The following is a 57,671-nucleotide window of genomic DNA, read 5'->3' on the forward strand; positions in this document are numbered from 1 at the left end:
CTCCCCACCCGGCCTTCGGCACCGGGGTGCGGGAGCTGACCCGGCGCGCCGCCGAACAGCGCGGCGGCGTCTTCACGGTGGCGCTGTTCGGGGCGTTCAGCGCCGGAAAATCGTCCTTCGCCAGCGCTTTGCTAGGCGAAGCCGTGTTGCCCGTATCGCCGCATCCGACCACCGCGGCGATCATCCGCGTGATGGCGCCCGCTGGAGGCCAGCGCCATAACACGGCCGCTGTCAAATTCAAGAGCGCCGAGGCGATCCGCGAAGACCTGGCCTATTCCTTCCAAGCTCTAGGTTTGGGAACTTGGTCGGAGACGGCCTGGCTAGAGGCGGTTCGGCGCTTGAAACCTGAAGACATTCCGGCGGCCGGTCGCGCTCACTACAGCTTCCTGAAAGCTGCGGCCGCCGGATGGACAGAGTCAGCCGGACGATTCGGCCAAGTGGAGGTCGTGGAGGCGGAGATGTTCCGCAGCTACGCCGCAAACGAGAAGAAGGCTTGCTTCGTGGCCGAAATCGACTTTTACTACAGTTGTTCATTAACCGAACAAGGAATCGTGCTGGTGGACACCCCAGGGGCGGATTCCATCCATGCCCGTCATACGGGAGTGACTTTCCAATATATGAAGGACTCCGATGCGATTATCTTCGTGACCTACTACAATCACGCGTTTTCGCGAGCCGACAAGCAGCTGTTAAGCCAGTTGGGACGGATGAAAGGCAGCTTTGCCCTGGATAAAATGTTCTTCGTTGTTAACGCCGCCGATCTTGCGGCTTCGGACGATGAACTCACCGCCGTCGTGGAGCATGTACGGGAGGGTCTCCGCACGGCAGGGATCCAGCAACCTAACGTGTTTGCCGTATCCAGTATGCGAGCCATGGCCGCAGTTCAGGGGAACGTTGCGAACGACCCGGGCTTCACCCTCTTCCGACAGCGGTTCTCCGCTTTTCTGGAACAGGATCTGGGGAATCTGGCCGTATCTTCCGCTGCTGCAATGGTGAAGCAGATGCACGAACGGTTATTCAAATGGACGGAAGCCGCCGGGCACAACGCAGAAAATGCAGAGCAGCGGCTCACCGCCTTACGTGGACGCCGAGATGCCTTCGAACAGGCGGTCGCCGAGTTTGTTCAGGTCGATATCGGCAGGGAGTGGGCCCAGGAGAATTCCGAGTTGCTGTTCCACGTCGTGCAGCGCGTTCGGCTGCAGGCGTTGGAGCTGTTCGCCGAATTTTTCCACCCTTCGCTGCTGCAGGAGCACAACGGTCCGCTGAAACGTAACTTTACCGTCGCCATGCGCGGTTGGTTGGATCAAATTTCGGGTGAATTGGAGCGCGAACTGCTTGCCACGACCCTGCGCCTGGAGCGAAAAGCAGAGGCGTTGCTCCGCCGCGAAGCGGAAGCTTGGTGCCGTCGGCATGAGGCGGCGCTGGAAATGCCGCTTAGCTATACGGAGGGCGAAACGAGCTGGAATACGCCGACGATACCCGAAGGTTTGCTCGACGGCGGAACGTTGGAACCAGAGACGTATTGGCCCATCTTCAAAAATCCGAAAACATTTTTTGAAGGAGGCGGCCGCTTGCAGTTGCGGGCTAAGCTCGAAGATCCACTGCTTGCCAAGTTGAAGAAGATCGTTGAGGGGATGGAGACGAACTTCCGGGAGCATTACGAACAAGAAATCGCATTACGGAAGGCACAAACCGCCGAAACGTTCCGCGGCCTGTGGTCGGAATGGGAGCAAAGCATTCAAGGTTCCAAAGCTTCGCCGGAGGAGTTGTCGCATTGGAAAAGCATCCTTGCTCAAATCGGGCGGGATGTGGAGGAAATGGAAGCTTTTTATGAAAGATAAGCCGGTTTAACCGGCGATAGAGGCCTAATATTCCAAATTTAAGGGATATTAGGCTTTTCTTCGCTTTGCCGCGGGAAAATCCGAATGATAAACTGCAAAGAGCTATAGCCATGAAAGCGCATGCTTCCAGGCTGTGACAGGTTTCGCGGCGTTCAGACAGATCCCTCTGTTATTTCATCCAAGACGTCCGGAATCGTTGGTTTATGACGGTTGATCAAGTTAATTCCAACTAACGGGTGTAGGAGGAGTGACATGGAGGTTCTCAGGCAACTTCGGGGATATTACCAGGCAAAGTTGAATTACTTGGTGTTGTCGATTTTATGTTTGGCGGCAGCTACCGGACTGGGCTTAGTTTATCCAATGCTGCTGCGCAAGCTGATCGACGATGTGATTCGGCCGGGAAATTACGGGGAAGTGGTGTGGATTGCCGCCATGGCGGTTTCCGTCGTGGCCGTCAAGGCGCTGCTGCAGTTCCTGCACGGATTCTTCGGCGGAAGATTGGGGAATTATCTCGCTTACCGACTACGTAACGCCTGCTACGAAAAACTACAATTTCTATCGTTCCGCTATTACGACACAGCGAAAACCGGGGATTTAATGTCCCGATTAACGGGGGATTTGGAAGCGATCCGCAACTTCGTCGGGTTTGGCTTCGCCCAGTTGCTTAATCTCGTCCTGATGGTGACCTTCGGATCGGCGGTAATGTTGTCCATTCACTGGCAGTTGACCTTACTGACGATGATCACGATTCCATTCTTAGCCGGTGTGGCGCTCAAATTCGAGTCGAAAATTCATCCGGCATTCCAGGAAATGCGCCAGGCACTCAGTTCCTTGACGACTGCAGTACAGGAGAACGTAACCGGGGTGCGCACCGTCAAATCGTTCGCCCGGGAGCCGCATGAGGTGGAGAAGTTCTCGCATCGGAACGAGCGATATAAGGATAACCAGATCTTTGCGGCTACCTTGTGGAGCAAATTCTTTCCGGTGATGGAGTTGCTGGCTTCGATTAGCGTTGCGGTTCTTCTGGCGGCCGGCGGCACATTGGTGATCAAGGAGCAGCTGACGCTCGGCGATTTAGTCGCCTTCTTTAGTTTGATCTGGTTTATCATCGGCCCGATGTGGGGCCTAGGCTTCCATATTAACAACTATACGCAATCGAAGGCATCCGGGGAACGAGTGCTGGAAATTTTGAATCAACCGATTGACGTCAAGGACGAAGCGCGGGCCGTAGAGCTCGATCCGGAGCAGGTTCGCGGCGATGTCCAGTTCGATCGGGTCACCTTCGCATACGGAAACAAAATGCCGGCTGTCGTCGACATCGAGTTTCATGCCTCACCTGGTTCGGTCATCGGCTTTCTCGGCGGCACCGGGTCCGGCAAATCAACGATCATCCAGCTGTTGATGCGTGCTTATGACGTCAACAAAGGCCATATCCGCCTGGACGGCAAAGACATTCGAGAGATCAACGTGCGCAGCTTGCGAAGCCAAATCGCCACCGTGTTCCAAGAGACATTTCTATTCTCATCGACCATTAAAGGGAATATCGCGTACGGCATGAACAATGTATCCATGGAGCAAATCATTCGCGTTGCCCAATTGGCGAAGGCGCACGATTTTATCATGGAGCTGCCGGACGGGTACGATACCGTAGTGGGTGAGCGAGGACTCGGATTGTCGGGCGGGCAGAAGCAACGGATCGCGATCGCCCGCGCTTTGCTCAAAAATCCGAAAATCCTCATTTTGGACGATGCCACCAGCGCGGTGGACATGGAGACCGAGCAGGAGATCCAATCGGGCTTTCAAGAAGTCATGCGGGGGCGAACGACATTTATCATCGCACACCGAATCTCTTCTCTGCGCCACGCGGACGAAATTCTCGTCTTGAATGAAGGAAGGGTTGTGCAACGCGGCAAACATGAGCAACTGATTGAGGTTCCCGGTCCGTACCGGGATGTGTACCGAATCCAATACGCGGACCATCTGGATGGAGCGGCCCGGCGTGAACGGGAAGGTGACGTATGAATACGCAAACGGTAACCGGGCGGAAGCCTCAAGGGAAAGAATCAGCCCGCGGAAAAATCGAGGAACGCTTCGTTTACCAGGATGACGAGGTGATTGACAAGGCTTTTGATTGGCAGCAATTCCGCCGGCTTTTTGCCTATATGATCCCTTACGCCAAACAGATGTTGCCTTTGATTGTCCTGATGACGGTGCTAGGTACAGTAACGAAGCTGGCCGTGCCCTATTTGACGAGTCTAGCCATCGACCGGGCGATCGCGCCGGAGAACGGCCAAACCAGCTTAACGTTGCTGTACGGCATCACCGTCGCCGTCCTCATCCTATACCTGATTCAGTGGGTTTCCGGCGTATACCGGATTAAATACACGAACATTATTGGACAGAAGGTCATTTATGACCTGCGCGCCGATTTGTTTAAGCATATCCAGAAGCTTTCCTTCAACTTCTTCGACAAGCGTCCGGCCGGCTCGGTGCTAGTGCGGGTGACCAATGACGTTAATTCCCTGCAGGAGTTGTTCACCAACGGGGTCGTTAACCTGATGATCGACTGCGTGCAGTTGGCCGGGATTGTCGTGATTTTATTGCTGATCAATTGGAAACTGGGACTTGCGGTGATGATCACCGTGCCGATCATGTTCCTGATCTCCACCAAACTGCGGCAAAAAATCCGGATGGCCTGGCAGGAAGTTCGCATGAAGAACTCGCGGATCAACTCCCATTTGAATGAATCGATTCAAGGGATTCGCGTCACCCAAGCCTACACCCAAGAACGGGAGAACATGCGTTACTTCGATTCGATGAACCTGAGCAGCAAGAAGTCGTGGGACAAAGCGTCGGCCATGAATCAGGGTTTTGGTCCTTTAATCGAAATTACCGGGGGCATCGGCACGTTCGTGCTGTTTATGTTGGGCGTTTACCTCATTCAGACCGGAGAACTGACGATTGGCCTGCTGGTGGCGTTTAGCAACTATGTGGGGAACTTCTGGGATCCGATCAATCGCCTGGGACAAATGTACAACCAACTGCTGGTGGCGATGGCTTCCTCTGAACGGATCTTCGAATTTATCGACGAGGAGCCGAATATCGCGGATCAGCCAGGAGCTAAGCCGCTCCCGGCGATTACGGGAGGGATTCGCTTTAATCAGGTCGTGTTTGAATATGAAAAAGGGCGCCCAGCCTTGAAAGGCATCGACTTGGACGTTCGTCCCGGCCAATCGATCGCGCTTGTCGGCCATACGGGTTCGGGAAAAAGCACGATCATCAACCTGCTCAGCCGTTTCTACGACCCGAGCCGCGGTTCGGTGGTGATCGACGGTCATGATATTCGCGAGGTCACCGTCCAGAGCCTTCGCAGCCAAATCGGAGTTGTACTGCAGGATACGTTTATTTTCTCAGGAACGATTCGGGACAATATTCGTTTCGGTCGCTTGGACGCGACGGATGAGGAAGTAGAGGCTGCGGCCAGAGCGGTGGACGCCCATGATTTTATCATGAAGCTACCGTCCGGCTACAATACGGAGGTGGAGGAACGCGGCAACGTGCTCTCGATGGGGCAACGTCAGCTATTGTCATTTGCCCGTGCGCTGCTGGCGAATCCGCGGATTCTGATCCTCGACGAGGCGACAGCAAGCATTGATACGGAGACCGAGCTGAAGATCCAGGACGCGTTAAAGGTGCTCCTCAAGGGGAGGACGTCTTTTATCGTCGCCCATAGGCTATCTACCATCCGCAATGCCGACAAGATCATCGTCTTGGACCATGGTCAGATTAAAGAATCAGGTACGCACAGGGAACTGATGGAACAAAAGGGAATCTATTACGGCTTGGTCGAAGCCCAATTTCGGTTTTTGTAACTTTTTATCGAAAAATATGTGCATTTTTAATTAGAACTATTGCAATCTTGGACATAAAACCGGAAAATAGAATTGGATTAGGAATCGGCAAATTTATTGAAGGTGGTTTGGTCCAATTGAGTATTGAGGCGTTAGCTCCGGCTCTGGTCATTCGCAACGGTTGTTGCGACGATGTTCAACACATGCTTCCTTTAATGCGTCAGTTGCGTTATCCGATGACGGCAAGTGTGTTGAAGGAACGTCTAGCAATGCTGGAAGGTCAGTTACTGCTAGGCAATCTGGTTGCGGAACTCGACGGTGTGGTCGTAGGGACAGCTTTTCTCAAGCAGCATCAGACGCATGATATGATTAAACCGGTCACCCGGATTACAGCTTTGGTCGTTGAAGAGAAACACCGTGGTACAGGGATCGGGAGACGGTTGATCATGGAGGCGGAGAAGTGGGCCATCGAACGTGGTAGCACGGATCTGGTTCTTTCTACAGCCCGAGAGAATCATCTGTCCGCGAAAATGTTTTATGAGCATTGCGGCTTCAGCTGCACCGGTTACCGGATGAATAAGCCGTTAAGCTAAACCTAAATATAACTTAAATCAGTAGACAAACTGCGATTCAGGCTCCGTCCTTTTTTAGGACGGGGCTTTTTTGTGCTTGCGTGGGAGAATGAGAAGGGAATGTAAAATATTTTAACATTTCTTTTTTTGTATTGGGTAGGATACCGTAGTTTTTTGTAGTCAATAGGTTAAATTCATTCTCAAATGTCACGAATACTAACATATATGAAGCGGATGATATCTATTGTGTTATGTATTATGACATATAGTTAACAGTGACCGGGGTTCAACCCTAGGAAAATGTCCATTTTAGGAGGATGCGTATGAAGGGCAAAAAAAGCTATGTTTGGCTTGTCAGCACTTTTCTAATCATGGGGTTACTCTCGGCATGCAATTCGTCCGGCAACACTTCGAAACCTGCGGATGGCAATGCCGCCGCAGCCGGAGGCGAACTGACGGTCATCAAGATTGCTTCGCAATCCCCGTTATCCGGGGGCTCGGCGATTCAAGGGGAATCGATTAAGCTCGGAGGGCAGATGGCGCTGGAGGAGCGTCAAACGGAATTTAAGGAATTGGGATTTAACTTGCAATTCGTGCCTTACGACGATCAAGGCGATTCAAAGAAAGGTGTCGCCAACTCCGAACTGATCGGCGCCGACCAAGCGGTATTGGCGGTACTGGGACATCTAAACTCGGGGGTATCGATTCCAAGCTCGGTCGTATACGAGAAATACGGGATTCCGATGGTCTCCCCGGCCAGCACGGCAACCGACTTCACCGACCGGAAGCTGAAAGCGGCCAACCGGATCGTTGCCCGCGACGATTTCCAGGGACCGGCGGGCGCCGAATATGCCGTGAAAACCGTGGGAGCGAAAAATATATTCGTCATCCAGGATAAAACGGCTTATGGGCAGGGGCTGGCCGACGCTTTCCGCAGCGCAGCCGAAGAGCTGGGGGCGACCATCGCCGGTTACGAGGGCATTACGGTTGGGGAGAAGGATTTTAACGGCGTACTGAACCAGGTGCTCAGCAAGAAGCCGGATTTTATTTTCTTCGGCGGGATGTATGCGGAGGCGGGACTGATCGTCAAACAGGCGCGCGAGAAAGGCATCACGGTGCCGATCATGGGCGGAGACGCGCTGGATTCCTCGGGCATGGTCGACATCGCCGGCGACAAGCTGACGGAAGTTGCCTACAGCTCCGTGTCTACGGACGTCACGAAATCCAACAAGGAATGGGCGGATAAGTATAAAGCCAAGTTCGGCAAATCCGTCGAGAACTACTCCGCTTATGCCTATGATTCGATGAATGTCATCTTAAACGCGGTGGAAAAAGCGATCGAGGGCAATGGCGGCAAGCTTCCGACTCGCGAACAGGTCCGTGATGCGGTCCGAGCTACGACCGACTTCGAGGGTATCGCCACGAAAGTCAGCTTTGACGACAAAGGCGATAATGAATACGCCAAGGTCTTCATTTATAAATTCGATTCGCCAACCTACCCTGGCACGATGGTTTCGGAGATCGAACAGCCGAAGTAATGAACTCTCGGCAATAACGCAGAAGGGATAAGGACTTATGGATATGATCCTGCAAACACTCCCTCAAGTATTGGTGGACGGATTAACTTTGGGTGCCGTCTACGCGGTGGTGGCCATCGGTTACACGATGGTCTACGGCATTCTCGAATTCATTAATTTCGCGCATGGAGAAATATTTATGACCGGCGCGTTCGTAGGCACCGCAGCCTTGCTGACGATGAACTCGGCAGGTTGGCTGACCGGGCTGCCTGCCGGACTCGCCTACTTCCTCATTCTGGCGACGGCGATGCTGTCAACCGGGATGCTGGGGATCGGGATCGAGCGGGTGGCCTATCGGCCGCTCCGCCGAGCTCCGAAGCTGATCTCGCTGATCTCGGCGATCGGAGTGTCCTTCCTGCTGCAGGATATCGTACGGTTTATCGCGGATATCCGTACCGGGAATTTTATCGTTACCGGCATCTCGTTGTACGGCGATAACCTGAAGCTCGGTGCTTCATCCTTATGGAGCGGGTTTGACGACGCATTTCTTAAGACGAATACGATCATCGTTGTGACGGTGGCTGTCGTACTCATGGTGGGTCTCGACTTTTTCGTGAACCGCACCAAATGGGGAACCGCCATGCGGGCCGTAGCCCAGGATCGGGAAACGGCGTCGTTGATGTCGATTAACGTGAATAAAGTGATTGCTTTGACTTTCTTTATTGGGTCGGCGCTAGGCGGCGGGACCGGCGTCCTGTTCGCCCAGCAGTATGGAACCATCGACCCGTATATCGGGTTTATCTTAGGGATGAAAGCCTTCACCGCTGCGGTCCTCGGCGGCATTGGCAACATCCGGGGCGCCATGTTCGGCGGGTTGTTCATCGGCGTATTGGAGATGTTCTCCTCAGCCAACCTGTCGGCCATAACGGGGGGCGCGTTAGGCGGGGAATATAAAGACGTCGTCGCTTTTCTGATCCTAATCGCGGTGCTGATTTTCAAGCCGGAGGGCTTATTCGGCAAGGCCGTGAAAGAGAAGGTGTAGGTGATCTGCCATGAATCAACTGAAGCTCTGGTTGGGGCGAAGCCCATTCGCACAAGCTTTGTTATTAACGTTGTTTATCTTGGTCGCGGCAGCTGGTGTGTATTTCTCGGATAAGTCGGTCATCTCCTTTCTGCTCTTACTTGGCTCCTTGCTACTCTTGTATTTAACGACCTTCCGAACCTCGATCAAATGGGGGATCGGAGCGGTGCTGCTGCTTGCGGTGATCCCGTTTGCTACTTCGGGTGGTCCGGCCCATCAGTCGTACATGGAGGTGGCCACGCAGTGCGGCATTTACATCGCCATGGCGCTAGGTCTTAACATCGTGGTCGGATTCGCCGGACTGCTTGACCTCGGTTTCGTTGCCTTCTTTGCGGTAGGGGCTTATACGTACGCCATCTTTGCCACACCGCAGGCGAACGAATTTATCTCCGGTCACTGGTTTCCGCTGCCTGGGGGCGCGTTTTGGATCTTTATCGTGCTTGGCGGGTTTATGGCTGCATTGTTCGGGCTCTTACTCGGTTTGCCGGTACTTCGGGTCAAGGGCGACTATTTGGCCATCGTCACGTTGGGGTTCGGAGAAATCATCCGCATCATCTTTAACAATCTGGATAAACCGGTGAACATCACGAACGGGGCGATGGGGTTGTCTTCGATTCGGCCTCCGAGCTTGTTTGGCCTCTCCTTCACGTTTCCGAACCAGTTTTATTTCATCGTTATTTTTATTCTGGCAATCGTCATTTTTAGCGTCAAACGCTTGGAGTATTCCCGGCTTGGACGGGCATGGAAGGCGATACGGGAGAACGAGATCGCCGCGCAATCGATGGGTATCCCGCTCATTCGAACCAAATTGACCGCTTTTGCCATCGGTGCTTCATTTTCAGGCATGATGGGGGTGGTTTTTGCCGCGAAGCAAACGTTTATCGATCCGACCAGCTTTACATTGCTCGAATCGATTACGATTCTGGTCATGGTGCTGCTTGGCGGGATGGGCAGCGTACCCGGCGTCATTCTCGGCGCGGCTTTGGTGACGATCCTGAATCTGCAGGTGCTCACCGAGCTTACCAATTGGCTAAATCAGTTGACTCTGCAGGGAATCATTCATATCCCTAACTCGATCTCGCCGTCCAAGATGCAGCGACTCATCTTTGGAGCGATCCTGGTGCTCGTTGCTATCTTCAGACCCAATGGCCTGATCACGGCCAAGAACAAGAAGGTGGATGCCGAGCGGCTTAAGGAGCAGCGTTTGGGCAAAGCATTATCCGTCTTGCCGCCGGCGAAACAACAAAGCGGAGGTGTAGGTCAATGACGATTCTGAAGGTCAATAAGCTGGTCAAACGCTTCGGCGGATTAACGGCGGTTGGAGGCGTTGACTTTGCGTTCCCGCGCGGCAAAATTTCCGCTGTGATCGGTCCTAACGGGGCCGGGAAAACGACGTTTTTTAACCTGATTACCGGCATTTATACTCCGGACGAAGGTGTGATTGAACTGGATGGAACGTCCATCGTTGGCGTCAAACCCCATCAGATCGTGAGCCTGGGAATTGCCCGGACGTTCCAGAACATTCGCCTGTTCGGCAGCATGACCGTGCTGGAAAACGTCATGGTGGGCATGCACATCCATCTGAGGACGGGGATCATCGGCACGCTGCTCTCGCTGCCGGCTGCCCGACATGAGGAGGAGTTGGTGCATCGGGAGGCATACCGTTTATTGGAGTTCGTCGGTTTGCAAGCGTTGTTGAACGAACAAGCGTCCAACCTGCCTTACGGCGCTCAGCGGCGGCTCGAGATCGCCCGGGCGCTGGCGGCGAAGCCTAAGGTGCTGCTGCTGGACGAACCGGCAGCCGGGATGAATCCGCGCGAGACGACTGAATTGATCGGCTTGATTCGGCGAATTCAGAAGGAAACCGGAATGACCATCATCCTGATCGAGCATGACATGAAGCTCGTGATGGAGTTATCCGAGCACATTCTTGTCCTGGATTACGGGACGAAAATTGCAGAAGGCGGACCTGACCATATCCGTGCACATCCGAAAGTGATTGAAGCGTACCTGGGCAAAAGCGCTGTCCAAGGAGAAGCGGTTCGGCTTGAGGTGATTTCATGAGTTTGCTGGAGCTGCGAGAGGTACACGCGTATTACGGAGCGATTGAAGCGCTTAAAGGAGTTACCCTGACCGTGGAGGCCGGGGAGATCGTGTCGCTGATCGGTTCGAATGGGGCCGGGAAGTCCACTACGCTTAAGGCGATTTGCGGACAGGTGAACATGACCGGCACCATCCGCTTCAACGACACCGAAATGTCAAACTTACCTCCGCACCGGGCGGCGTTGGAAGGGATCGCGCATGTGCCGGAAGGACGACGGATCTTCCCGCGGTTGACGGTGAAGGAAAATTTGGAGATGGGTGCTTTTTCGGTGAGCGACAAAAAGAAGATTAAGCAGCGGATGGAGAGGGTGTTCGACCATTTTCCGCGGCTGCGGGAACGGTTGGCGCAAACGGGCGGAACGATGAGCGGAGGGGAGCAGCAAATGCTGGCCATCGGTCGGGCGATGATGATGCAGCCGAAAATACTGCTGCTGGACGAACCCTCGATGGGGCTCGCGCCGATTATCGTTGAGCAAATTTTCGAAATTATTCAACAGCTGAACCGTGAGGGGATGACCGTGCTGCTTGTGGAGCAAAATGCCTATCAAGCCTTGCAAATTGCTCACCGCGGCTACGTGATGCAAACCGGTGAAATCTTGATGGAAGACGCGGCTGATTTGCTGCTCGCCAACGAGCAGGTCAAGGAAGCTTATTTAGCTTAGCGGAAGCCTCCTTAAAGGGACTCCAATCGTAGGATAGGCCTAGGCCTATCCTTTTTTATGGGATAATATACAGATATGACCATTCATCATGACGCCGGCAAACCGTTCAATTATTTGCGGATGAAATGGAGAAGGTGGGTAAAACCGTAAAGCTTGTGGTGTACCCGAATGGTCAGCATGGATTAGAGGATAAGTACATCGAGCAGAGAAATCAAGAAATCGTGCAATGGCTGCAGCAATATGGTGCGCCAAAACCTTTTATCGTTGAATAATTGTCCGACTCAAAACAATTTAGCGCCACAAACTCACCTTATCCGCCTGAAAATCACGACCAACAGCAGAATAGGGTGATTTTAAAATAGCGCTATTCCCACCAAATAAGGTGAAAACATAGCGCTATTTGGTCATGCTCAATCCGACAGTGGTTAATCAAAATTAATTCGCCGCATAATACCGGCTTTGCTCATACGCCACTGCGGACCGACGTGAATAGCAGTATAACTCGCGGTAGGTTTCAAGGCGTCCGCGGAATTCGAGTTGGAGCTGCGAGCAACCGCAGAGATCGGACGGGGTAGTTAATCCTGCGGATTTATCCAGCAGTTTGACCCCGGCTTCTTGAAACACCCGGCTGACGAACTGAGAGCAGAAGTAGGAGTTCTCTCCGCCAAGTTCCATGTTTAAGATCACGCCCAACAGGCCTATGAAGTTATATTTATACAGTTCACCGTTGTCCTCAAAAGTTTTTACGAAATTTCTCATGCGCATGTAGTTCTCCGCACTAACCTTGCAGCTATACACGGCGCAGGTCGCCTTTTCGAATACCCCGCAGTGAATGTCTTCCTTGACGAAGCCGCCGAAGATCGGAATCACGGGGTGTTTGCGCCCGAAGCTATACACTTCTCGCAGCTCAGGATCAAAGGCGACGGAGGCATGATTGTAAGGAGCGCGGGTATATAATCCGATCGCTTTAGCGACCAATGTCTTTGGATTGCTTAATAGAATATAGATTTTCATCTCATTGTTCATAAATTCGACCACCATTTAGAGTTGATGATAGTTCTTTAGGATAATATCATGGTACTTGTTTTATGGGAATCCCAAAATGGACCGAAGACGGAAAACAAACTGGACTAAGGTCTTGGATCCTTCCATCAGCTCGAAATGATCCGCAATTTACTTTTGTGGACCGATACGATAAAATCGGGGGGAAATCAGGGTATAGAAGAGGATGGTCCATCGATGTATAAGTTGATATTGGCCGATGACGAAGAGGACGTACGGGAGGGCTTGCTGAGCCTGATCGACTGGGAAAGTCTCGGTTATACCGTCATGGAGACGGCAGAGAACGGCAAGGAAGCGGCCGAGCTGGTGGAGAAGCATGCGCCGGACGTTGTGGTAACAGATATACAAATGCCGTTCATGAACGGCTTGCAGCTCTCCGAGTGGATTCGTGAACAATACCCGGCCACGAAGATCATTATTTTGACCGGATACGAGGAGTTTGAATATGCGCAGAAAGCCATTCGACTGGGCATCGACGAATATGTGTTGAAACCGTTTTCGGCGGGAGAATTGGCCGAGATTTTAACGAAGGTGAAAATGCAGATAGATGAAGAGGTGGCCGCGAAGGAAAACGTGCAGCTACTGACGGAGCATTACCGTAAAAATCTGCCAATCCTGCAGAGCCTGTTTTTGTCTTCCCTGGTGTCTCGCCGGTTGCAGGAAACAGAGATCCATGAGAAATGCGAGCATTATGACCTGGATCTGAGCGGCGAACGTTATCAAGTCTCCGTGATCCGAATCGATTCTACGGCGGTCCGTCGGGAATCATCTGGGAGCGGCGAACCCGGGAATCGGCAGGCGTCGGTCTCCTTGAAGGATACAAACGATACGCAGTTACAGCTGTTTGCCATATATAACATTGCCGAGGAGATGGTCCGGCTTCATTCCGGAGACCGGGCATTTATCCATCATGATGAGGTTGTGGTGCTCAGCATAGCAGAGCCTAGCATGGAGGATCAACTCGCAGACCGAACACTACAGTTATTGGAAGAAATCCGTTTTAGCGTGGAGCGTTTCCTTAAACTAACGGTGACGATTGGCGCCGGCTCTGAGGTGGAGCAACTGAGTGAACTCGCCGGCTCTTATGAAGAGGCCGTCAAAGCGCTGGATTACCGCGTGATTCTCGGTGGCAATAAAGTGATCTGGATCGAGGACGTGGAATCACGGCAGTACGTTCCGTTATCTATGGACGAGCTAAGGGAGAAAGAGTTGGTCCGCTGCCTGAAGGTTGGCAGCGACCAAGAGTTGACTGACTTATTGGAAGAACTGTTCTCGGCTTTAGCTGATAGTAAGGCGTCTTATCAGGATTTTCAGGTGTATTTGCTGGAAATGTTGACCTCGGTGATCAAGGTCGCCAAGGACATACACGTTGACCTCGACAAATTATTTGGTGAGGGAGCCGGATTTCTAGGTCAGTTCATCAAGTTCTCGCATGCGGAAGAAGCTAAGACCTGGTTCCTGGATGTCTGTATGAAGCTGAAGCATTCCATCGCCTCCGATCGGCAATCGAGCTACAACAAGTTGGTAGATGAAGCAAAGGATTACATCATGACGCATTACGGGGACAATGACATCTCCATCGCCAGAGTATGCCAGCATCTGCATATCAGTACCGGATACTTCAGCAACATTTTCAAGAAGGAGACGAAAACGACCTTCGTCAATTATTTGATGGGCGTGCGGATGGATGCGGCACAGGACCTGCTGGCTACAACAGACTTGAAAGCATTTGAAATCGCCGAACGCGTTGGGTTTGCCGATCCCAACTATTTCAGTTTTTGCTTCCGTAAGAAATACGGCATTTCTCCCAAAGAATATCGCACTGGAGCTAGAAGCTCATGAGATTGTGGCGTTCCGTCAAACGAATGGCTCAAGGTTTCCATGTGCGCAACATTCAAGTACTGATATCCTTGTCATCGATTGCCGTTACGGTACTTGCGGTCGTATTGGTCAGCACCTTGCTGTTCAACCGCTTCTCCCAAGCTGCGGAAGAGAATGCCTATTTAAGCTTAGAGCAAATCATTGAACAGGTTCATTCCAACCTGGAGCTATATGTTAGCGGAATGCAGGATATTTTTGACCTTGTGGAGCAAAAAATTGCCGTAGTCCCCGATCTGCCCACCAACGATCAACTGGGGGAGCAACTGGAGACCGTGCTCAGTACGCGCGAGGATCTGGTTTCGATGGCGTTGTTTACGGAGGACGGGAAGCTGGTGCGTAACATGCCGTCCATTCCGATGCGGCAAAATACACGGCTGCAGGAGCAGTTATGGTTCGAATCCGCAATGGAAAATCCGGGGGAACTGCAATTTACCCCGCCTCACATTCAGAACTTGTTTAAGTGGCAGTATCGCTGGGTCGTCTCGATGAGCAAAACCGTGACCTACCGGGACCAAGGGAAGCTGAAGCAAGGCGTGCTGGTCATTGACATCAACTTCCGTACCATTGATGAGCTTAGCGGTCGAATCAGCTTGGGCAAAAAAGGTTACGTGTACATTATCGACGAGGTAGGGAATATCGTCTACCATCCACAGCAACAGCTGATTTATGCAGGATTGAAGTACGAAAATCTGGAGCCGGTGCTGAATTATGCATACGGTCGTTATTTCGACGAGTCAGACGGGGAGCAGCGAATCATTACGATTCAGACGGTCAAACCGGCCGAGTGGAAAATCGTCGGGGTGGCCTACGCAGACGAGTTCTTGACGACAAAAAGGGAGGTCGGCGATTTCCTGTCCTGGTTCTTGCCCCTCGTAATCGCGATCATCCTGGTCATCAGCATTTATGTATCGGCCCGGATCTCCCAGCCGATTCGCAAGCTGGAGCGCTCCGTTCAAATGGTGGAACGCGGGGACTTCGGGACGAATGTCTATGTTAGCGGCGCTTATGAAGTCGAACAGCTGTCTAAGCGGTTCAATCTGATGCTGCGCCGGATTCGTGAGTTGATGGATCAAATCATCCAGGAACAGGAAGCCAAACGCAAAAGCGAGCTTGACGTGCTGCAGTCGCAGATCAATCCTCATTTCCTCTATAACACGTTGAACTCGGTCACAAGGCTGGCTGAGCTCGGACGAAACGAAGAGGTTGTTACGACGATAACGTCGCTGTCGCGGTTTTTCCGGATCAGCTTAAGCAAGGGGAACCACGTCATTAGCGTGCAGGACGAGTTGGAGCATGTGCGCCATTATTTGATCATCCAAACGATCCGGTTCAAGAACAAGTTTCGCTATGAGATTAGCGCAGATGAAGACGCATTGAAGTGCTCAACCTTAAAGCTGATCTTGCAACCGCTCGTCGAGAACGCGATCCATCACGGGATTGAAAAATCGGCCGAAGAGGGATTCATTCGGGTGGAGGCCCGTTTGGAAGGCGATAAGCTCGTCTTTCGTATCCGCGATAACGGAATCGGGATGTCTCCGGAAACGGTCGAGAAGCTCATTAGCGGGGCTATCCGAAGTGAAAGTGGGTCGGGCGTCGGTGTTCGTAACGTACAGGAGCGAATTACGCTCTATTATGGCGCGAGCTATGGACTTCATTTTGATAGCGAACCGGAAGAAGGGACAACGGTGACGATTACGATCCCGGCCGTGCGGCCGGAAAGTTCGGAAGAAGGAGGGAGGGAGTCATGAAGCGATTGCCGAAGTACGTGAATCTGGCTTGCCTGCTGTTATCCTCCATCCTGCTGATCGTTTTGCTGTCCTCCTGCGGCCGCTCCGGTGGAGGGGGAGACAACAAGCAGGTTATCGACGTGGACATGATCGTCAAGATGGATCGCGGCGATTACTGGAAGACAACTAAGCTGGGGGCGGAGGTTGCGGCCAAAGAGTATAACGTGCGGTTGAATTTCCTGGCGCCGGAGAACGAAAACGACGTCGAAGGGCAAATCCAGCTGATGGAGGGGGCGATTAAGCGGCGTCCCGATGCCATCATTTTGGCGGCTTCCGATTATGAAGCGTTGGGGCAGGTGACAGACCGAACATCCTATTACGACATTCCTGTCATTTCGATGGATTCGGAAGTGGCCTCGACCAAGGTGAAGACCTTCGTCGGTACCAATAACTACGAAGCCGGCCAGAAAGCCGCCGAACGGTTGGTTGAACTGACCGGACCGGAAAGCGAAATCGGAATCATGAATTTTGTCCAGGGCGCTCGAAACGCGAACCAACGGGAGGAAGGATTCCTGGACTACATCGCCCGGTTTCCCGGCGTGCATGTCGTCGATATTCAATACTGCGGTTCGGACGAGAAACTCGCTTATAACCTGACGGCCGATATGCTGAAGCGGTTCCCGGATCTGGACGGCATCGTGTCGCTCAGCGCCGAATCTTCGATTGGCGCAGGTCGGGCCGTCGATGAGCTCGGCTACGGCGGAAAAGTGAAAATGATCGCTTTTGATAATCCGCCGGAAATGCTTGAGCTGCTTCAGGAGGAGAAGGTGCAGGCGATGGTTGTACAGAACCCGTTTAACAACGGTTACATGGCCGTAGCCGCTGCCGTCCAGGCTGCCCGAGGCGAGAAGCTGCAGGATCGGATTCCAACGGATACGAAGCTGATCGACCTGAACAATATGCTGTGGCCGGAAAACCAGAAACTGCTGTTCCCGTTCGTGAAGTAGAGACAGCGGTAGACCGAGCCTTTCTTTCTCTAGTTGAAGTTCAAACGAGCAAACAGCAAGTGGGATCCGGATCGTCCGGACGGCTTGCTGTTTTGCCGTTTTGCTAACGTACCGAAGAAACGAACTATAAATTCTCAAAGGGACATCATCAGAATTTTGATAGAAACATCTTAGAATTTTGGATTCGCATTCCGTCGAAAACCATGCATAATGAAAACGTATCCAAGAGGATAACTCACAGAAATACATTTTTCAGGAGGTCAAAGATATGAAGAAGTTGACGACAGTCATGCTGGCCGCAGCAATGCTCGGTGCGACAATGGTAGGTTGCTCCAACGGCGGCGACAAAGAGAGCAGCGGAGGAAATGGAGGATCCACTCCAAGCGTAGGCGTGGCCATTTACAAATTTGACGATACGTTCATGACGGGCGTTCGGAACTCCATCGAGAAGAACGCGGACGGGATTGCAAAAGTGGATGTCGTAGACAGCCAAAACTCCCAACCGACCCAAAACGATAAAATCGACTTGTTCTTGACGAAGAAAACAAACGCGCTGATCGTTAACCCGGTTGACCGTACGGCGGCAGGCGTCATTATCGACAAAGCCCAAGCCAAAGATACGCCGGTTGTGTTCCTGAACCGCGAACCTTTGCCGGAAGATATGAAGAAATGGGATAAAGTTTACTACGTTGGTGCGAAAGCCGAAGAATCCGGTACGTTATCCGGACAAATCGTAGTTGACTACTGGAAAGCAAATCCGGAAGCGGACAAAAACGGCGACGGCGTATTGCAATACGTGATGCTGAAAGGCGAACCTGGACACCAAGATGCTGAGCTGCGTACGCAATATTCGATCCAAGCGATTGAAGAAGCTGGCATCAAAGTTGAAAAAGTAGCCGAAGACACCGCAATGTGGGACCGCGTAAAAGGCCAAGAGAAAATGGCGGCCTTCCTGGCTGCAAACGGCGACAAAATCGAAGCCGTGCTTGCAAACAATGATGACATGGCTCTCGGCGCAATCGAAGCTTTGAAAGCGGCCGGATACTTCACAGGCGACAAATACATGCCGGTTGTAGGGGTTGACGCCACGGCACCAGCACTTCAAGCGCTGGAACAAGGCACGATGCTGGGTACGGTATTGAATGACGCTGAAAACCAAGGGAAAGCAGCAGTTACTTTGGCTTCCTTGCTGGCAAAAGGCGAAGCGATCAGCAAAGACAGCGTTGGTTTCGAAATTACAGACAACCAATATGTTTGGATCCCTTACCAAAAAGTAACGAAGGATAACGCTGCTGACTTTAAATAAGAGCACGGCTAGCAGGTAATCAGCAGGACTTCTCAACATTCGCAAAGACTAAATGGGAGGTTCGATGCCGAAGGGTACGGACCTCCCGGTTTTTTCGCAGGGATAGGAATACCGGAGGAAATCATGCTGTGCCTCTAAAGCGAAAGAAATGATCAGGGGGCGAAAAACAATGTCTGAATTCATGCTCGAAATGAAGGGCATCACCAAGGAGTTTCCCGGCGTCAAAGCGCTGGATGGCGTAACGCTGCAGGTTAGACCTGGTACCGTTCATGCGCTGATGGGTGAAAACGGGGCCGGTAAATCAACGCTGATGAAATGCCTGTTCGGAATTTATAAGCCGGACGATGGCGAAATTGTGCTGAATGGTCAGAAAGCGGAAATTAACAATTCCAGCGATGCGCTGAAGCTCGGGGTTTCGATGATTCACCAGGAGCTGCATCCGGTACCTTTCCGCAATGTCATGGAAAATATATGGCTCGGACGTTTCCCTATGCAAGGATGGGGTCCTCTCCGCTTCGTTGACCATAAGAAGATGTACAAGGACACGGAAGAGCTGTTTAAACAGTTAGATATCGATTTAGACCCGGAAACGATTGTCGGTAAGCTGTCCGTTTCGAAGATCCAGTCGATCGAGATCGCCAAAGCGGTATCCTTCAACTCGCAGATTATCGTCATGGACGAACCAACCTCCTCTTTGACAAGCGTAGAGGTCGAGCATCTGTTCCGGATCATCAATGATTTGAAGAAACGCGGCGTGTCGATTATTTATATCTCGCACAAAATGGAGGAAATCCTGCGGATCTCCGACGATGTCACCATCATGCGCGACGGCAAGAAGATTGGCACGTGGCCGGCAGCGGAAATGACCACGGACCTCATTATCTCCAAGATGGTCGGCCGCGATTTAACGCAGCGGTTTCCAGACCGCCACAATGTGCCGAACGGCGTCATTTTAAAGGTGGATAAGCTGACGTCCAGCAACCCGAAATCGTTTAAGGATGTATCGTTTGAGCTGCGTAAAGGGGAAATCCTTGGCGTGGGCGGACTGGTCGGGGCACAGCGCACGGAATTGATCGAAGCGCTGTTCGGCCTCCGGGAAATTCAGTCGGGGACGATCTCGATCGGAGGCAAAGAGGTCAAGATTCGCAGTGCCGGCGAAGCCAAGAAGCACGGGTTAGCCCTACTCACGGAGGAACGCCGCACGACCGGTATTTTCCCGGTATTGTCCGTTCACGAAAATGGGGCGATCGCGAATATGTCCCGTTACGTGACGTCGTTCGGGCTCTTGAATGATCGCAAGAAAAAAGCCGAAGTCAACCAAATGGTTGAGAAGCTACGGACCAAAACGCCGTCCCCGAAGACGTTGATCATGAACCTTTCGGGCGGGAATCAGCAAAAGGTACTGCTTGCGCGCTGGCTTTTGACTGAGCCGGATATTCTGCTCTTAGACGAACCCACACGCGGGATTGACGTTGGGGCAAAATACGAGATTTACTCCATTATTGCGGATTTGGCACAGCAAGGCAAAAGCATCATCATGATTTCATCCGAGATGCCTGAACTGCTTGGGATGTCCGACCGTGTTATGGTAATGTCCGAAGGCCGTCTTACAGGGATTGTGGATGGAGACAAGGCTACGGAAGAAGAAATTATGCGTTTGGCTGCCCAGCACTAAGGTTAGAGAAGGAGGAGAAAATCATGAATACAAAGAAATTACAAAGTTTTGTTAGTGAAAATGCCATTTATATCGTTTTGGCTGTGCTATTAGTCGGCATCGCTGTCTATGAGCCTAGCTTTATCGGCTTGAATACGCTTCGCGATATTTTGATCCAGTCGTCGACACGGGTGATCATCGCCCTCGGCGTGGCCTTTATTCTCATCACGGGCGGTACTGACTTGTCCGCTGGCCGGATGGTTGGTTTGACGGCGGTCGTGTCTGCTTCCATGCTGCAAGAAGTAGATTATGCGCGTCGTTTCTTCCCCAATTTACCGGAGCTTCCGATGTTTATTCCGGTTCTGATCGCTATTGCAGTGGGTCTGCTCTTTGGTCTGATTAACGGGGTAATCGTTGCTAAATTCAAAGTTCCGCCGTTTATCGCTACATTGGGTACCATGGTTGCTATTTACGGAATCAACTCGCTGTACTTCGATACCGATCCTAACCAATCCCAGCCTATCGGCGGCCTGCGCGGCGATTTTACGAATCTGCTGGGTTCGGGGAGCATTGGGAAAGGTGATTTCTCCATTCCTTACATCGTCATTATCGCCATCGTCGTCTGCGCCATTGTTTGGGTGATGTTTAACAAAACACGTCTCGGTAAAAACATGTACGCGATTGGCGGCAATGAGCAAGCGGCTAAGGTGTCTGGGATCAACGTATCTAAAAACCTGATCCTCATTTATTCTATCGCAGGCGCTTTGTATGGCTTGGCAGGTGTGATGGAAGCCGCTAGAACCGGCGGCGCAACGAACAACTACGGGAACATGTACGAGCTTGACGCGATCGCTGCCTGCGTCGTCGGCGGGGTCTCCACTACAGGGGGTATCGGTACGGTTCCGGGCATCATGGCCGGGGTGCTGATCTTTACGGTTATCAACTACGGCTTGACCTTCGTTGGTGTAGGTCCTTACTGGCAACAAATCATCAAAGGTGCGATTATCGTTGCTGCCGTAGCATTCGATATGCGTAAATACGCAAGCAAGAAATAAGAAAAGGAATGGCAGGGGGAAGGGCGGCTCATGAGTCGCTCTTTTTCCATTTTTTAAGCAAGCAGAGGCCATCGAAATATGTTAAAATGTGACAAGAAACGGCAAAACGGGGCAAACGGCTGGGAGGAGCTATCCATCATGAAGAAATGGAGTACAAAAATCGGGATGTCCGGGCTGCTGGTTGCGGCTTTGGCATTGGCTTTGACGACGGCGCAAGGAGGCGGATTGGGAACGGACACTGCGCATGCAGCTGCTGTATCTGGAGTTAAGTCGAAGTCGCTAGCAGCAGTCTATGCGCAAATCCAGACGCAAAACGCGTCCAAGGTGGTCGCGCTCGTGAACAAGGAGCGAAAGGACGCCGGGTTAAAACCGCTGATGGTGCATACCAACTTAACGAAGATGGCCAAGACCAAAGCCATCGACATGTTCAAAACCGGGTATTTTAGCCATACGTCACCGAACTACGGCTCCCCCTTCGATATGATGGACTCATCCAACATCACGTATCTCTATGCCGGCGAGAACATCGGCAAAGGCCAGCGTTCCGCCGAGGAAGTGGTCAAGGATTGGATGGACAGCCCTGGCCATAAGGCGAATATCCTCAATCCCAAATACAAGCTGATCGGCGTCGGGTATTATAATGGGTATTGGGTGCAGGAGTTTATCGGGAAATGAGTGCTCGCGTCTTCATGCGAGCATGAAAATATAGAGGAGCCTGGCGTGTTGCCGGGCTCTTTGTTGTAGTTTAGCGGAGTCAGCGGAAGCGAATAACAAGCACGGGCCGCTCTTGTCCGCCGCTTGTCCAACGATGGGGTGGAGCTGTGAGGTAGCACGTGTCACATCCGCGAGCTGGAAATAGGAGGGGGCCTTGGCGATTCAGTGTACATGATTCGCTGGGCTCGGAAAAGCGAAAAGTGTGTTTGAGTAGGCGAACGGACCAACGTAGAGTGATTCAACGGGATAGAGGTGTTTTTAACGGACCTGAGAGACGTTATTTGGCTAGAAGCACAAGGCTAAGAACTCTAACGGACCGAGAAGACCTTATTTGCTCCCAATTGGCCGTAGTAGCCTCATTTTGAGGCGAATAACGGCTTCTGGGTCCGTTAAACTGGGAAATAACCGGGAAATGTTTAAATAACGCCTCTACGGTCCGTTAGCGCAAGAGAGCGGAGTCGCGTACGGCGATGGCAAAGACCAGGGTAGAGTAATTGAGTAATAGCCCGGTGAATTAACGATAAGATTCACCGGGCCTCCTACTCCCCCCCTTCACGGATTGGGGGGATTTGAAAGGAGATAAAGAGCGCAAAAGGCCAGAGGGTGAAATGATTTTGAAGAAACTAAAAGCTTTCTGAAAGAAAGCTACTTCGGAAGGAGAGGCTGTGGTCGCCTTTGAGAGCGGATTTCTACCCCTTATGAATTTACACAATCAAGAAATCCGCGAACAACAGCGATCGTAAGAACATTTCACCCGGCGGGCTCCAAGGCTCGTTTGATCAATCTTTCAAGTCTGATCGCCTAATCCGAAATATTTTCATGAAACCTCCTGAATTCTGCAGCGTAAACATATGCATAATCTGATATTTCAATCGGGAGGAATAAACAAATGTCTATGTTTAAGAGATTACGCGATTTGACGATGTCCAATATCAACGCTTTGATCGACAAAGCGGAAGATCCGATTAAGTTGACCGACCAATATATCCGCGATATGCAAGAAGATCTTGAAGACGCAGAGAAGGCGGTTGCCGCTCAGATTGCCATTGAGAAGAAGTTCAAGGGACTGTACGAAGAACAGGAAGCTTTGGTCGAACGTCGCACACAACAGGCGCACCAAGCGGCCCAAGCGCAAAACGTTGATCTGGCTCGCCGCGCTTTGGAAGAGAAGAAAGCGGCTGAAACGAAAATGGCGGAATACAAGACCAGCTATGACCAGAATAAAGCAGCGGCCGACAATCTTCGGGGTAAGCTTGAGGAAATGCGCAAGCAACTGACGGAGATGAGGAACAAACGCGAAACGCTCGTAGCCCGCTACAATGCGGCGAAAGCGCAGAACGAAATCAACAAGACGATGTCCGGGTTTAATGCGGATTCCGCATCAAGCGGTCTGAAACGTATGGAAGAGAAAATGCTGCAGATGGAAGCCCAAGCTGAAGCAAGCAATGAACTTAGCTCCAAGGGCAAGTCTCTGGACGAAGAATTTGAAGGCTTGAACAAGGACGCTGCAGTGGAAGCGGAATTGGCCGAGTTGATGAAGCAATACGAGGATAAAAAATAGGCGAATCGAACCTAAAGTGAGGCTAGACCGAACATGAGCGTATGGAAAAGAATCGGTAACCTGTTTGCCAAACCGGCACCGCCGATGACAGAGAAGAGCATGCTTGCACTAGCTCCCGGTGACATCTGCGAGGTATCGCTCGTCTCCTACGAAGTGACCGGACGAGTGGGCAATCGCGGCCGTAATGCCGTCGTACTGACGCTACAGGACGGCAGCCGCATCAGTTATCTGCTGGTGGAGGAGCGCGAGACGCTGCAGTATCAGTGGTATCAGCCGATTGACGGAAGGTTGGACGATCCAACCGAAGTACCGTCTCAAATGGAGCTGGACGGAACGGAGTATTTTTTGGAAGAGGAGTACGGGGGTTACGTGTCCGTGGTTGGCAAAACGCCGTTTCTGCAAGGTGGAGAGCAGCATGTGTGGCAATACCAGTCCGACGATGGCAAGCTGCTGCGCATCGAGTGGCAAAATGGACGGTTTATGTTGTACGAAGGCGTTAAGGTGATTTCAGCCGACGTCAAAGTCATCCGCGCCAACTAACACAGGTGGCGGTGGCTGGACCATGACGAGAAGCGCGAGAACGGGGCGACAACCTCGATTCTCGTGCTTTTTTCGCTTAGAAGTGGACAAAAAATAACATCCCCCAAGCTGCCGATGCAGTGGAGGATGCTATAAATGGGTTATGCAGGGGTCGAACCTGCGACCTGCCGATTAAGAGTCGGCTGCTCTACCAGCTAAGCTAATAACCCGTAACGTGAAGTTTTTTCGGAACATGAAATATTATAACTCTGTGACTTACAAAAAGCTAGTCCTTTTTTCGGGAAAATTTGCATCTCTTCACAAGAAGTTTTATGTTATTTACATAAGTTGGAGAGTTTATTGAAGTGAGTGTTAGATGGGACTTAGAACGAACAGGAGGAAGTGGCATGAACAGAACGTCCCGAATCTGGAGATGGGCAGGAATTTCCTCCGCCCTGTCGACCTTGCTGCTGCTGGCTGGCTTCGTTTACGCAGTGTCGGATATTGCGAATCCTTCGGCAGTAGCCGGCAAGCAGGCGGTATCCCCTTCCCGAACGGAACAGGCCGCAAAGGCCGGCGCTTTCGATGTGACCGCTATCGGGGATTCCCTGGCCAAAGGGACCGGGGACGATACGGGGAGCGGATTTGCACGGCGGACGGTTGACTTATTAAATAAAGAAGGTGCAACCTCTAAATTGGTCAACAACCTCGGGATCAATGGGTTAACAACGGAAGAACTCTTGCCGATGCTGGAGGATCCGGGCGTGAAATATGCTTTGCAGCAGGCGGGGATCATCCTGTTGTCCATTGGAGGCAATGATTTGTTCAACGGCACGGAAGAATTGACCTCCGGCGAACAGGTGCCCACCGAAGCCGAAATCGATGCGGCCATCGATAAGAGCTCGGCTGATTTTGGGCAAGTCGTCGCGCAAATTAAAAAAATCAACGTGCAGGCACTGCTTGTCTACGTTTCTTTATATAACCCATTCAGCGACCTGGAAGGGATGCGGGAAATCGGTAATGATGCGGTGGCTCGGTGGAATGCGATGGCGATGAATGCGCTCGGCGAATATGAAGGCACGTTAGCGGTGCCTACCTATGATTTGTTTATACAAAACTCGTCCCGCTATCTGTCGAGCGATCATTTTCACCCGAACGGGGACGGCTATCAAGCAATAGCTGAACGAATGGTGCAGGGTATTAAGCGCTAATAAAGGACTTGTTCTGGAGTAAAAATGAAGGAGTGGACGGCGATGGGGATACGGAAGCCGATGAATGCCGAACAACGCCAACCTGTATTGAAGGTACAGAGGCTCAAGAAGAAAATCGGCCGAAAGTGGATCGTACACGAAGTGAATTTCGAGGTGTATGCCGGGGAGATTTTCGGGTTCCTGGGACCTAACGGGGCCGGTAAAACGACGACGATCCGCATGCTCGTTGACCTGATCCGCCCAACGGCCGGTCAAGTGAACATTTGTGGATACGATGTGCAGCGGGAACCGGAGCTGGCGTTGCGTTGCGTGGGATCGATCGTAGAGAATCCCGAGGTTTACAGCTATTTGACCGGACGGGAGAACCTCGAGCATTTTGCCCGGATGATCCCAGGCATCGATGCGAGTCGGATTGAAGAAGTCGTTCATATGGTGGGGCTGACGGGCCGAATTGACGATAAGGTTAAAACCTATTCGTTAGGGATGAGACAGCGGCTGGGGATCGCTCAGGCATTGTTAGGACGACCGAAGCTGCTGATCCTAGACGAACCGACGAACGGTCTTGATCCCAAGGGCATCAAAGAGATGCGCGGGTTTATCCGCCGGTTGGCAGAGGAAGGCATGGCCGTATTCGTATCGAGCCATCTGCTTAGCGAAATTCAGCTGCTATGCGACCGGGTGGCGATTATCGGGCGTGGACGCGTACTGGCCGTCGGTCAAGTTGACGAACTGATTCAAGCGAACATGAGTTATGTGATATGGGAACTGGAACCCCGGGAGCCGGGAGAGCGGCTGCTTCGATCGGCATCCGGGGTCAGCGTGGTGAACGAAGCTGGAAACGTGCTGGACGATACGATCATGGCGGGGATCCAGGGCCAAGCGATTGTAACCCAAATGCAGCCGGAATTAATCCCTGACCTCGTAGGTCGCTTGGTGCGGGAGGGGGTCCGGGTGGAAGCCGTCCAGAAAGTCAGTCCGACACTTGAACAGCTGTTCCTGGAGATGACGGAAGGTGAAAGCATTGAATAACATTTTGCCTTTAGTAAAAAATGAAACGATCAAGATGATCAAGAAGAAACGCTTTTATGTCATCTTGCTTGTTCTAATCGTGCTGGTGCCGATGTTTGCTTACGCCCAACTGCGGCAGGCCGAGGACAAACGGGAGAAGTTCGGTACCGACTGGCGCCGGGAGGTTCAGCAAGCGATCACGGACAACCAAAATTCGCTGGGCAGCGACCGGGTACCGGAAGAATGGAAGAAATACCGCCAAATTTATATTCAGCAGATGAAATATTATTTGGAACATGACGTGAATCCGAAGGAGCCGGGCGGCGTCTCATTTACTCGGGAGTTCTTAGATAACGCGGCCACGTTGTTCATTCCGCTGTTAATCATGGGCGTGGGCTCGGATATCGTGTCTTCGGAGCGGACGGGGGGAACCGTCAAAATGCTGCTTACGCGGCCGATTAGACGGTGGAAAATCCTGTTGAGCAAGCTGTTGACCTTGCTGATGTTCGTGTCCTTAATCATCATATCAACCTGTTTGATTTGTTATTTGATATCGGGTTTATTTTTCGGTTACCGCGGATGGACGATGCCGGTATTTACCGGGTTCCAGCTCAGAGGGGCGGAAGTGGATATCTCGGGCGTGCATGCAGTGCCGCAATGGCAGTATATCTTCATGCAGGCCGGACTGATTTGGTTTGTCAGCGTTGTGGTCGCCGCACTGGCTTTCATGGTGTCCGTGCTCGTGCGCAGCACGTCGGCAAGCATTGTCATCATGATGGCGACGCTGATCGCCGGCAATATTTTGACGAATATGGCTTCTTCCTGGACGAGCGCCAAATACCTGTTCATGGTGAACTTGGGTTTAACGAATTATTTAGCAGGTACTCCGGCGCCAATCGAGGGGATGACGCTGGGCTTTTCGCTGGCTGTGCTGGCGGTTTGGGGGGCTTGCTCGCTAATCGTTTCATTCCTTGTCTTTACGAAACAAGATATTTTGAATTAAAATGGACAAAGGCACCAAAACATCTGTTCGTTTACATACAGAGGTTTACTACAAGAAATAAAGGGGGAGCATGAATGGCCGAACAAATCGATTTGTTCGAGGACGTACCCGGCACAAGTTCCGGAAGCTCGTCTTCGGGTTACGACGCGGACGACATTCAAGTGCTCGAGGGGCTTGTCGCGGTACGCAAACGGCCAGGGATGTATATTGGCAGTACGAGCTCGTCGGGACTTCATCATCTGGTTTGGGAGATCGTAGATAATGCCGTCGACGAGCATCTGGCAAAGTACTGCTCCAAAATCGACATTACGCTGAATAAGGACGGATCGGTCACCGTAATCGACAACGGTCGGGGAATTCCAATCGGGATGCACAAAACCGGCATTCCGACGCCGCAAGTCGTATTTACGATTTTGCACGCAGGCGGTAAATTCGGTGGATCGGGTTACAAGAAATCAGGCGGTTTGCACGGCGTTGGCGCCTCGGTGACCAATGCACTGTCCGAGTGGCTGGAGGTTCATATCTACCTGAACGGGAAAATCCATCGAATGCGCTTCGAATATTGGGTCGACGACAAAGGTATTGAACACGTTGGCGAACCAGTCACTGGACTTGAGGTCATCGGCAATACGAATAAGACCGGAACGAAGGTCACGTTTAAACCGGATATTCGCGTGTTTTCCGGTGGTATCGGATTAAACTATGATACGCTCGCGGAACGTTTACAGGAGATCGCTTTTCTGAATTCGGGCCTGAAGGTGACCTTGAAGGACGAGCGGACCGACCGTTTCGACGAGTTTTTTTACGAGGGCGGAGCCAGTCAGTTCGTTCAGTTTCTCAATGACGGGAAGGACGTACTGCATGACGTCGTCCATTTCTATGCGGAGCGGGAAGATATCGAGGTGGAGGTTGCGCTGCAGTACAATGCAGGCTATACCGAAACCCTAGTCTCCTTCGTTAACTCCATTCCAACTCGCGGCGGGGGAACGCATGAAACCGGATTCAAGACGGCATATACCCGGGTGATGAACGAGTATGCCCGGAAGAACGGCATCCTCAAGGAGAAGGAGAAGAACCTCGAAGGCAACGATTTGCGCGAAGGGATGATGGCTGTCATCAGCGTCAAAATGTCCGAGGTCGAGTTTGTGGGACAAACGAAGGACCAGTTGGGGAGTGCGTCCGCGCGCAGCGCCGTGGAATCGGTCGTTGGGGATAAGATGGCGGTGTTTCTGGAAGAGAACCCGCAGGTCGCCCAAACGCTGATCAAGAAGGCGGTACAAGCTTCTAAAGCGCGGGAGGCCGCCCGCAAAGCCCGCGACGAAATGCGCTCGGGCAAGAAGCGGAGCGAGAGCTCGAACCTCGGCGGCAAGCTGACGCCAGCGCAATCGAAGGACTTCTCGCGTACCGAGTTATTTATCGTGGAAGGCGATTCTGCCGGAGGTTCGGCGAAGCAGGGGCGCGATTCGAAGATCCAGGCGATTCTGCCACTGAAGGGTAAGCCGATGAATCCGGAGAAAGCGAAGCTCGCCGATATTCTGAAGAACGACGAATACCGGGCCATCATTTCGGCGATCGGTGCCGGTATCGGCCCGGAATTCGCCGTTGAGGACAGCAATTTTTCCAAAATCATCATTATGACCGACGCGGATACGGACGGCGCGCACATCCAGGTGCTGCTGCTGACGTTCTTCTACCGTTACATGAAGCCATTGATTGATGCGGGACGGGTTTATATCGCCCAGCCGCCTTTGTACAAGATCACCCGTCGATCCGGCAAGCTGGAAACGGTGAGGTATGCCTGGAGTGACGAGCAACTGCAGAACTACCTGAAGGAATTCGGCAAGAATTTCGAGCTGCAGCGCTACAAAGGTTTAGGGGAAATGAATCCCGAGCAGCTGTGGGAAACGACGATGAATCCGGAAACGCGGACCATGCTGCAGGTGCAGATCGAAGACGCCGCCAAAGCGGAACGCCGCGTGTCTACGCTGATGGGGGACAAGGTCGATCCGCGCAAGCGCTGGATCGTGGAAAACGTGGATTTCACGGAGTTTGAGGAATAGAAGGTGAATTGATGTGAGCATGCTGGAAAACTTTTTGCCGGCGTTTCTGGAAGAGGTTGTAGGCGACCGCTTTGGCCGGTATTCCAAATACATTATTCAAGACCGGGCGATTCCCGATATTCGCGACGGGTTGAAGCCGGTGCAACGGCGGATTTTGTACGCGATGTACGATTCCGGCAATACGCCGGACAAGCCGTACCGGAAGTCGGCCAAAACCGTCGGGGACGTCATGGGGAACTATCATCCGCACGGGGACTCTTCGATTTACGAGGGTATGGTGCGGATGGCGCAACCGTGGAAAATGGGTCATACGCTGGTCGACGGCCACGGCAACTGGGGCTCGCAGGACGATGACCCGGCGGCAGCAATGCGGTATACCGAAGCTCGCCTATCGGCGATCGCGATGGAGCTGCTGCGCGACATTGAGAAACGAACCGTACCGTTCAAAGACAACTTCGATAACACAGCGAAGGAGCCTGTGGTGCTGCCAGCACGATTTCCGAACCTGCTGGTCAATGGCGCCAGCGGGATCTCAGCCGGATTTGCGACGGAAATTCCGCCGCATAATCTGCGCGAGGTGATCGATGCTTGTATCGCTTTGATGGAGAAACCCGAAATGACGTTGGAGGAAATTCGCTTGTTCGTCAAAGGACCGGATTTTCCAACGGGCGGGATCATCATGGGCGAGGAAGGCATTCAGGAAGCTTATCAGTCCGGCAAAGGCCGAATTTATCTGCGGTCGAAGACGGAGATCGAGACGCTCCGCGGCGGGAAACAGCAGATCGTGATCACCGAAATTCCGTATCAGGTGGTTAAATCCCGTTTGGTTACGGCCATGGAAAACATCCGTCTGGAGAAAAAGGTGGACGGAATCGCCGAGGTCCGCGACGAAAGCGGCCGGAACGGGCTGCGTATCGTTGTTGAGCTGAAGAAGGATGCGGATGCCCAGGGGATTTTAGCGTATTTGCTAAAGAAAACCGATCTTCAAGTCACGTACAACTTCAATATGGTGGCGATCGTCAACAAAGCGCCGCGCTTATTGGGCCTCAAAGCGATGCTCGAAGCCTACATTGCCCATCAACGTGAAGTTGTCACGTACCGGACGCAATATGAGCTGGAGAAGCTGGAGGACCGCGCTCACGTATTGGAGGGCCTAGTTAAAGCGCTCAACATCTTGGATGAGGTCATCGCGGCGATTAAAGCCTCCAAGAACCGCCAGGATGCGCAAAACAACCTGCAATGGATGTTTGGTTTCACCGAACGCCAAGCGGATGCCATCTTGACGTTGCAGCTGTATCGGTTGACGAATCTCGAAATCACGACGCTGCAAAAAGAGATGGAGGACATCCAGAAGAAAATCACGGTTCTGCGCGGCATACTGGAAAGCGATAAGAAACTGATTGCTTTGATCAAAAAAGAGCTGATCGAAATCCGCGACAAATACGGAATTGACCGCCGCTCGCACATTCAAGACGAGGTTGAGGAGCTTAAAGTGAACCTCGAGGTTCTCGTTGCCCAGGAGGATGTGCTGGTCACGATCTCGCATGAAGGGTACATCAAACGCACCAGCATGCTGTCCTTTACTAGATCCGGCGGGGAGCGGGATGGCTCAGGGGTCAAAGAAGGCGACTACATCAAGCATCTGCTGGAGCTGGATACGCTGCAGAACCTGCTGATCTTTACGCAGCGGGGACAGTATTTCCTCTTGCCGGTGCACCAGATTCCGGAGTTCAAGTGGAAGGACAACGGAACGGCGATCGTCAACGTGATCCCGCTCGCCAAAGAGGACCGGATTATCAGCGTCATTCCGGTGAAAAGCTTCGACGAGAATCCGGAGCTTAGTCTGGTGTTCGTCACGAAGAACGGTCAGGTGAAGCGGACGGAATTGAAGGAGTACGAGACGAAGCGTTCCGGAGCCATCGCCGCTTGCAAGGTCGGCGACGGCGACGTGGTGCTGAGCGTCACAGTCAGCCGAAGCAATCAAGAGATCCTGATGCTGACGAAACAGGGAATGGCGATCCGGTTTGCTGAAAGCGAAGTGAACCCAATGGGTCGCGTGTCCGCAGGGGTACGCGGGATCAACCTGAAGGATGACGACGAGGTTGTCGCCGCACTCTGGGTCGAAGGGGAAGAAGGCGAAGTTCTCGTCGTGTCGGATCTGGCTTACGGCAAACGCAGCCTGCTGCTGGATTACCCGCTCCAAAGCCGAGGCGGCAAAGGCGTACAGTCCTTTGAATTTAAGGAAGGCAAACGCGTCAAGCCGAATGGCAGCCGTCTGATCGGCGGGATTCGCTGCAAAGAGCCGGTGCTCTTGCAGGCGGTTACGAAAGATGGAAAAATGCACGCATTCAGCTCGGAAGAGGCTCCGTTAGCCGATCGGAAATCGATCGGAAAAGCGCTGATGCATCTCGAGAAGAACGACGGAGTCACCGAGCTTCTGCTCAAAAGCAAATCAGAATAAGTAGAAGTCCCGCGAAAGGCGCGTAAGCGATTTGGCGGGACTTTTTTCTAGTGTTTGGAGAGCAACATAAACCAGAGCTGGCTACAAAAGAAGACTTAAAATTAATGATCCCCCTTGATTTATGGGGGAGTTCTTGATTATATTAGTTAAGTGCTTAATTAAATAGCTTGAGATTGAGGAGTGCGTTTAATGGAAGAATTGCAGGATTACGTAATGCAACAAACGTTGCCTATGCAGGTATTCTTCACTCTTGTGGAAGCGACTGCGAAGCTGGTAGAGGTATCGGAAAAATACTGGCACTCCATCGGACAGAATGGTGCCAGAGTCCGCATTCTGGTCGAAATCATGAAGGAGGGAGGGCAACTGCTTCCTTCCTTGCTCGCTCAAAAGATCGGTGTCACGAAAGCAAACATCAGCCTTTTGCTCACCCCTTTAGAAAAGGATGGATTGATTCGCCGGACCAGCCATCCGACCGATGGTCGCAAGTCAGTTATTTCGATCACGATCGAAGGACAGTCGTTTCTGCTGAATCATTTGCCAGGCAACCGCAGTACTGTCACTGAGAAGCTAAAGGTGCTTACGGATGACGAACTGAAACAACTCGCAGGTTTGCTAAATAAGTTGAAAAACCAAGTGTAATTCATAATGAGCATATAGTTAAGTTCTTAATTAAATGTACAGGGAGGTTTATTATGTCAATTGCCATTACCGGAGCGTCTGGGAAGTTAGGAAAACTGATCTTAAAGTATTTGCGTCAGCAGGCGACAAACGAGCCCTTAATCGCTTGCGTGCGCAAGCCGGAAGGCACAACTGACTATGAGGAGTTGGGCGTTGAGGTGCGCTATTGCGATTATGATGTACCCGGAAGCCTGGCCCCTGCATTTACCGGCGTGGATAAGCTGCTACTGATCTCTGGCTCGGACATCGATGATACGGTTCGCCTTCGCCAGCATACCCAAGTTGTCGAGGCATCCAAACGGGCAGGGGTAAAACATCTATCCTATACGGGCTTTGCGTTTCCCGGAACCGTTCAAGTTCCACCCGTGCCTCTGCATTTGGCTACAGAGCAAGCTATTATAACTTCGGGGATTCCATATACCTTCTTCAGGAATGCTCTTTATGCCGACCTAACGTCCCAGTTCGGGCTCGACTCGGCCATCCGAACGGGAGAACTGGCCACATTCCCAGGAGAATGGCGCTTTAATACCGTTACACGTGAGGATTTAGCAAAGGCCATCTCTTCCGTTTTAGGCTCTCGCCCGGCCCCGCACCATGTAAATCGGATTTACGAGCTAACGGCCCCTAGGTTCTGGACTTTTCAGAATTTAGCGGAAGCTTTGTCTGAGATATCGGGTAAAAACGTCGTTCATCGCGAAGATCCGCAGATCCAGAGCTGGATTTATGGGTATTTAAGCAAACTGAATACGACTTCCACCACAGAGGATTTAGAGACGTTGATCGGCGGCCCCGCAACCTCCCTTAAAGAAAGCATTCTACCGCTTATTGAATGGAAAAAATGAGATATGCTATCCTATTCCGTCAAATGCCGGATAAACGCCTGAAGCGTAGGGTCCATAAACGTACTGCTGCGGTACACCAACCCGACATTTTTACGTGGAACGGGCTCCGCCAGCGGGACAACGGTAATCTCACCTCGGCGGTTCGCTCCGGCCAGCGTTTGGGCATAGGAGGCAGGAAGCACGGTTCCCCCAACATGGTGAAGAACCATCTGTACCTGCGATTCCATCGTCGATAGTTCCATGACGGGCCGAATCTCGATGCCTTGTTCGGCGCAGGCCGTATCGAGCAATTGCCGAACGTAAAACTTCGGAGGAAATAAGACGAGCGGCAGCCGAGCCAACTGATCCAGTGTGACCTCAGGCAATTCTGCGTAGGCGTGCAGGCTGGAGACAGCGAATACTAACTCTTCGTCATAGAGTGGACGGCTGATGATTTGCTCGTCCTGAAGCGGCAGGAACACGACGCCGAGATCCAGCTGGTTGGCGAGCAGTCCGGCTCGCGTTTCCTCGGTAGCCAACTCGAGCACTGTCAACGCAATGCCAGGATGCTGGCGGTGGAAAGAGATCAGCTTGCTTTCCAGCAAGTGATTGCCGGAGCAGCCGATGCGGAGCTGGCCCCGCTGCACGCCGCTTATCTGGCCGATCTCCAGCTTGGCCTGCTCCACTTCATAGACGACCCGGCGGGCATGCTCCAGGAGGATGGAACCCGCTTGGGTTAGGTAGTTTTTTTTGCCGATGCGGCTGATCAGCGCAGTTCCGAGCTCTTGCTCCAGCAAGCGAATCTGGTGGCTAAGTGTGGGCTGGGTAATTCCGAGTCTTTCTGCGGCTTTGGTGAAATGCAAATCCTCACCGACCGCAATGAAATATTCCAGCAAGCGATGCTCCATTCCGGATCCCCTCCGTATCTTTTCATAGATATTGTCAATGATTATAATCGAAACTATGTTATTGATCAATGAACTTAGAATCGGTATAGTGAGAGACAGGGAATCAATTGATTCGTACGATTCGTAAAACCGATATTGGAAAAGAGGAACTGAACCATGGAAAAATGGCCAATCACGTTAACTAGAACCAAAAAAATGAAGCCTGAAGCCGATCGTTTGGGCTTTGGAAAGTATTTTACCGATCATATGCTGCTGATGGATTACACGGCAGGTCAGGGATGGCATGATCCGCGTATCGTTCCTTATGGTCCGATCTCGCTGGATCCATCGGCGATGGTGTTCCATTACGGGCAAGAGGTCTTTGAAGGGATGAAGGCGTACCGGACGCCGCAGGGAGAAGTTGTGCTGTTCCGTCCCGACATGAATTTACGTCGGTTGAACCAGTCGTGCGCTCGCATCGGCATTCCTCAGGTCGATCCGGAGGAAGTGCTTGAGGGGATTAACCGCCTCCTCTTACTGGAGGAGGAGTGGATGCCGGAAGGTGAAGGCAATTCCATGTACATCCGTCCCTTTATCATCGCTACCGAGGCGGGGCTTGGCGTGCGGGCGGCCCAAGAGTACCGTTTGATTGTCATATTATCGCCGGTTGGGGCGTATTACCCGGAAGGCATTCACCCGGTCCGCATTTATGTAGAGGATCGTTATGTTCGGGCAGTGCGCGGCGGTACAGGGGAGGCGAAAACCTCCGGGAATTATGCGGCGGGGATCAAGGCACAGGAAGACGTCAAATCGCTTGGCTTCTCCCAGGTGCTTTGGCTCGATGGAATCGAGAAACGGTATATCGAAGAAGTTGGCAGCATGAACGTGTTCTTTAAGATTGACGGAGAAGTCATCACCCCTGAGCTTAATGGCAGCATTCTAGCCGGCGTGACGCGCGATTCGGTTATCCGTTTGCTTCGCGAATGGGGCGTACCGGTTAAGGAACGTCGAATCTCCGTGGCGGAGCTGTTCGAGGCCCATCAGGAAGGTCGGCTCGAGGAAGCGTTCGGAACCGGCACCGCAGCGGTTATCTCCCCGATTGGCAGCATGAAATGGGAAGAGCGCGATATTGAAATTGCCGGCGGAGAAACCGGGGCGTTGTCTGCCAAGCTTTACGACACGCTGACAGGAATTCAACGCGGAGAACGTGAAGATTTGTTCGGCTGGCGGTATTCCGTTCAATAAATCTTCAGGGTCATCTCCTACCAGCCATCAATCACTGGATTATTGCGCAAAGCGAGCAGGAATTTGCGAAGGAAGCAGCGAATGATTTAAGTGGTGATGTAAGGCAAGGAGGGATAAGATTGCATACCGCTGAATTTGCCAGATTGCTTGATCTCATCATGAAGGATTATCAGGCCCACATGGAAGAGGAGCTGGCTCCAACGCTGACGACTTCGCAATTAACCGTTCTGGAGCTGCTGGAGCAGCAGGGCAATCTGAAGCCGTCCGATTTGATCCCGTTTCTCTCCACAACGCCGGCCGCAGTGACGATGCTGCTTGACCGGATGGAGCGGGGGGATTTGATCCGCCGCGATCGGGACGAAAACGACCGCCGCAACGTATGGGTGTCGATTACTGATAAAGGACAAACGGAAGTACAACGGGGTATCGCGGTTCGCAACGCTTATTTAAGCGGGGTATTGGATCGAATCTCCACCCATAATCAGCAACTGTTGGTTTTTTTGCTGGGCAAAATCTCCGGAACGAAATAAGAAGCGGTGTCAAAAAAAAGAGGCGGGACGCTAAGGGGTTGAAATCAACCCTAGGCATCCCGCCTTTTTACAATTCCATTCCGTTCTCCCCGGCTTGCAGCAAGGCTGCGAGGCGGGTATACATTCTATCCTCCCATAAATCCCAAGGATACGAGTGCGGAGGGAGGGAGATCAGATCAACCGGCTCCTTGGTTACGGGGTGCGGAAACCCGACATACAGTGACCAAAGGGCGATTTGTTGACCCGGTTTGTTCAATGCCGCACCATATTTTTGGTCGCCGTAGAGGGGACAACCGATGCGGTTCATTTGCACACGAATCTGGTGCGGGCGTCCGGTATGCAGCTCCACTTGTACGAGGCTCAACCCTTCTGACGTAGAACTGCCGAGCACCCGGTAATCCAAACGGGCCTCCTTAGCGCCCGGCGTCCCGGCGGGGACGACAGCCACCGTGTTGGTGCGTTCATCCTTGAGCAGCGTATCAGTCAATCGGCCTTGCGGCTGCGGTGGTGTTCCGTGCACAACGGCGACGTACGTTTTGCTGAAGCGGCGGCTGCGCACCGTCTCGGCCAACCGCGAAGCGGCCTTCGACGTCTTAGCGAAGATCATCGCGCCCCCGACAGGTCGGTCCAATCGGTGCACGAGTCCAAGATACACGTTGCCGGGCTTGCCGTATCGCTCCTTGATATCCGCCTTCAGCAGATTCAGCAGATCGGGGTCGCCGCTGGCATCCTCTTGGGTCGGGACGTTCACCGGCTTCTCAATGCCGAGCAGGTGGTTATCCTCATAAAGGATCGCCATCGCCGGCTGTCCCGAGGTCCGCTTGGCTCCGGAATCCATACGTTATTCCTCCCAGCGTCCGAGAATACCGCAAGGAAGGTGAAGCCCCGAACGGGTGATCGGCAGTCCCAATTCGCCAGCGGAGATCTTTCCGCCGTACCGCTTCTTAACCGTCATCGATAGCATGTTGTTCAGTACGGTCGGAGAAATGCCCGTCGTATAGGAGTTAATCAGGAAAAAGAGCGGCTTGTCCGACAGAATGGACAAACAAGACTCCACAAACGGGTAGAGGCTTGTTTCCAGCTTCCACATCTCCCCGCCAGGGCCGCGCCCGTATGAAGGAGGGTCCATGATGATGGCGTCGTAGCGGTTGCCGCGCCGCTGCTCCCGCTGCACGAATTTGAACACGTCGTCCGTGATGAAGCGCACGGGGCGGTCCGCCAACCCGGAGAGCGCCAGGTTCTCTTTGGCCCACTGGACCATTCCCTTAGCGGCGTCGACGTGGACGACGGAAGCGCCGGCCGAAGCCGCGGCCACGGTTGCGCCGCCGGTATAAGCGAACAGGTTCAGCACCTGGATCGGACGTCCGGCACCGGCGATCTTGTCCATCATCCAGCGCCAGTTGGCCGCTTGTTCCGGAAATAATCCCGTATGCTTGAAATTCGTCGGGTGAATATAAAATTTCAGCCGGTCATATGAAATCGTCCAGCGATCGGGAATTTGCTTCTTCATTTCCCACTGCCCGCCGCCGGAGGAGCTACGGTGGTAATGACCGTGCACTTCGCGCCAATTGCGATCCTCATCGGCAATCGGCCAGATGATCTGCGGGTCGGGGCGGCGCAAAATGACGTCCCCCCAGCGCTCGAGTTTCTCCCCGTTTCCGGTATCCATGATTTCATAATCCTGCCAATCATTTGCTACGTACATGCGTTGATCCTTCCTTCCGCCGCTCTTGCGGCCTGCCGTTCAGGCATTTCCATTAGTTCTGTTGATTCGGTAGTTATTGTACCTTATTTTTCTATTTGCATGCCACCTTCTTGGCTGCAATCTGCATCGTATCGCACGAGTTATCGCAAATAGGCATAATAGTCCTGAGATCGGCAGACCCGAAACCCAGCTTGTTCGTACAGTTTCATGGCTTGGGGGTTGTTTAGTGCCACTTCAAGCCATATCTCGTAATCGCCGGCTCTTTCGCGATCAATGACCTGACGCAGGGAGGAGCTGCCGATGCCTTGTCCGCGGCGCGATGAAGATACAACAAACCCGTAAATCCATGCTTCTCTATCACGGCGGGAAACGCGGATTTTGCCGACTGATTCCCCCTTATGTACAATCAATTCATTCTGCTCGATTTCATGATTGTTCAATGTCTCATAAAACAGCCGTGTTTCCTCTGCGGTAAGCCCGAACCCTTCCTGGTCAAGGCGAGCAAGCAGCGGTCGATCCGCATCCAGGGCTTGACGGAGTGTGACGTGAATGTCACGTGGGGGCTGGCTCGCTAAAACTGCCTCCAACCCGTATTTCATTTGGTATTCGCTGAAGTCGAAACGGCAAGGGTAATCCGCTAAGAATTTCTTGGCTGTTTCTGAGTTGCCGGGAGCATTCAGCAATATCGTCGAATACGAAACCACGGTATCGGAATTTAGTCCGCGACGCAGTAATGAGGTGAATAGACCTTGTCCGCGATATTTCGGATGAACCATGCCGCAGACCTCCAGCGTGTTTCCGAACGGATAAAGACCCAAGAAGGCGACCAACTGGCCGTCTCGGAACTCCACCAGCTCTGCTGCGCTGTCTTCCGAACGAGAGTGGAGCGTATCCCAATTCAGCTTCAGGGCAATCCCATCGTGCTCCTCAACAAGGTGTTGGAGAGTTTCGACGTCGGCCCAAGTCCATGTCGGTTTCAAGATGCCTCACTTCCTTTCACTAGTATTCTAGACGATCGGAAGAGAATTGGCACTAGAAATCATACAGCGTCCGCCTGCGCTTGACAAACCGCGGAGACAGGCGTAGCTTGAGATTACTGCAAACCTACTTATTTTCGGAGGTACTCGAATGAACATCATTGAGATGAACCAGGTAACTTGGTTCCGGGAAGGGAAAGCGGTTTTGAACGGCATTGATTGGACGGTACGGGAAGGAGAGCACTGGGCCATGCTCGGATTAAACGGCTCCGGCAAAACAACTCTCCTTAACATGCTTAGTGGATATCTCTGGCCGACGTCCGGCGAAATTCGCGTGCTGGGAAACCGGTTTGGCGAAGTGGATTTGCGGGAGCTGCGTAAAACGATCGGGTGGGTTAGTTCTTCGATGCAGTCCAAGCTGCACGGGGAGCAAAAGGCCGAAGATCTTGTGGTGAGCGGCAAGTTCGCTTCGATCGGACTTTACGAGAAACCAAAGCCTGAGGATTATGACCGGGCCGATGCCTTGATGAATCAACTGCGATGCAGTCATCTGCATGGCCGCACCTATCAGACCTGCTCCCAAGGTGAGCAGCAAAAGCTGTTGATCGCCCGGGCATTGATGGCATCGCCCAAATTGCTTATTTTAGATGAGGCGACGAACGGGTTGGATTTCATCTCCAGGGAAGGGCTGCTTGCCAGCATCGCAAACCTGGCTGCCGAGCCCGATACGCCGCATATGTTGTATGTGACGCACCATACCGAGGAAATATTGCCGATATTCAGCCATACACTGCTGCTTCGCCGAGGTGAGGTATACGCGCAAGGGAAAACAGCCGAAGTCCTGAACGAAACGGGGTTGTCCGACTTTTTTGAGACTCCTGTTGCCTTGCGTTGGAATCAGGAACGGGCTTGGCTGTCGACGAAATAAGTCTTAACCCACCGAACTTTTCTCGGCGGGTTTCGTTGTTTTAGACTTCGAAGATGGAGAACGAATGGCACTCATCAACCAGTAAATCGCTGGGATCAGGAATTCGGCAAAGTACAAAAGCGGTGCACAATCCCAGGACAGGAAATGATACATCTCCGGTGGGTTACGGACGATAGCCAAGGAGAACACGGAAACAAAGGCGACCACCGGCAGGGTGAAAGGCTTATGATCCTTGACGCCAGTCAGCTGGGAGAGGCAAATGACCGCCGTAAATACAATAAATGAGATTTTTACAAAGATGCTAGTTAACCATAAGATGATTAGAATCGGGTCCATCGTTTCGATAAACGAGCCGACGCGAATGAAACGAACGAGTTCCATGTCAGGGTACAGCAGGTTGGCTCCCAGGTTTGGCCCAAACGTCAACAGTACCGGGATGAGGTGCAACAGGATAAACAGCAACGAGATCCCGGTTGCCCAAGCGAGAGAGTGATACACCATTTTAGGCGCTTTTAAATAAGGAAACAACAGAAACAGAAAAGCCATTTCTCCAAAAATGGCTACCGTTTCATAGACACTGGACCCCATTTCTTTCACCGATAAGTGAGTGATTAAGGCGGTGAACATACTCGTCTCCATCTCCTGAAACCCAATAAACGGAATAAAAAAGAAGGCGACTGCAAAGATGAGAAAGAACCCCTCGGCCGTCCGAAAAATTGTCGAAATCCCGCAGCGTACGGCGTAAGTGACACATACTCCGAAAATAGCCGCAATTGCCCAATTCGGTGTACCGATTAAATACTCCGACACTAAAAAATCGCTGAGTTCTCTTAGATCCAAAGCGGCAAGAAAGAGATGGGTCAACAGAAGATAGAGGATGAAAATGAAATGAAGGGGGCGACCCACCAATTTGCTCCCATAACGTACGAGGAACTCGTCGGGGCGGGAAGAGCCGACTTTGTATGCCGGGTAGATTAACAACAGGCCGAGCAGGCCGCCCACTAGAACCGCGACAGGGCTGGAATATTTGCTGCCCCCGATTAGCATCCCCGAATAAAAGGCGATAACCGTGGTGAATATCTGCAAGCTATAAAGCGTGAAAATTTGATTGGATGTAATATTTTTAAGCATGCTATCCGCCTCCTAGTAACCAGAATCGTCATGATCCACTAAACATCGTTGCACGTAAATAATGGAACAAGCTAGGTAAATTCCATTGGTCTTTCAGTTTAAATAAGACTTCCGCGGTAACAAAAAAGCAGAGCGAGACGAGCAGAACCTTGAGTCGAGTTTTGAGCTTGATCCCTTCTTTTTTTTGCATGAACCAGTCCGCCAGCATAATCAGCGTAAACAGGATCCCTATCCAGAACACGCTTATCCCTCGCTATCTATTGGTTTCTTGAACCACGGAACGATAAACGCCGCCCGAACGGTTCAGGTTAATGTCCACGCTCACATCAATGGGGAGCTCCTTGGCATATATATTTTTCCATTGGTCTCGAACCGAATGCCAAACTTTTGGATACCTCCAGTCCAGATACTGGCTCATAATAAAAGCGTCGGAACGGGCTTGGCGGGTTTTGGCCAACACATCAAGAAACTGTTCTTCCACTGTTTTATTGAGGATTTCCTCCAGTTTCAGAAGGACTTCCGGATTTTTTAGATCAATGTGAGAAAGAGAGGATTCTACAAAAGCTTTGGCGCTGCTCTTGACCCGAAAAGAGATGTTCTCTCCATGCACGACCGGATCGATACTCGTCTTAACATCCTCGATGAAAAAGCTGATCTCTTTATCATCGGTGGGGGAGGAGATGGTTGTGGTCGTATTCTTGAGCTGGGAACTAATCCAAAGCGCGACCCGGTGTTCATGGGGGGACAGCACGATCTTCGACATCCTTCCACCGCTGAATATCGCTGCCCCCCCGGATCCCATCCAGCGGTTCTTCTTGGGGTCCTCTTGCGCCACTCCCGGAAGTTCCCCAAAATTTAGCAGCGGGATCAGGATATCTCCACCTTGGTACAAAGCAATTTTGTAGTCCTTGATCGTGGTGTCCAGCGTATAGTGATGGTTTACGTATTTACGTAGGATGTCACTAATAATTCGTTCAAACACCATCGGTGAACGCGTAATTTCTTTGACGTCGCCGGGCGTTATGAACAGGCTGGCGCTGAGCCGGAAGGAAGGTTGGCGGAAGACGAATTCGATGACCTTGTCCAAGCCTTGCTCCGCCTGTCTACGACCAACCACAATGATTCGGGTTTGACCGAAGGAGATGTTTCGCGGGAGGTCGACTTGCAGCATATTTAATGCCTGGCTCAGATTATCCGCATGTTTGGTTACAAAGCTAAACGGATCCCCCTTAGGTTGACCTGCACCGCCGGCTTGTCCAGGGATCATCCGATTGGGCAGAGGAACCCCGACGGTCAGCTCCGTCTTCCCATCTTCTGTCAGGTCGATCAAGACGGTGTTCACAAATGCACGATTATTCAGTTCTTCGGCAGACCAGCAGCCGCTAACTCCGATGAAGAGCAGGAAGACTAGCGTTGCCTTGATGGTTGTACGATGTATTCTCGTCACTCCAGATCACCTTTCTCCTTGACCCAAGCACGAGGATCCTTGGTTTGGCGGACTTTGTTGTTCGTGAGTTGAACGGGACGCTTCTGCATCTTCCACCAGGGGGCTCGAAGGAGCGTATCGCCTAAATCCTCGATCACGAGCGGTGCAATTGGGGACATATAAGGAACCCCAAAGGACCGCAAATTCACCAGATGAATGTAAATCAGGATTATCCCGCAGGTCACGCCGTACAATCCGAACATCGAGGCTAAAATCATGATCGGGAAACGCAGCAACCGAAAGGCCAGACCCAAATCAAAATGGGGGATGATAAATGAGGCGATACCCGTTAATGAGACGATGATGACCATCGCCGCCGAGACGATCCCCGCCTGAACGGCAGCGGTGCCGATGATCAAAGCTCCGATAATGGATACGGCTTGTCCAATCGATTTCGGGATTCTGATCGAGGCTTCTCTAAGCGCTTCGAAAGCCAGTTCCATGGCAAAAGCCTCCCATAACGCCGGAAACGGGACGATTTCTCGGGATGCAGCGATCGTAATGAGCAGCTGCGACGGAATCATCTCCGGATGAAAGGTTGTGACGGCGATATAAATGGACGGAAGCGTTAAGGAAGCAAACACAAAAAAATAACGGATCCAGCGAATCCAGTTCGCTGCGACATATCGCTGGTAATAGTCCTCAGCCGATTGCAGCAGCATCGGCAGCGTCACCGGGGCAAGCAACACAATCGGTGAACCATCCACGAGTATGGCAATTCTCCCTTCTAGCAATGCCGCGCTGACGACGTCAGGGCGTTCCGTATACTGGAGTTGCGGAAAGGGCGAGTAGGGATTATCTTCGATAATTTCTTCCAAGTAGGCAGAGCCAAGCACGCTATCCATGTCGATGTAGGATAGTCGCCGCTGCATTTCTTTCAGCAATTCCGGCTTGCAAACATCTTCGACGTAAGCTATAACAATACTGGTTCGCGATTCCCGGCCTTTGTTGATCGCCGGGGTCTTGAATTTTTTCGATTTGATTCGACGGCGAAGCATCGTTAAGTTCTTCTCCAGATCTTCGATAAAAGCTTCTCTTGAACCTCGGATGACCGATTCATTAGGGGCTTCATCGATTCCGCGCGTCGGATAAGCCGAGATGGAGAACGTCAGCATGCGCGTGTCACCGTCGATCATCAGCAACGCACCGGCGTTCAGCACGGCTTGAATCGCTTGATTCAGATCATTGATGACCGTAGCTTGGGATACACTTAACGCCTCGTCTTCGAACAGAAATTGATAGATGTCCTTCTCTTCCAATTGCGCGGATTCCCGCTGCAAACTCCGCACGATAAATTGCTGCGCCGTTTCCTGCGCAATCATGCCTCGTACGTATACCAAGACACAACGCTGACCGGAGCTGATCGTAAATTCACGGTAGATCACGTCCGAGCTGTCCTTAAGCTCCTGCTTGATCCAATCCAGACGAGTGGACAAACTTCCGTCTTTATGAGATCCGGATGAATCTGTGCGACTTGGTGGATTCGCTGGGGTTTTGCTGGGCTCTCCCCCTCCGGAGAGTTTCCGGCGTTGCAGTTTTCTGATGAAAGGCATGGAACCTCCTCCTTCCTGGGCCGATTATTCCCAGTTAAGATGTGCGATGCGAAGGGAATTTATTCTTTTTTTCGACTTGGACGCGTTCTATGAAAAACCGAAAAGGGATTATTTTCGGAGGAAGTTGGTAATAAAGGGTAACGACATCAGAGATGATCTGACTTATTGGGGATGATGTGTTATGCCAAGATTTATGTTCCGAAATCAACACAAACGAAGCCCCGTCCTAAAGAGTGGAGCAGCGCAAGGCGATGCGCTCGCTTCGTCAGCCTTCGGCGGCAGCGTTCATGAGTCGATTGCCAAGATCGTTCGTATCCTAGATGCTCCTGACGACTTGGTTACCCGATTTGTCAGCGGCGGGGAGGGGATCCCGCAATGCGGGATTCTTTGCATCGCCGGATTGTCGGATTTAAATATGATCAACGAACAGATCGTAACTTCGTTGCAGCAGGCGTTTTCCGCCATAAGACATGCCGAGAAGATGTCCGGACAGGATCTGTTTGATTTATTAAACAAACAATTTTTATCGGTTCAAAAATATAAAATAACCCCATCGCTCGACGACGTACTGGTATCAGTGTTATCGGGAGATACCGCGTTTTTTATCGACGGCTTGGATCAAGTTCTGCTGATCGCCAGTAAGAAATGGACGGGGCGGAGCGTGGAGGAGCCCCAAACGGAAGCGTTGGTTCGCGGCCCGCGCGAAGGCTTCAATGAGAGCATTGAGACGAACATCATTCTCTTGCGCCGAGCGATCCGCGATCCGAAGCTGCGATTTGACACTTACCGGGTCGGAGCAAGGAGTAAGAAAGAGTTGGTTATCACCTATATTGACAACATCGTCCACCCCGACCTTGTTCAAGAGGTGAAGCGGAGAGTGGAGACGATCGATATTGACGATGCGCCGGAGAGCGGAACAATCGAGCAGTTGATCCAGGACAGCTTCTTGTCTCCGTTCCCTCTAATTCTGCATACGGAGCGCCCGGATAAAGTCGCCTCTGCCGTTCTACAGGGCAAGGTGGTAATCCTGCTTGACGGCACTCCGTTTGCGCTCATCATGCCAACCACGTTCGTCTCGTTAATACAATCTCCGGAGGATTATTACGAACGTTGGCATATCGGGTCATTGATCCGTATGTTGAGGTATTTTGCGGTGGTGATTTCATTAACATTTCCTTCGCTTTATATTGCGTTAGTCTCCTTCCATCAGGGGATGATTCCGTCTAAATTGGCTTTTTCCATTGCTGCCGCACGGGAAGGCGTCCCGTTCCCGGCTGTGGTCGAGGCTTTTTTAATGGAATTTACGCTGGAGTTGCTGCGGGAAGCCGGAGTTCGTTTGCCGAAGCCGATTGGTCAAACAATCGGGATCGTAGGGGGGCTTGTGATAGGCGAGGCGGCCGTACAGGCCGGAATCGTCAGTCCCATTATGGTGATCGTCGTGGCAGTAACAGCGGTGGCTTCTTTCGCCATTCCGTCTTATAGCGCGGGAATCACCTTCCGAATGCTGCGTTTTTGTACCATGCTTGCCGCCTCCATGTTCGGCCTCTACGGGATCATCATGACGATCATCATGATTTGCATTCATATGTCCAGGCTGCAAAGTTTCGGCGTACCCTACTTTACGCCGATGGCCCCCTTTTTCTCGCGAGATTGGCGAGATATGTTAATCCGGGCGCCGTTAACGATGCTGACCAAACGGCCGAAATTTATGCAGACGCAAGATGAGGAACGAATGAGTGATGAAAGGGGCGGCCAATGAAGTCTTTTGAATACGGTGATAGAGAAGTAGGTACCACAGAAGTATTCGCATCGGTTGCTAACATGGTCATCGGATTTGGCGTGCTCACGCTTCCCCGTACTACCGTTAAATTGACGGGATCGATTGACGGATGGATGTCCATATTCATCGGTGGAATAGCTGCGATTCTGTTTACTTGGATTGTTAGCAAGTTAATTTCGCGTTTTCCGAAGCAAAACCTTTACGAAATTGCCGGCAGGGTGATCGGTAAACCTTTGGCGGTTTTCTTTACTTTACTGTTTGCCGTATACATGCTGACCTTCGTGAGTTACGAAACCCGAGGGGTAGCCAGTATTTCCCGAATCTACTTGTTTGATCGTACTCCAATCGAAGTGATCTGCCTGGTTTTCCTGCTCGTGCTTGTTTATGCTGTTGCAGGACCCAGCGTAGCTTTGTTCCGATTAAACATCGTATTTCTGCCGATTGTGATCTTGTTGTTAATGGCTTTGATATTGATGAATATCAGTTTCTTTGATATGCGCAATCTCAAACCTCTCTTCATTATTGATTGGCGAGATATCGTTTTCGCATCAAAGGAATCGCTGTTTTCATTTTTCGGCTTTGAGACTTTGTTGTTCTATAATGCGGTCATCAATCGGCCTAAAAAAATCGTCAAGGCTTCGTTACTAGGAATGATGGTTCCGTTCACGACCTATTTGCTGGTGTTTTTCTTTACGATCGGTGTCTTCGGACCCGAGGTTACGGCCAGCACACTTTATCCTACTGCCGAATTAGCCAAGCAGGTGGAAGTCCCTGGCGGTTTTTTTGAGCGGTTTGAATCGATTTTCTTTTCCATATGGGTGCTAACTTTATTCAGTACGGCTGCGATGGCCTTTGACGTCGCGATTCAAGCGCTCGAAGCTGTTTTCAAAAAAGCAAAGCGCATTACACTTACGATCTGGTTGAGTCCGATCGTATTCTTGATCGTCATGCAGCCTCAAAATCTGATCGAGATTCAACGATTCGGAGAATGGATCAGTTATGCCGGAGTTGGATTAGGCATGTTATTGCCGACCATTCTACTTCTATTGTCTTTGCTACGGGGGGTGAAAGGACGTGTGTAGGTACCGTGCTGGTGTGCTAGTCTTGTTAACCTTACTGATTCTCGCGACAACCGGCTGTTGGGACCGGGTTGAGATCGAAGAAAGGGGATTTGTGGTAGGAGCCGGGATCGATATCGCCGAGGAGGAGCAAGCGGAGAAGGGAAAATATCTATTGACGTTTCAGTTTGTCGTCCCCAGCGGATTGCAGTCCAAGGAAAGCGGTGGTAAAGGAGGGAGCAAAGGAGAAGCGTATTTCAATTTGACCTCTGCGGGAAATACCATGTTCACCGCAGCTCGGAATATGTCGTATAGGACAAGCCGTAGCCCCTATTTGCAACATAACCGTTTGATCCTCATTTCTGAAGAACTCGCTTTGCGAGGTGAGTTTGTCAAAACACTGGATTTGTTTCTTCGAGATCATGAAATGAGACGGGCCACCAAAGTGATGGTGGCTGAGGGGAAAGCAAGCGAACTGTTGGAGGTTAAACCCAAAAATGAGAAGATTCCGATCATGTATTTTGAATCGACGGCGGAGAATCCTCCCAAAAGCGCTAGAATCTATCCCCCGACGAATATTGGAGACGTACAATCCTTTATTCTATCCAAAACAAGCTTCGCACTCCCGAAACTCAGCAAATTGGATGATGAGGTGTCCGTTTCCGGATCGGCGGTATTTGACGGTGCCTCTCAAAGGCTGAAAGGGTTCCTGAATGATCGAGAAACGTCAGGGCTTAACTTCCTGCGGGGAACCGCTCAGGAAGGCGTGTTGGAATTCAAGATGAATGACGATTTTCTAGCCTATGAAATCAAAGGGCTGAAGCGAAAGATTCGAGCAGATGTATCCGATCTCGAGCATATCCGGTTCACTCTATTTCTCGATATGGAGGGGAATATTGGCGAAACTCAGGAACGAATCAATCTGTTGAAGCAATACGAAGTGTCGGAAATCGAGCAGAAAGCCGCCGACGAATTGTTCAAATTGACCACCTCCACGATCGAGAGGGTTCAACAAAAATTCAGGGTGGATGTGATCGGCTTGGGAGATTATTTAAAGCAGCAACACTATTCGGTATGGAAGAAGATTAAAGACAATTGGGATCGAGGAGATAATATATTCGCTCAAAGCGATATCGTCGTCGAGGCACGGGCAGAGGTCCGAATCTTCGGTTCAACGGTAGAAACAAATAATTGATTTTGTGAGGTGATTGCGAATGTGGAATCTATTGTTGGACCGGATTCCTACGATGAGGACGCTCATTTGCGCTGCATTGTCAGCTGTGATTCCTTGGACCCTCTATTTGATTAATCAGACGCTGCATCGGTACGGCGATCCACCGTGGAAACGAAACGCCAAGTAGGCAGGGGCCTTTTGGCCCGTGTGATGCGAAGGATAAAGTACGAAACCCCCTCCAAAACACGCCTTTAGGACTATTCATGGGAGGCCCAATTTGCGCGATATTTATAGATAATAGTACAAATTTCGTCGGTTAACGCGCAGATGAAGAAGGGAGGGGCATATGAAAACTCACGTCATGGAGCTTCAGGAAGGGGATCGTCTAAGAACCGATGTGTTTAACCGGGCCGGTTTGCACGTTCTTCCAAAGGGGACAAGCATTCATACGGAGGAAATCGCCCTGCTGATTCGACAGAGTATCGAATACGTCGATATTGAACTACGTGCAGGGGAAGACGCCCTGAATTCTGAGAAGAACCCTAGCTTCACGCAGCGTTTACGCGATAACTTTTATTTTACGGTTAAAGGTTATCAAGCGTTATTTCTAGAGGCGCTCACGACAGGGAAATTCAACCAATCCATGGTTGAGCAGCAATTGGTGCCCATGCTTGAAGCGCTCGATCAAAGTAAGGATGTCGTTTCACTTCTGATCGCCTTCTCGGAAGAGGATGTCAATATTTATAACCATTCATTGCAGGTGGGTCTATTGTCCTACTACATTGCCACTTGGCTTGGACATTCGCCTAATGAGTGTTATGAGATCAGCAAAGCAGGTTATTTGCATGATATCGGCAAAAGCCGGGTCCGCCAGTCGCTGCGTAATCGTGAACAGGAGTTGGTTGGGGAAGAGCAGGAAGAAATGAACCGCCATACCTCCTACGGTTATGAAATTATTCGTAGGTCAACAGGGGAAGAGGTGACGGCACTTGTCGCACTGCAGCATCATGAACGGGAAGACGGTTCCGGTTATCCGGCCGGCCTCCGGAAAGAGAAAATTCATCCCTATGCCGAAATTGTAGCGGTCGCCAATGAATACATAGCCATGACTTCACCCGACGCTTCGGGTACTCGGCAAGATCTCTTATCCGTACTGAGAAACATCTACATGATGGGGTTTGGCAAGCTGAATGAGAAAGCGGTTCAGGCGTTGACTTCCAACCTCCTCCCGAACTTTATAGGGAAGAAAGTCAAATTAAGCAACGGCGAAACGGCGACGATCGTATGGAATAACCCATCTGATATTTTTAAACCGCTCGTGCAAATTGACGAATGGCAGTTCCGGGATTTATCAAGGGAACGGCATATCGAGTTAGTCCAAGTGTTTGTTTAAGCTACTAAAACATGAATAAACAACCCGTTATCTCCATCCGATGAGAACGGGTTGTTTTTGGTTTCGAATTAATCGGATAATCCTAGAGCCTGGTAGACCCGGTAAGACACAACGCCGTTGGGGATCAACCCGTGATCGCGTTGGTATTGGGTTAAGGCCTGGGTAGTTGCCCGGTTGAACTTACCGTTACAATCGCCCTTGAAATAGCCTGCGCTCTTTAACCGTGATTGAATCAACTGCACGTCACCCCCAACGTCCCCTTCTGCTAAATCGCGTGGGTCGTGGTCTGCGTCTCCGAGAATATGGCCATAGATCGTTACTTTGGTTCCTAAAGGAATCAGGTCAAACAATTCCATGACGTCGTGATTCCGCATCCGGATACAGCCATGGCTCTTGTGCCTTCCAATCGAATCGGGCCGGTTGGTGCCATGAATCCCATAAAAGCCCCATGGCACGTTAAGTCCCAGCCATCTTGGACCAAAGGAAGGCCCCCAGTCCTTGCCTTTATACGTGACCAGATACTCTCCTACAGGGGTAGGAGTCGAAGGGTTGCCTACCGCAACGGGGTAGGTTTTATAGGATTGTCCTTGAATTTTGACAATCAGCCGATGTTGCCGGGGGTAGACTTCGATCGAAAATATGCTTTCCTCCGAGACGATGGGCAGCGAGGGGGAGGCTCCTGCATCCGCAGGAAAAGCGATGATGGGGGTTAAGACGCATAGAAGCAGCGTAAGTACCGCCAAGGGTTGCGTTATAACCCAAACCCTGTTGTCTTTGTTAGTCATGGATTCACCATTTTACCTGATGGGATTGAAATAGGAACGAACACTCGTCAATTCCGCTTGTAGTGTCTCCTGCGTGTCGGTGATTATGCACCACTGAAGATCATCCAGATCGGTCCAGTTTCGGAAACACCGTTCGAGGCCGGGATTACTGCTACCCTCGTCTCGCTGCAAAAAGGGAAACGTTTTTGGGGCTAGAGATGCTTTTTTGCCAGTAGGGTTCAGCAACTTACTAATCGCAACGATAAAGATATATAGGGGTTCACCCCCATAAACGGTAACCATTTTTACGTAATAGGAAGTGATCCGCTGTGTTGGATAGACCGATAAATGAACTACTGCATCAAGCTCAAGCGGGGAACAACAACGAAAGAGACCTGTTGATCGACTACTATCGTCCGTTCATTATCCGTGCGGTATCCCATGTTTGCAAGAGGCAGGTCGGTTGGAACCAGGATGAGGCAAGCATCGGAATCATTGCGTTCAATGAGGCGATTGACCGGTATCTCTTAGCATCCGAGAAATCATTTGATAATTTTGCTTATATGGTGATCCACCATCGTCTTATTGATGAATTTCGCAGGCAAGGAAAATACATGCAACTGGAAAGTGCCATTTGGGACGGGAGACACGCGGAGTTGGACCAGTCGCCACTTGAGGTCGCTAGTTCTTTGGAAATCTTCGAGCGGGAACAAGCGGCTGAGGCGCTCGCGGAAGAGCTTCGCTTGTACGATGTGACTCTTCAGCAATACGGGATTGATTTGGAAGAGTTAGAGGAAGTCTCTCCCAAGCATCGGGATACCCGAGCGCAGTTGATTCGGATCGCTCGAATCTTTAGTGAGCATCCGCAATGGCTCAATACGTTAAGGACGACCAAAAGGCTTCCGGCTAAAGAAATGTTAGCCGTCTTTAAAGTTAGCTCCAAAACGCTGGAGCGCAACCGAAAATATTTGATCGCGTTAATTTTGATTTATGCCAGCGAAGAGTTCAAGCGAATTAAGACCACGGTATCGTTTGCGGAAGGAGGTGTGGAAGAGGATGCAAGGAACCGTCATGAAAATCACAAAAGATAACATCGTCGTCCTCTGCGAAGACGGAACCTTCCGCAATCTACCGAAGCCGGAGGTGCTGCCGGGGTTAGGAGAGCAAATTTCAGTGACTTCATCTGCTAGGAACGGTAACGTTAACCGGCGAAACATCAGACTGACAAGGACTATAAGCTCTGTGGTCGCTTCAGTTCTGTTGCTGATCGGTGTCGTTTTCCTATTCCAATGGATGAGGCAAACCACGGAACCCCTTACTCGAGTGGCCATAGACATCAATCCGAGCATCCAACTTGGCGTTACATCAACCGGTAAGGTTAGGGAAGTGAATCTGGTTAATGATGAGGCTAAGTTGCTCATCACCCCTCGTCAGCTGAAGGGGAAGACGTTTAGCGAGGCGGTTGGTCAGATTATTACTCAGGCGAAGAGAGACGGTTACTTAGAGGACGGAACAACTAAAACCTGGATCTGGATGACGCTTATTCCACCGGAGAATTCCGATGCTCCCGCTTATTCGATCGACCGCTCCTCACTTCCGATCTCCGAGAGCTACAACCTGGAGTTATTTACAGCAACACCTGTACAGGTAGAAAAGGCGGCAGAAGCCCATTTATCCGTAAATAAATATAGGGTGTACGAGCAAGCGCAGATGCAAGGTATCAAGTTGGATATTACGGAGCTGCAGACTCATTCCATTGTATCCGTGCTTCAAGCTGTGGGCATAACGCCCGCCAGCCTCTTTGAGCATGATGTAAATAAGGAGATGCCTGCCGCTGCCGGGGGCGACCTCTCTTCTGAACCGACGCCTTCGCAGAAGACGGACGGGGACTTGAACGAGCAGCAATCGGATCCGAACGTAACAGAAGGGAAGGAGCCAATCCAGCAGAAGGGGAACAACTCTACGCGTATTCATCCGCCTGCCAAGGAGGAGGAGAAGGAGACCAAACGCTCCCAATCTTCGTCTTCGGGGAAAGAAAGACAACCTTCTATGGAACCGGTGGTAGAGCTCCGGGAAGAACCATCTTATGACAGCGCCACTGATCTGCAGGTGCCAGAAATGACAAAACCGGATCCGATTAAGGTCCCTGGGAATGAATCTGCTGGAAACGGAAATGAGAAGGAGAATGGCAACAAGCGGCCGGAGAAAGAGGTACTGGAACCCCGTAACACAGCACCATCGCAGCCTGTGAACTCGGTAGGGGAAAACCAAGGAGGAGGCAACGGGGACGCTAATCAAAAGAACAATAGTAACGGTAATAGTAACGGTAACGGTGACGGTAGCGGTAATAGACATGGCAACGGTGACGCTGAGAATAGCAATGGAAAGAGCGGAACGGTAATTACGAATAACCCGTAAACTTTCCTGCGCGTCCGCAGACAGGTACAATAGGTGTCGAGGAAAGTAAAATGGAGGCACTTATGGAGAAAACGAAAATCCTGATCATCGACGACGAGGCGGCTATCGCCGACTTATTGGCTTACGGGTTGTCCAAGGAAGGGTTCGACACGCAGACGGCGGGGAACGGAGCGGAAGGGCTGGAGCTGATGAAGTCATTCCGTCCGGACTTGTTGTTGCTGGACTGGATGCTGCCGGACCAAAGCGGGCTGGACATTTGCAAAAAAGTGACGGCGGCGTACAACCTTCCCATCCTGATGATTACGGCGAAGTCGGATATTACCGACAAAATCCTCGGATTGGAATTCGGCGCCGACGATTATATTACGAAGCCCTTCGACCTTCGCGAAGTGGTGGCCCGAATTCGCACGATTCTTCGCCGGATTCAGTCGACCGGAGGCGGGCAGGGGGCATCCCAGGAGGAAGAGCGGATTCGCTTCAAAAATATTGAAATTATCGAAAGCGAAAGACTTGTCCGAAAGGACGGCGAGCCCGTAGATTTGACACCAAAAGAATTCGATCTACTGCTGCGGCTTTATCGTCATCAGGGCAAAATATATACACGCACGGACCTGCTTGACCTTGTGTGGGGTTATGACTTTCCCGGAGATACGCGCACCGTCGACACCCATATTCAGCGACTACGCAAAAAGCTGGATGCCGGCGACCAGATCACCACTGTATTTGGAATCGGGTATAAATTCGAGAAACAGGCGGACTAGGCGATGATCCGTACGATTCGGGGAAAGTTTCTCGTCGGTTTCTTTCTTATCTTTGCCTTGTCCTTTGTCCTGCTGAATCAAACCGTGGACCACATCATCCAGAAGAGCAACCGGAACATTATCACCGATGATTTGATTGGGTTGAAGAAGAACAGCAATGTCTATGTTCGTCAGGCGTTCCTGATCAATCACTTCACGAACGATGATCTCTATTTCGGGCAAATGTCTGAAGAGATCGTAAATGACCTGAAGAGGGCGACCTCCAGCGAGGTTAGCGCGTATACCGTGGATGGGGTGCTGCTTCATTCGTCTTCGGAGGCGGCGTTTACCCAGGCGGCAGATGATGATTTAAAACAGGCGCTTCAAGGTAAAACCGCTTATACCATCTCCTATGAACAAGGGATGGCGGCTGTACGTTACTCTTACCCGGTGATCATCGACGGAACCAAAGTCGGGATCCTGCGATTTGCCAAGGACTTTACATTGCTGTACGAACAAAGTGGCACGATTCTGGATACCATCACCTATTTAGCATTCGGGATTATGGCTGCGGCGTTCCTGTTCTCCTATATCCTGTCACGCAATATGACCATCCCCCTGGTCAAGCTCAGCAAAGCCTCCAATGAGGTCATGAACGGGAATTTGGACGTGAGCATCGACGTTAAGCAGAAGCGACGAGACGAAATCGGCCGGTTAGCCGCTAACTTCAACGAAATGATAGGTCAAATCAAGCAGCAGATCGCCCGCATTGAACGCGACCGTGACCGTCTGGAGCGGTTGAATCAGCAGCGGAAGACGTTCTTCGACAACGTGACCCATGAGCTCAAAACCCCGCTGACCTCGATCCTCGGTTATGCCGAGATCATCCGTCAACAAGGGGAGTCGGATCGGGCTTTTTTTGATAAAGGCATGAACCATGTTGTCCAGGAAAGCGAACGATTACACGACATGGTCTTGCGGTTGCTGGAATTATCGAAGGAAACGGCGGGACGTGAAGAGTTCAGACGCGTTGAGACGGGACGAATTTTGCGCGATACATGCGAGGCTTTAACGTTTAAAGCCAAACGCTACCAAAAAACACTCCGCTGCGAAATCGACGAACAGCTTGAGGTTTACGGGCAGGAAGACCGCATCCGGCAATTGTTTATCAATTTGCTAGACAATGCCATCAAATACAGCGAAGCTCGTTCGGAGATCCAGGTTCAGGGGGGACGCGCGGGGGAGATGGCTCGTTTCCTCATTATCAATCGGGGGGAGACGATCCCGCCAAACCAATTGACTGAAATTTTCGAGCCGTATTATGTCCCGGACCGACAGGGTGCTAAAGAGACGGGGAGCGTTGGGCTAGGGCTGGGCATCGTGAAGTCCATCGTCGACGATCATGGAGGGAACATTCGGATGAGCAGCGAACACGAAATGACGACCGTTGAGGTGGAGCTGCCCTTGATGATGGCGGAAAGGGAGCGGTCATGAAACGAAGGATATTACGTACCCTTGTTTGGTTGATGATCTGTGTCATGATGTTAGCGGGTTGCGGCGGGAGACCGCAAACCCAAACGATCATCATTCCGGACACGGACGAAAGTCAGAACTCAGGCGGACAAACCGGCCCGTTCGAGGTCCAAAAGATCTACCGAATCGAACTGGCTGCCAAGGGCGGGTTGATCGGCTGGTCCGGAACCAATGCGTTGTTAGGTTATTTTAGCGGATCTGGGGGATCGCAAAGTCTTCAGGAAATCAAGCCTCCTTATGACAACTTGCTGCAGGTCCTCGAAGTGGATCCTAAACAGTTTGTATTTGATTTATCCCCGGATGGACAGCGAATCACAGCGATCGAGGAGAACGATGGAAATTTTGAACTCAAGCTGCTGTCTCTTGCCGATGGAACGGAACAAAAGTTAAGCACCTTTGACCCTTCCCAACTCACCTCGAAATGGTTCACCTGGTCGGATAATAGCCGGTATCTCTCTTTCGCGAGCTACACCACTCAACCCGAGAGCAAAGGCCAATCTGATATCGTGGTGTACGATGTGCAGAATGGAACGCAAGCGACCTACTTGGTCCCGATCCCCGAGGGCAGCCGGGCGGAGCTGTATTCCTCCGTCCATGTTGCGGATGACGGGAACAGCGCTTTTCTACTCAACCAACGGATGGATGAAACCTGGATCGTCATCGGAACCTGGAATGACGGGGTATTCACCGCTCAATATAAACATGAGTTGATCGGAGACGGTCAAGCCGCGTGGATGAATGACGATCAGGTGGCCTTCCTGGGGAGCGATGGGACGTTATATACGTACGACCTTCGGAATGAAGCGGTGACGGTCTTGCTGGACAGCGCTTTTAGCTTCAGTCTGTCCGGGGATCACCAATACGTCGCCTACAGCAAGGGGGACGGAACGTTGTTCGCCGGCAAGCTGCAGGGGAACAACGTTCTGAACGCCAAACCGATTTATCAGGGCATTCTGCCATCTCAGATGGCCTGGAGCCCGGATAACCGAAGACTGCTGATCTTCGGCGGAAGAAGTCTACTGAAAGGGAAGCCGGAGCCCGTAGAGGTGCAAAATCCAGAAACCTCCCTTCAGAGCGCCGAATGGCTGCCCTTCATTATCGAATTTAAATAACTTATCTTTCAATGGACAGGAGCGTGAACGGTGACGCCCCTGTCTTTTTTGTGTTTGCAAGCATTTAGAGACATTTTGTTGACAACTCGGTCAAACGATGGTGACATCTGCCCTTTACGATGAAGTAGGCCTATCAAACAGGAGTTCATCTTTCGCAATAGCGCCGAAAGGAGTAAAAGACGGTGAAAACCACAATCAGAATGAGAGCAAGAGCATCTGCAGCCGCCGGTTTCTTCCTGTTGTTCGCACTTGCCGCATGCAGCGGCGGGGGAGGAGAAACACCCCAAATCCAAATCGGCGAATCCGGCGATAGAGGATCCGAACAACCGGTCGAGGCCCCGGCGAATGCGGGGATGACCACGTTGACTTTTTCAACATTTTTTCCGGATACGCATTTGGAGGAGCTCGTCAGCCAATATGAAGCCTTGCACCCGGAGGTAGATATTCAACTCCAGAGTGTACAGACAGATAATGCCCATCTGGAAGCGGAAATGGAGAAATTCAAGACCCAAACCAATACAGCCATGCTGGCAGGAAAGGGGCCGGATTTGCTGCTGCTGGACGATTTGCCGGCAGCAAGTTATGTGAAGAACGGTCTTCTCGTCAATTTCGATGAGCTCATCGCGCAGGATGCTGCCTTTAAAAGAGAGGACTATTTCACGAATATCTTGGATCATGCCAAGATCGGCGGCGGCCTGTATGCCATGCCGATTTCGTTCTTCCTGCACGGACTGGCCGGCGACGAAGAAGCGCTTGCCCAAGCAGGGGTTGAAATCAACGACGAGTCCTGGTCATGGAACGATTTCGCGGTGCTGTCCAAACAGCTGGTCAACAAAACGTATCCGCATGTCATCCACACCGAACCCCAATATATGCTGAACTGGATGGTGTCTGACAATTTATCGCTGTTTGTGGATGAGCCCAACGGGACGGCCAAGTTCAACACGGCCACGTTTACCGGCTTAATGAAGCAGGTCCAGAAAATGTCCGAAGACGGGGTGATCGGCGCAGAGGGAACCCCCTATTTCTTCCCGGTACAGATCAATTCGCCCGGCGATTATTTCGAATCGTTAAACAGCTTCCTGAGTTCTAACATGAAGTTGTACGTTAAACCTCACGCGCAGGACGTTGGCGCCGGCGGGTATTTCCAACCCTACCGAAGCATCGGCCTGAATGAAAGTTCCAAGGCGAAGGAACAAGCCTGGGACTTCGTGAAGTTCATGATCTCCGATCAAGTGCCGGTGGATCCGAACCATGCCGGCTTTCCGCTCAATAAACGGTTGTACGCCCAGGAGGTTGAACAGTTGAAGAAGGACGGCTCCGTACCGACCGCCAAAGAGGGTCCTTTGAAAGGGGTTCCGATCCAGGTGAATCCGGACGAACTTGACGCGCTGGAGAGCAAACTGACAGGTGCAATCCATCTGGTATCTAAGTTTCAACCGGATCAGCTGTCAGAGATCATCATGGAACAATCTCAAGCTTTCTTCAGCGGGCAGAAATCCGCCCAGGACGTCGCCGGCCTGATCCAAAACAAAGTTACGACGTATCTCAATGAATAGCCGTTGGCTGTCGAGGACGTTTCGGAGGGAAACCGCTGCAGTGCTGTTATTCTTGGCGCCGAGCGTGCTTGGTTTTGCAGTGTTTTACATCATTCCATTTGTGATGGGCATCTCTCAATCCTTGACCAACCGCACCCTTAACGGCAGCTTCATCGGATTGTCCAACTATTCGGAACTGCTGGCCAGCGGTTCGTTCCGCAAAGCGGCTGCTAACACGCTGTTATTCACAGGGGTCAGCGTTCCGCTCCTGATCGCCTTGTCCTTGAGCTTGGCGCTGTTGATCAATAAAGGGCCGTTCTTCCGTCAAGGCTTGCAGACCGCTCTGATTCTGCCGCTGGTCGTC

The 57,671-nt window shown here is 51.6% G+C and carries 51 protein-coding genes and 1 tRNA gene (1 of these 52 running past the window's edge); 41 read left to right on the forward strand and 11 right to left on the reverse strand.

Going from position 1 to position 57,671, the window contains the following annotated elements; genetic code table 11:
• The 10 genes from IM700_RS13195 to IM700_RS13240 all read left to right on the forward strand — a co-directional run.
• A partial coding sequence (locus IM700_RS13195; protein ID WP_204801151.1) for a dynamin family protein occupies positions 1-1,841 on the forward strand: 1,841 nt, incomplete at its 5' end.
• Positions 1,842-2,093: 252 nt separating this feature from the next.
• A complete protein-coding gene (locus IM700_RS13200) occupies positions 2,094-3,863 on the forward strand; it encodes an ABC transporter ATP-binding protein (protein ID WP_155608503.1) in 1,770 nt (589 codons plus the stop codon).
• The gene (locus IM700_RS13205) at positions 3,860-5,713 is read left to right on the forward strand and encodes an ABC transporter ATP-binding protein (protein WP_155608502.1); all 1,854 of its coding nucleotides are present in this window, start codon (positions 3,860-3,862) and stop codon (positions 5,711-5,713) included. Before IM700_RS13200 ends, IM700_RS13205 begins: the two co-directional genes overlap by 4 nt.
• 116 nt (positions 5,714-5,829) lie before the next feature.
• A complete protein-coding gene (locus IM700_RS13210; RefSeq protein WP_193416050.1) occupies positions 5,830-6,285 on the forward strand; it encodes a GNAT family N-acetyltransferase in 456 nt (151 codons plus the stop codon).
• A gap of 302 nt (positions 6,286-6,587) precedes the next feature.
• Positions 6,588-7,802: a branched-chain amino acid ABC transporter substrate-binding protein gene (locus tag IM700_RS13215; RefSeq protein WP_193416051.1), complete on the forward strand. Its 1,215-nt coding sequence runs from the start codon at positions 6,588-6,590 to the stop codon at positions 7,800-7,802.
• 37 nt (positions 7,803-7,839) lie between these two features.
• On the forward strand, positions 7,840-8,823 hold the full coding sequence (locus tag IM700_RS13220) for a branched-chain amino acid ABC transporter permease (protein WP_193416052.1): 984 nt from the start codon (positions 7,840-7,842) through the stop codon (positions 8,821-8,823).
• 10 nt (positions 8,824-8,833) lie between these two features.
• A complete protein-coding gene (locus IM700_RS13225; protein ID WP_193416053.1) occupies positions 8,834-10,129 on the forward strand; it encodes a branched-chain amino acid ABC transporter permease in 1,296 nt (431 codons plus the stop codon).
• A complete protein-coding gene (locus IM700_RS13230) occupies positions 10,126-10,926 on the forward strand; it encodes an ABC transporter ATP-binding protein (protein WP_193416054.1) in 801 nt (266 codons plus the stop codon). Before IM700_RS13225 ends, IM700_RS13230 begins: the two co-directional genes overlap by 4 nt.
• Complete coding sequence (locus tag IM700_RS13235) at positions 10,923-11,627, forward strand: ABC transporter ATP-binding protein (protein WP_155608498.1); 705 nt, start codon at positions 10,923-10,925, stop codon at positions 11,625-11,627. The genes IM700_RS13230 and IM700_RS13235 overlap by 4 nt, the downstream gene beginning before the upstream one ends.
• Before the next feature lie 134 nt (positions 11,628-11,761).
• A complete protein-coding gene (locus tag IM700_RS13240) occupies positions 11,762-11,899 on the forward strand; it encodes a hypothetical protein (protein ID WP_204801153.1) in 138 nt (45 codons plus the stop codon).
• Between the two features lie 163 nt (positions 11,900-12,062).
• Here the strand turns inward: IM700_RS13240 and IM700_RS13245 are convergent, their stop codons facing one another.
• Positions 12,063-12,653, reverse strand: a complete 591-nt coding sequence (locus IM700_RS13245; RefSeq protein ID WP_167521293.1) for a C40 family peptidase — start codon at positions 12,651-12,653, stop codon at positions 12,063-12,065.
• A 213-nt stretch (positions 12,654-12,866) separates the two neighbouring features.
• On the opposite strand from IM700_RS13245, the gene IM700_RS13250 reads away from it, so the two are divergent.
• The 9 genes from IM700_RS13250 (at position 12,867) to IM700_RS13290 (ending at position 24,134) form a co-directional block, all read left to right on the forward strand.
• Complete coding sequence (locus IM700_RS13250) at positions 12,867-14,531, forward strand: response regulator (RefSeq protein WP_193416055.1); 1,665 nt, start codon at positions 12,867-12,869, stop codon at positions 14,529-14,531.
• Positions 14,528-16,318: a sensor histidine kinase gene (locus IM700_RS13255; protein WP_155608494.1), complete on the forward strand. Its 1,791-nt coding sequence runs from the start codon at positions 14,528-14,530 to the stop codon at positions 16,316-16,318. The genes IM700_RS13250 and IM700_RS13255 overlap by 4 nt, the downstream gene beginning before the upstream one ends.
• Positions 16,315-17,304 carry a substrate-binding domain-containing protein gene (locus IM700_RS13260; protein WP_193416056.1) on the forward strand — a complete coding sequence of 330 codons (990 nt, stop codon included), beginning with the start codon at positions 16,315-16,317 and terminating at the stop codon, positions 17,302-17,304. The genes IM700_RS13255 and IM700_RS13260 overlap by 4 nt, the downstream gene beginning before the upstream one ends.
• Positions 17,305-17,572: 268 nt before the next feature.
• Complete coding sequence (locus IM700_RS13265) at positions 17,573-18,610, forward strand: galactose ABC transporter substrate-binding protein (protein ID WP_155608492.1); 1,038 nt, start codon at positions 17,573-17,575, stop codon at positions 18,608-18,610.
• Positions 18,611-18,779: 169 nt separating this feature from the next.
• Entirely contained in the window at positions 18,780-20,285 is a 1,506-nt protein-coding gene (locus tag IM700_RS13270; protein ID WP_193416057.1) for a sugar ABC transporter ATP-binding protein, read from the forward strand.
• A 23-nt stretch (positions 20,286-20,308) separates the two neighbouring features.
• Positions 20,309-21,319 carry a galactose/methyl galactoside ABC transporter permease MglC gene (mglC, locus tag IM700_RS13275; RefSeq protein WP_155608490.1) on the forward strand — a complete coding sequence of 337 codons (1,011 nt, stop codon included), beginning with the start codon at positions 20,309-20,311 and terminating at the stop codon, positions 21,317-21,319.
• A gap of 138 nt (positions 21,320-21,457) precedes the next feature.
• A complete protein-coding gene (locus tag IM700_RS13280) occupies positions 21,458-21,994 on the forward strand; it encodes a CAP domain-containing protein (RefSeq protein WP_193416058.1) in 537 nt (178 codons plus the stop codon).
• 928 nt (positions 21,995-22,922) lie between these two features.
• A complete protein-coding gene (locus IM700_RS13285) occupies positions 22,923-23,594 on the forward strand; it encodes a PspA/IM30 family protein (RefSeq protein WP_155608488.1) in 672 nt (223 codons plus the stop codon).
• Between the two features lie 33 nt (positions 23,595-23,627).
• Positions 23,628-24,134 carry a DUF4178 domain-containing protein gene (locus IM700_RS13290; protein ID WP_155608487.1) on the forward strand — a complete coding sequence of 169 codons (507 nt, stop codon included), beginning with the start codon at positions 23,628-23,630 and terminating at the stop codon, positions 24,132-24,134.
• A gap of 136 nt (positions 24,135-24,270) precedes the next feature.
• Here IM700_RS13290 and IM700_RS13295 read toward each other — a convergent pair.
• Positions 24,271-24,343, reverse strand: a tRNA-Lys gene (locus IM700_RS13295).
• Between the two features lie 177 nt (positions 24,344-24,520).
• Between IM700_RS13295 and IM700_RS13300 the strand changes: the two genes are divergently transcribed.
• The 7 genes from IM700_RS13300 to IM700_RS13330 all read left to right on the forward strand — a co-directional run bounded on the left by IM700_RS13300 (position 24,521) and on the right by IM700_RS13330 (position 33,376).
• The gene (locus tag IM700_RS13300; RefSeq protein WP_193416059.1) at positions 24,521-25,324 is read left to right on the forward strand and encodes a GDSL-type esterase/lipase family protein; all 804 of its coding nucleotides are present in this window, start codon (positions 24,521-24,523) and stop codon (positions 25,322-25,324) included.
• Positions 25,325-25,366: 42 nt separating this feature from the next.
• On the forward strand, positions 25,367-26,353 hold the full coding sequence (locus IM700_RS13305) for an ABC transporter ATP-binding protein (protein WP_193416060.1): 987 nt from the start codon (positions 25,367-25,369) through the stop codon (positions 26,351-26,353).
• Complete coding sequence (locus tag IM700_RS13310) at positions 26,346-27,335, forward strand: ABC transporter permease (protein WP_193416300.1); 990 nt, start codon at positions 26,346-26,348, stop codon at positions 27,333-27,335. Before IM700_RS13305 ends, IM700_RS13310 begins: the two co-directional genes overlap by 8 nt.
• Before the next feature lie 74 nt (positions 27,336-27,409).
• Entirely contained in the window at positions 27,410-29,395 is a 1,986-nt protein-coding gene (gene parE, locus IM700_RS13315) for a DNA topoisomerase IV subunit B (RefSeq protein ID WP_155608485.1), read from the forward strand.
• A 13-nt stretch (positions 29,396-29,408) separates the two neighbouring features.
• Entirely contained in the window at positions 29,409-31,856 is a 2,448-nt protein-coding gene (gyrA, locus tag IM700_RS13320) for a DNA gyrase subunit A (RefSeq protein WP_193416061.1), read from the forward strand.
• A gap of 189 nt (positions 31,857-32,045) precedes the next feature.
• Positions 32,046-32,495 (forward strand): MarR family winged helix-turn-helix transcriptional regulator, encoded by a 450-nt coding sequence (locus IM700_RS13325; protein ID WP_193416062.1) that lies wholly within the window; start codon positions 32,046-32,048, stop codon positions 32,493-32,495.
• Between the two features lie 53 nt (positions 32,496-32,548).
• Complete coding sequence (locus IM700_RS13330; RefSeq protein ID WP_193416063.1) at positions 32,549-33,376, forward strand: NAD(P)H-binding protein; 828 nt, start codon at positions 32,549-32,551, stop codon at positions 33,374-33,376.
• Positions 33,377-33,387: 11 nt separating this feature from the next.
• On the opposite strand, the gene IM700_RS13335 is transcribed toward IM700_RS13330, so the two are convergent.
• Entirely contained in the window at positions 33,388-34,263 is an 876-nt protein-coding gene (locus IM700_RS13335; protein WP_193416064.1) for a LysR family transcriptional regulator, read from the reverse strand.
• Positions 34,264-34,419: 156 nt separating this feature from the next.
• Here IM700_RS13335 and IM700_RS13340 point away from each other — a divergent pair, with 156 nt between their 5' ends.
• Complete coding sequence (locus IM700_RS13340) at positions 34,420-35,487, forward strand: branched-chain amino acid aminotransferase (RefSeq protein WP_193416065.1); 1,068 nt, start codon at positions 34,420-34,422, stop codon at positions 35,485-35,487.
• A 119-nt stretch (positions 35,488-35,606) separates the two neighbouring features.
• A complete protein-coding gene (locus IM700_RS13345; protein ID WP_193416066.1) occupies positions 35,607-36,017 on the forward strand; it encodes a MarR family winged helix-turn-helix transcriptional regulator in 411 nt (136 codons plus the stop codon).
• Positions 36,018-36,084: 67 nt separating this feature from the next.
• Here IM700_RS13345 and IM700_RS13350 read toward each other — a convergent pair whose 3' ends face one another.
• From IM700_RS13350 to IM700_RS13360, 3 genes are all read right to left on the reverse strand, one after another.
• Complete coding sequence (locus tag IM700_RS13350) at positions 36,085-36,855, reverse strand: RluA family pseudouridine synthase (protein ID WP_193416067.1); 771 nt, start codon at positions 36,853-36,855, stop codon at positions 36,085-36,087.
• A 3-nt stretch (positions 36,856-36,858) separates the two neighbouring features.
• Positions 36,859-37,722 (reverse strand): class I SAM-dependent methyltransferase, encoded by an 864-nt coding sequence (locus IM700_RS13355; protein WP_193416068.1) that lies wholly within the window; start codon positions 37,720-37,722, stop codon positions 36,859-36,861.
• Between the two features lie 140 nt (positions 37,723-37,862).
• Positions 37,863-38,702 (reverse strand): GNAT family N-acetyltransferase, encoded by an 840-nt coding sequence (locus tag IM700_RS13360; RefSeq protein WP_193416069.1) that lies wholly within the window; start codon positions 38,700-38,702, stop codon positions 37,863-37,865.
• A 148-nt stretch (positions 38,703-38,850) separates the two neighbouring features.
• On the opposite strand from IM700_RS13360, the gene IM700_RS13365 reads away from it, so the two are divergent.
• Positions 38,851-39,627, forward strand: a complete 777-nt coding sequence (locus IM700_RS13365; RefSeq protein ID WP_155608476.1) for an ABC transporter ATP-binding protein — start codon at positions 38,851-38,853, stop codon at positions 39,625-39,627.
• Positions 39,628-39,630: 3 nt separating this feature from the next.
• On the opposite strand, the gene IM700_RS13370 is transcribed toward IM700_RS13365, so the two are convergent.
• The 4 genes from IM700_RS13370 to IM700_RS13385 are packed head-to-tail and all read right to left on the reverse strand — an operon-like array spanning position 39,631 to position 43,797.
• Entirely contained in the window at positions 39,631-40,758 is a 1,128-nt protein-coding gene (locus IM700_RS13370; RefSeq protein ID WP_193416070.1) for a GerAB/ArcD/ProY family transporter, read from the reverse strand.
• 28 nt (positions 40,759-40,786) lie between these two features.
• A complete protein-coding gene (locus tag IM700_RS13375; protein ID WP_193416071.1) occupies positions 40,787-40,999 on the reverse strand; it encodes a hypothetical protein in 213 nt (70 codons plus the stop codon).
• A 12-nt stretch (positions 41,000-41,011) separates the two neighbouring features.
• On the reverse strand, positions 41,012-42,205 hold the full coding sequence (locus tag IM700_RS13380) for a Ger(x)C family spore germination protein (protein WP_193416072.1): 1,194 nt from the start codon (positions 42,203-42,205) through the stop codon (positions 41,012-41,014).
• Positions 42,202-43,797, reverse strand: coding sequence for a spore germination protein (locus IM700_RS13385; protein WP_193416073.1), 1,596 nt, complete (start codon positions 43,795-43,797; stop codon positions 42,202-42,204). The genes IM700_RS13380 and IM700_RS13385 overlap by 4 nt, the downstream gene beginning before the upstream one ends.
• Positions 43,798-43,978: 181 nt before the next feature.
• On the opposite strand from IM700_RS13385, the gene IM700_RS13390 reads away from it, so the two are divergent.
• The 5 genes from IM700_RS13390 to IM700_RS13410 all read left to right on the forward strand — a co-directional run bounded on the left by IM700_RS13390 (position 43,979) and on the right by IM700_RS13410 (position 49,202).
• Entirely contained in the window at positions 43,979-45,556 is a 1,578-nt protein-coding gene (locus IM700_RS13390) for a spore germination protein (protein WP_193416074.1), read from the forward strand.
• Entirely contained in the window at positions 45,553-46,659 is a 1,107-nt protein-coding gene (locus IM700_RS13395) for a GerAB/ArcD/ProY family transporter (RefSeq protein ID WP_193416075.1), read from the forward strand. The genes IM700_RS13390 and IM700_RS13395 overlap by 4 nt, the downstream gene beginning before the upstream one ends.
• The gene (locus tag IM700_RS13400) at positions 46,652-47,830 is read left to right on the forward strand and encodes a Ger(x)C family spore germination protein (protein WP_193416076.1); all 1,179 of its coding nucleotides are present in this window, start codon (positions 46,652-46,654) and stop codon (positions 47,828-47,830) included. The genes IM700_RS13395 and IM700_RS13400 overlap by 8 nt, the downstream gene beginning before the upstream one ends.
• A 19-nt stretch (positions 47,831-47,849) precedes the next feature.
• Entirely contained in the window at positions 47,850-47,996 is a 147-nt protein-coding gene (locus IM700_RS13405) for a hypothetical protein (protein ID WP_193416077.1), read from the forward strand.
• A 159-nt stretch (positions 47,997-48,155) separates the two neighbouring features.
• Entirely contained in the window at positions 48,156-49,202 is a 1,047-nt protein-coding gene (locus IM700_RS13410; protein WP_155608468.1) for an HD-GYP domain-containing protein, read from the forward strand.
• 68 nt (positions 49,203-49,270) lie between these two features.
• On the opposite strand, the gene IM700_RS13415 is transcribed toward IM700_RS13410, so the two are convergent.
• Positions 49,271-49,945 carry a L,D-transpeptidase family protein gene (locus IM700_RS13415; RefSeq protein ID WP_239483887.1) on the reverse strand — a complete coding sequence of 225 codons (675 nt, stop codon included), beginning with the start codon at positions 49,943-49,945 and terminating at the stop codon, positions 49,271-49,273.
• 353 nt (positions 49,946-50,298) lie between these two features.
• Between IM700_RS13415 and sigI the strand changes: the two genes are divergently transcribed.
• The 7 genes from sigI to IM700_RS13450 all read left to right on the forward strand — a co-directional run.
• Entirely contained in the window at positions 50,299-51,057 is a 759-nt protein-coding gene (sigI, locus tag IM700_RS13420; RefSeq protein WP_193416079.1) for an RNA polymerase sigma-I factor, read from the forward strand.
• Positions 51,038-52,384 carry an anti-sigma-I factor RsgI family protein gene (locus tag IM700_RS13425; RefSeq protein WP_204801154.1) on the forward strand — a complete coding sequence of 449 codons (1,347 nt, stop codon included), beginning with the start codon at positions 51,038-51,040 and terminating at the stop codon, positions 52,382-52,384. The genes sigI and IM700_RS13425 overlap by 20 nt, the downstream gene beginning before the upstream one ends.
• Before the next feature lie 62 nt (positions 52,385-52,446).
• Positions 52,447-53,145 (forward strand): response regulator transcription factor, encoded by a 699-nt coding sequence (locus IM700_RS13430; protein ID WP_193416081.1) that lies wholly within the window; start codon positions 52,447-52,449, stop codon positions 53,143-53,145.
• Positions 53,146-53,148: 3 nt separating this feature from the next.
• Positions 53,149-54,618: a HAMP domain-containing sensor histidine kinase gene (locus IM700_RS13435; RefSeq protein ID WP_193416082.1), complete on the forward strand. Its 1,470-nt coding sequence runs from the start codon at positions 53,149-53,151 to the stop codon at positions 54,616-54,618.
• The gene (locus IM700_RS13440) at positions 54,615-55,769 is read left to right on the forward strand and encodes a WD40 repeat domain-containing protein (RefSeq protein WP_193416083.1); all 1,155 of its coding nucleotides are present in this window, start codon (positions 54,615-54,617) and stop codon (positions 55,767-55,769) included. Before IM700_RS13435 ends, IM700_RS13440 begins: the two co-directional genes overlap by 4 nt.
• A 182-nt stretch (positions 55,770-55,951) precedes the next feature.
• Entirely contained in the window at positions 55,952-57,328 is a 1,377-nt protein-coding gene (locus tag IM700_RS13445; RefSeq protein ID WP_193416084.1) for an extracellular solute-binding protein, read from the forward strand.
• Positions 57,321-57,671: the beginning of a carbohydrate ABC transporter permease gene (locus IM700_RS13450; protein ID WP_193416085.1), read on the forward strand. 531 nt of this gene lie beyond the right edge of the window; only the first 351 of its 882 coding nucleotides appear in the window; the start codon lies at positions 57,321-57,323; its stop codon lies beyond the right edge, outside the window. The genes IM700_RS13445 and IM700_RS13450 overlap by 8 nt, the downstream gene beginning before the upstream one ends.

Source organism: Paenibacillus rhizolycopersici (genome assembly GCF_014947195.2).
Lineage (GTDB): Bacteria > Bacillota > Bacilli > Paenibacillales > Paenibacillaceae > Fontibacillus > Fontibacillus rhizolycopersici.

What these genes read in the sequence shown, in the direction of transcription:
- IM700_RS13200 (WP_155608503.1), top strand. Translation starts at nt 2,094, where the DNA reads ATGGAGGTTCTCAGGCAACTTCGGGGATATTACCAGGCAAAGTTGAAT.
- IM700_RS13205 (WP_155608502.1), top strand. Translation starts at nt 3,860, where the DNA reads ATGAATACGCAAACGGTAACCGGGCGGAAGCCTCAAGGGAAAGAATCA.
- IM700_RS13215 (WP_193416051.1), top strand. Translation starts at nt 6,588, where the DNA reads ATGAAGGGCAAAAAAAGCTATGTTTGGCTTGTCAGCACTTTTCTAATC.
- IM700_RS13220 (WP_193416052.1), top strand. Translation starts at nt 7,840, where the DNA reads ATGGATATGATCCTGCAAACACTCCCTCAAGTATTGGTGGACGGATTA.
- IM700_RS13225 (WP_193416053.1), top strand. Translation starts at nt 8,834, where the DNA reads ATGAATCAACTGAAGCTCTGGTTGGGGCGAAGCCCATTCGCACAAGCT.
- IM700_RS13230 (WP_193416054.1), top strand. Translation starts at nt 10,126, where the DNA reads ATGACGATTCTGAAGGTCAATAAGCTGGTCAAACGCTTCGGCGGATTA.
- IM700_RS13235 (WP_155608498.1), top strand. Translation starts at nt 10,923, where the DNA reads ATGAGTTTGCTGGAGCTGCGAGAGGTACACGCGTATTACGGAGCGATT.
- IM700_RS13245 (WP_167521293.1), bottom strand. Translation starts at nt 12,653, where the DNA reads ATGAACAATGAGATGAAAATCTATATTCTATTAAGCAATCCAAAGACA.
- IM700_RS13250 (WP_193416055.1), top strand. Translation starts at nt 12,867, where the DNA reads ATGTATAAGTTGATATTGGCCGATGACGAAGAGGACGTACGGGAGGGC.
- IM700_RS13255 (WP_155608494.1), top strand. Translation starts at nt 14,528, where the DNA reads ATGAGATTGTGGCGTTCCGTCAAACGAATGGCTCAAGGTTTCCATGTG.
- IM700_RS13260 (WP_193416056.1), top strand. Translation starts at nt 16,315, where the DNA reads ATGAAGCGATTGCCGAAGTACGTGAATCTGGCTTGCCTGCTGTTATCC.
- IM700_RS13265 (WP_155608492.1), top strand. Translation starts at nt 17,573, where the DNA reads ATGAAGAAGTTGACGACAGTCATGCTGGCCGCAGCAATGCTCGGTGCG.
- IM700_RS13270 (WP_193416057.1), top strand. Translation starts at nt 18,780, where the DNA reads ATGTCTGAATTCATGCTCGAAATGAAGGGCATCACCAAGGAGTTTCCC.
- mglC (WP_155608490.1), top strand. Translation starts at nt 20,309, where the DNA reads ATGAATACAAAGAAATTACAAAGTTTTGTTAGTGAAAATGCCATTTAT.
- IM700_RS13280 (WP_193416058.1), top strand. Translation starts at nt 21,458, where the DNA reads ATGAAGAAATGGAGTACAAAAATCGGGATGTCCGGGCTGCTGGTTGCG.
- IM700_RS13285 (WP_155608488.1), top strand. Translation starts at nt 22,923, where the DNA reads ATGTCTATGTTTAAGAGATTACGCGATTTGACGATGTCCAATATCAAC.
- IM700_RS13290 (WP_155608487.1), top strand. Translation starts at nt 23,628, where the DNA reads ATGAGCGTATGGAAAAGAATCGGTAACCTGTTTGCCAAACCGGCACCG.
- IM700_RS13300 (WP_193416059.1), top strand. Translation starts at nt 24,521, where the DNA reads ATGAACAGAACGTCCCGAATCTGGAGATGGGCAGGAATTTCCTCCGCC.
- IM700_RS13305 (WP_193416060.1), top strand. Translation starts at nt 25,367, where the DNA reads ATGGGGATACGGAAGCCGATGAATGCCGAACAACGCCAACCTGTATTG.
- parE (WP_155608485.1), top strand. Translation starts at nt 27,410, where the DNA reads ATGGCCGAACAAATCGATTTGTTCGAGGACGTACCCGGCACAAGTTCC.
- IM700_RS13325 (WP_193416062.1), top strand. Translation starts at nt 32,046, where the DNA reads ATGGAAGAATTGCAGGATTACGTAATGCAACAAACGTTGCCTATGCAG.
- IM700_RS13330 (WP_193416063.1), top strand. Translation starts at nt 32,549, where the DNA reads ATGTCAATTGCCATTACCGGAGCGTCTGGGAAGTTAGGAAAACTGATC.
- IM700_RS13335 (WP_193416064.1), bottom strand. Translation starts at nt 34,263, where the DNA reads ATGGAGCATCGCTTGCTGGAATATTTCATTGCGGTCGGTGAGGATTTG.
- IM700_RS13340 (WP_193416065.1), top strand. Translation starts at nt 34,420, where the DNA reads ATGGAAAAATGGCCAATCACGTTAACTAGAACCAAAAAAATGAAGCCT.
- IM700_RS13350 (WP_193416067.1), bottom strand. Translation starts at nt 36,855, where the DNA reads ATGGATTCCGGAGCCAAGCGGACCTCGGGACAGCCGGCGATGGCGATC.
- IM700_RS13355 (WP_193416068.1), bottom strand. Translation starts at nt 37,722, where the DNA reads ATGTACGTAGCAAATGATTGGCAGGATTATGAAATCATGGATACCGGA.
- IM700_RS13365 (WP_155608476.1), top strand. Translation starts at nt 38,851, where the DNA reads ATGAACATCATTGAGATGAACCAGGTAACTTGGTTCCGGGAAGGGAAA.
- IM700_RS13370 (WP_193416070.1), bottom strand. Translation starts at nt 40,758, where the DNA reads ATGCTTAAAAATATTACATCCAATCAAATTTTCACGCTTTATAGCTTG.
- IM700_RS13385 (WP_193416073.1), bottom strand. Translation starts at nt 43,797, where the DNA reads ATGCCTTTCATCAGAAAACTGCAACGCCGGAAACTCTCCGGAGGGGGA.
- IM700_RS13390 (WP_193416074.1), top strand. Translation starts at nt 43,979, where the DNA reads ATGCCAAGATTTATGTTCCGAAATCAACACAAACGAAGCCCCGTCCTA.
- IM700_RS13395 (WP_193416075.1), top strand. Translation starts at nt 45,553, where the DNA reads ATGAAGTCTTTTGAATACGGTGATAGAGAAGTAGGTACCACAGAAGTA.
- IM700_RS13405 (WP_193416077.1), top strand. Translation starts at nt 47,850, where the DNA reads ATGTGGAATCTATTGTTGGACCGGATTCCTACGATGAGGACGCTCATT.
- IM700_RS13410 (WP_155608468.1), top strand. Translation starts at nt 48,156, where the DNA reads ATGAAAACTCACGTCATGGAGCTTCAGGAAGGGGATCGTCTAAGAACC.
- IM700_RS13425 (WP_204801154.1), top strand. Translation starts at nt 51,038, where the DNA reads ATGAAAATCACAAAAGATAACATCGTCGTCCTCTGCGAAGACGGAACC.
- IM700_RS13430 (WP_193416081.1), top strand. Translation starts at nt 52,447, where the DNA reads ATGGAGAAAACGAAAATCCTGATCATCGACGACGAGGCGGCTATCGCC.
- IM700_RS13435 (WP_193416082.1), top strand. Translation starts at nt 53,149, where the DNA reads ATGATCCGTACGATTCGGGGAAAGTTTCTCGTCGGTTTCTTTCTTATC.
- IM700_RS13440 (WP_193416083.1), top strand. Translation starts at nt 54,615, where the DNA reads ATGAAACGAAGGATATTACGTACCCTTGTTTGGTTGATGATCTGTGTC.